The organism is Pantoea sp. Ap-870 (genome assembly GCF_011752515.1).
GTDB lineage: Bacteria > Pseudomonadota > Gammaproteobacteria > Enterobacterales > Enterobacteriaceae > Pantoea > Pantoea dispersa.
Window position 1 is genome coordinate 1 of record NZ_VWXG01000009.1, and the last position, 57671, is coordinate 57671.

Below are 57671 nucleotides of genomic sequence, written 5' to 3' on the forward strand. Positions count from 1 at the left end.
GGAGAAGGAGCCGACCGGGTGGATGTTTAGGTGAAGCGCAGGTTTGCGAAACCGCACCGAGCGGTTCCCTCTCCCGCGTGCGGGAGAGGGTTAGGGTGAGGGCCAGCAGGCAGAGCAGGAGCTGGCTTGCCCCTCATTCCCCGCCTTCTCCCGCCAGCGGGAGAAGGGGCCGATCGCGCGGGTGTTGAGGTGAAGCGCAGGTCTGCGAAACCGCACCGAACGGTTCCCTCTCCCGCGTGCGGGAGAGGGTTAGGGTGAGGGCCAGCGGGAGAAGGAGCCAACCAAGCGAGTGTTGAGGTGAAGTGCAGGTCTGCGAAACCGCACCGAGCGGTTCCCTCTCCCGCGTGCGGGAGAGGGTTAGGGTGAGGGCCAGTGAGAGAAAGTCAGGGTGAGTCCAGCGCGCGCACTCGAACTACAGCGACGCGCCCACTACTGTTGCGCTGTGCCGCGCCTGATACTGTTTCACCATACGGCCGATCAGCAGCGTGCCTACCAGGCCGCACACCGCGGCGAACGACAGCCAGACGCCCGGCATCGCTTTATCGCCAGTAGCATGAATCAGATAGCTCGAAATCGCCGGCGTAAAACCACCAAACAGAGCGGTCGCCAGGCTGTAGGCCAGCGAAAAGCCCGAAGCACGCACTTCAGCCGGCATGATCTCCGCCAGATACACCACCATCGCGCCGTTATAGCTGGCGTACAGAAACGATAACCACAGCTCCGCTTCCACCAGGTGCGCGAAGGTCGGCGATCCTACCAGCCCGTGCAGCACCGGCCAGGTCGTCAGGATCATCAACACGGTAAAAGTAATCAGCAGCGGTCGCCTTCCGACGCGGTCCGATAGCGCGCCCATCACCGGCAGCCAGAACAGGTTGGAGATGCCGACAAACAGCGTCACGAGGAAGCTCTGTTTGTCACTCATCATCAGCACGGTTTTACCAAAGGTCGGGGTGAATGCGGTGATCATGTAGAACATCACCGTGGTGGTGACCACCATCAGCATGCCGGCCAGCACCAGCGCCCAGTTCTGTCCCACGGAACGCACAATCTGGCCCATTGACGGGTGCGATTTGCGCTGGCTGAACGCTTCGGTCTCTTCCAGCATGCGGCGAATCCAGAACAGGAACGGCACAATCAGACAGCCGACCACAAACGGAATACGCCAGCCCCATTCGGTCACCGCGTCCTTCGCCAGCAGATGATTAAGCCCCAGCCCCAGCAGCGCGGCGAAGATCACCGCTACCTGCTGGCTGCCCGACTGCCAGCTGACGTAAAAGCCTTTGCGGCCTTTGGGGGCCACTTCAGACAGATAAACCGAGACGCCGCCCAGCTCCACGCCCGCCGAAAAACCCTGTAGCAGGCGACCCAGCAGAATCAGAATCGGTGCCGCCGCGCCCAGCGTGGCATAGCCTGGCACCAGTGCAATGGTCAGCGTACCGAGCGCCATCAGGCCGAGCGTCAGCAGCAGCCCTTTGCGCCGCCCGTGATGGTCAATGTAGGCCCCCAGTATAATCGCCCCGAGCGGACGCATCAGGAAGCCGGCGCCAAAGGTCATCAGCGTCAGCATCAGCGAGGCAAACGGATCGTCGCCCGGGAAAAAGGTTTTTGCAATGGCGGTGGCGTAGTAGCCAAACACCATAAAATCGTACATCTCAAGAAAGTTACCGCTGGTAACGCTAAAGATGGTTTTGGCACCGCCCTGCGATGACTTTTGTAAAGCGTGACTTGAGCTCATATCGTCCTTCCTGGTTTTTCTCCTGTTTTAGCCTGCCGGCGCGTGAATAGATGTGATCCTGTTCACCATTGCACTTTACAAAAGTACAAACAAAGGTAACAAATAGTTAACACCGCCGGTCCGATCAGCTTATGAGGAAAGTTAATAATTCTGAGCTTTCCAGGTGACAGGTGCAGCACAGACTATCGACCTTACCAGTAGCATAAATTCAGCGATATCAAACCCCAGCAAGCAATATCATGAGCCTTATCCTGCTCTTTTTAATGACTTTTTCATTAGCAGAACTTATTAAGATCAGTCTTAGAAACGAGACGATTCTGGTACATGGCGCTATCCCCTCCCCCGTTAAGCTGGGCAGGCAACGGTAATCACGCCGTTGATGATTTTGGTGGAGAATACTTATGCTAACACCTCTCAGCTTTGACCCCTTTTCATCCATTAATACCTTGCGAGTGGGCACACCTTATCCGCTGCTGAGCGGCAGCCTGCCGGCGCAGGCCGGTGAAATCATTGAATTCATTATCAACGATCACCGCTACAGCACGCCGATTGCCGCCGACGGCAGCTGGTCATTTCAGCCGCCGTTCTCGCTGAGCGAAGGCAGCCACGACATGGTGGCGCGCATCGGCAACAGCGGTGAACCGCATCCGTTCTCTGTCGATGTCGCGCTCTCGGTGCCGGACAAACCGGCGATCACCGCGCTGTTTGACGACGTCGGCAGCGAAACCGGCCCGGTCGGGCGCGGACACACCATTGATGACACCACGCCTAGAGTGCAGGGCTATGCGCTGCCGGGCAGCACGGTGCGGCTGTACGATCACGACCGGTTGATTGGCAGCACCGTGGCCAGTAAAAGCGGCGAATGGTCGCTGAAGCCGCTGCTGGGCGCGGGCGGGCATCAGCTAACCGTCACCGCCACCGACGAGTTTGGTCGCGTCAGCGAACCTTCTGACCACTTCGACATCACTGTGGTTGACAGCGGACCGGTGCCGCCAACCATCAGCTACGCCATTGACGATGTCGGCACCGTGCAGGGCCAGCTCGCCAGCGGTTCCACCACCGACGACTTCTCGCCGCTGATCGTGGGCCGCGCGGAGCCGAACAGCATCGTTTATCTGTTCGCGCAGAACGATCACGGCGGAATCGGCTATAAAGGCAGCGTTAAAACCGATGCCAACGGCGACTGGGTGATTCAGTCGCGCGCGATGATCAGCGGTGACGGCATCTACACCTTCTATGCTTCTTACGAGAACAGCAAAGACGACTACCGCCCGGATTTCAGCCTTAATATGTCGGCGCTGGAGAATCTGCGTCCGGCTATCGACTGTGCGCGTGACGATACCGGTGCCCATACCGGCCAGGTGCACCATCGCGGCACCACCGACGATAAAACGCCGGTGCTTGAAGGTCGCGGTGCGCCGGGCAGCATCGTTGAGATTGAGTACAACCTGAGTAACAGCGGCTGGCACAGCGCGGGCAGCGTGACGGTCGATGCGCAGGGCAACTGGCAGTTCGCCGGCTTTGAACTGACCTATTTTGGCGAATGGGGTTTCCGCTCGCGCGGCGTGGCCGATGGCAAAGCCAGCGCGTGGAGCGATAAGTTTGAGCTGCTGGTGATCCCCGGTGCGCCGCTGGAGCCGACCATCGACTACGCCTGGGACAACGCGGGCCCGCTGCAGGGGCCGGTTTATCAGCACGACTCAACCGATGACACCACGCCAACGCTGCACGGCAGCGGCACGCCGGGCCAGGTGATTGAGATCGAATATGGCGTGCAGGGTGAAGGCCTGCGCCACGCCGGCAGCGTGCTGGTCGATGCCGACGGCAAGTGGAGCTTCACCTCGCCGTATCTGCATCAGCCTGGCGTGTGGGAATATCAGGCGCGCGCCTCGACCGGCGAGATGAAGAGCAACTGGAGCAGCAAATTCGTGCTCGACGTCAGCCCTGACGCCGCGTTCGATCAGCAGGCGCAGGATGAAGCCCAGCCGGACGCGATGACGCTGCACCAGCTGCTGAGCGAAGGTGGCAAAGGGCTGTTCATCGAGGATGACAGCACCCAGCTGCTGGTGAACGGCAAGCCGGGCGACAGCGTGCAGCTGCAGGATATTCTGCCAGCAGGCGAAGCGGTTGATGGCTGGACGCAGCAGACCGGCACCCTGACCATTGCCGGCACGCAATACCACGTCTGGAACCACGGCGACGCCGAACTGCTGGTGCAGGATGGCGTACAACTGCAACTGGTGTAACCCCCCGATGCCGTGCGCGTAGCACGGCATCACCCCGCTCTCTTTCCCCGGCTTTTAACCCGCTCGGACTTTTCTCCCTTCGGGACAGGTCTCATACAGCGCTTTACGTCATCTATTACAAAATGCGCCCTTTATAACCAGACGCAGCGGGGCTCGCTGCAATAGACCCAACGTAAAACACAGGAAAAATCCCATGGATCTGTTTGATTTTAAAGAGGTGAAGTACCTCGAGCGCGACACCAACACCCCAACGTTTTTCGGTAAAATCGATTCAGAAGTGGGCAAAGGCGGCCAGGTAATGATTACGCTTGGCGACAGGAATTTCTTTGTCGACATCAACCCGCAGGACGGCAGCTGGAAGTGGACGCCACCGGAAGCGCTGGCCGACGGTGAATACAGCCTCTCCTTTATGACCATCGATACCGCCGGTAACCTCAGCACGCCGACGCAGCGCACGCTGATAGTCGACACCACGCCGCCGGCCGCACCGACGCTGCTCAACCTGTACGACGATCAGGGCGCCATCACCGGCAGCTTTGACGCCGGTAAAATGACTGATGACCGCCGCCCGACCCTGACCGGCATCGCCGAAAAGGGCACCGTGGTGTATCTGAAAGAGGGCAACACCGTGATCGGCAGCGCCAAAGCCGATGAGAAAACTGGCCTGTGGACGCTGGAGCCGACGGTGGATCTGGCGGATGGTCGTCACAACCTGACGCTGGTGGCTGCGGAAACCTTCGCCGGTAAGGTGCGTGAGGGCAAAGTATCCGATGAGTTTAACATTACTATCGGAAAAGACGGCGACGTGCCGAGCGATCCGGGCGGCGTGGCCAAAATCATTGAGGCGATCGACAATGCCGGCAGCCTGACCGGCTCACTGAAAAGCGGCGGCATCACCGACGACACTACGCCAGAGCTGCGCGGCAGTGCGCCGGAAGGCAGCGTGGTGCGTATTCAGTACCGTAACGATAAAGGTGAATGGATCGACGGCGGCAATGCGGTGATGAACGGCACCAGCTGGAGCTGGACGCCAAACCCGGCGCTGGGTGCCGGTAACTGGGAGTTCCGCGCCAACGCCGGCAGCGGCTGGACCGACGAATTCAAGCTGGATATCGATCTCGCACCGGCAGCAAAAACGGAAATCACCCACGCTTACGATGACTTTGGCCCGTTCACCGGCACGCTGGGCAACGGCGCGATTACCGATGACCGCACGCCAAACCTGCACGGCCGCGCCGAATCTAACAGCCTGGTATATATCCACTATCGCAACGTGCTGGGCACATGGGAACTGCTGGACAGCGTGACTGCCGGTGCCGATGGCCGCTGGGAGTATGAGACTGACCGTCTTTCTCCGGGGACGTATGAGTTTCAGGCCGGGAGAACGGCAACCCGTGATGCGAACGGTAAACCGTTTGGGCTGCAGATTGTGGCGCCGGGCAGCGTCGCACCAGAGATCGCTATGGCCTGGGATGACGTGGGCAAAATCACCGGTGAGGTGAAATCGGGCGGGCTGACCAATGATACTCAGCCGGAGCTGCGCGGCAGTGCCGAGGCGAATGCGGTTGTACAGGTCGAGTACTCACGCGACGGCAAAACCTGGCATAGCGGGTCGACGGTTGCGGATGCGAATGGCCGCTGGTCGTTTACGCCAAAAGACGAGCTGGAATATGGTAACTGGGATTTCAGAGCAAAAACCACTAATGGCAATAGCTACAGTGCAGATTATGCGCTGCGAGTTGTTGAACATGAAGAAATGGTTAAATCTTATGATTTTGAATCAATAATCCCAGGAGACATGACTAAAGATTTTATTTATGGCGATCTCAACTTTAAATTCAACAATCAGGAAAAGGTGAAAACACGTGTTGAAGATAATGCTATTTATGGGAAAAGCCTTATCATTGATAATATGAATCTCAATATAGAAACCGTCCAGAAAATAACGTTAGCTGAAAAAATTAACTATTTTGAACTAACAGCCATAGACTGGGAGGGAGCTGATTCATACGTTAGTTTTTATGATGCTAATGGTAAAGAGATTGGCCGCGTATACGCTACCGATACACGTAATGAAGCCCGTGAAGTGCTACGCTTCTTCTCCAGTGAGATTGAAATAAGTTATGTTGAGCTTCATTTAAAAAGCGCAAGAAATGTTTTTGGGATTGACAACATCATAACAAAACGTTACGCGAATGATGATATCACACATGGTAGCCATGGCTTTGAAGCTTTCGATAGCTATGAAGCAGCATATAAATTCCCTCTGGGAAAAGCAGATAAACTCGGCAGTGGTTTGATTTTCAAAACCGTGAAAGGCACTGAAGCAGAGGTTTATGACAATGCCAAGTCAAAATCCTACAAATCATTATATTTTAAAAACAACTCCACCTATGAAATAACTCTTGGACCAACCGATAAAATATCATTTGATTATCACAACGTTTTTTACTCCAACCGTCATAAAATCAAGATTTTTTCTACTTCTGGTGAGATACTCTTTGAAGAATCACTAAAATCTGTCGGTATTGACTACAGTAAATTTGAGTATGTTGCACAAACAGGGAAATCAATTTCACATATTGAATTTATTGTTGGAGATGATACAGGTGTCGAAAACCCTATAGATGGTGGGTTTTCCATCGATCACATCGCATGGGGTGTAAACGTCGATTCTGGCCTGGAATCATTCGATCAATATACCGTTGACTACAAGTTCGACATGACCCGAGTTAACACGTTATCGGGTGGCGTTAAATTCTCTGGAAAAGCACATCCAGATTCAGTCTCAAAATTAGATCAAGCCAGAGTTTCTAATGGCAAAGGTGAATATCGTGCATTTTTATTAGGCGATAACTCTACTTACACGTATGACTTTGGCAGCACGGATAAGGTCGAATTTGCGCTGAGCTCGGTACAATCAGCTAACCAGCATGAAATTATTGTTTACTCAACAACCGGTGAAATTCTTTACCGTGAAATGATTACAACCGTAGGTTACCGTACTGACACATCCCCTGACACCTATCAGTTTATCGCACCGCCGGGTAAAAAAATCGGTCATATCGATTTAGTGCTGGGTCAGGAAACCACACCAGACGACAATGATGCTGGTTTTTATATTGATGACATCAAATGGGGCGAATACGTCCATCCGGAAATCAACACCAACGGCGGCAAACTGTACCTGTTTGACGAAAACGATCTCTATGATCCGATCCAGGTTTTCGACGCCGATAATCAGCTCTATCAGCTGCTGGTCAACAGCGAAGATCAGACGGTGATTTTTGCCGACCAGGTGGAGGACGGCAGCAAAACCAGCGTGGTCCAGATGGATAACGCCGGTAATAACGCCCTGACGCTCAGCCTACAGGATGTGCTCAAACACGGCAGTGAGAACCTGGCGATTGATGATGCCACTAAGCAAATCATCGTCAACGGCAACCAGGGCGACACCGTGCGCCTCGAAGACATCCTGCCAGAGGGCAGTGAGCAGAACGGCTGGGCCGAGCAGGCTGGAACCGTCACCATTGCCGGCACCCAGTACCACGTCTGGAGCAACGGCGACGCTGAGCTGCTGGTGCAGGACGGCGTGAAAACCGAGCTGGTGTAAGGGAGAGCTATCATGAACAAGATTCTTAATGCATCTTACCGCTACACCGACGACCCGCGCCGCGGCTACAGCGGCACCAGTCCGCAGGCGCGCAACGGCTTTGCGGAAATCGTCATCGACGGCAACAAGCCGTACACAGTCAGTGTCGGCCCGGACGGCCGCTGGAGCTGGACGCCGCCCGCCGACTGGACGCCGGGCGAACACATCGTGTCGGTGCGCATGATTGATGCCGCCGGCAACATCGGTGACCCCGCCCAGTTCATCCAGGTGGTCGACTACACGGCGCCGGACGCGCCGCGCCTGCTCAATATGTACGATGACCAGGGCGACATCACCGGCAGCTTCGACGCCGGACGTATGACCGACGACCGCCGCCCGACCCTGACTGGCGTAGCCGAAAAGGGCACCGTGGTGTACCTCAAAGAGGGCGACACGGTGATCGGCAGCGCGCAGGCCGACGCCAAAACCGGCATCTGGACGCTGGAGCCGGACGCCGACCTGAGCGACGGCACCCATCAGCTGACGCTGGTGGCGGTCGAAACCTTTAACGGCAAGCTACGCGAGGGCGAACCGTCTGCGCCGTTTGAGCTGCTGATTGGCCGCGACGGCGCTGCCGCCACGGTCATTTCCCACGCGGTGGATGATGCCGGCCCGGTCACCGGTTCGCTGCTGAGCGGCGCGCTCACCGACGACGCCACGCCGCAGCTGCACGGCAGCGCCCCGGCGGGCAGCACGGTTTTCGTGCAGTACCGCAACGCCAGCGGCGAGTGGGTTGACGGCGGCGCGGCGCAGATGGACGGCACCCGCTGGAGCTGGACACCACCGGCTGAGCTGGACGCCGGCAGCTGGGAGTTCCGCGCCGGTCAGGAAGGCAGCTGGAGCGACAGCTTCGGGCTCGATATCGCCTTCGCCGGCAGCGACGCGCTGCACGCCACGCTGACCCACGCCACCGACGACTTCGGCCCGGTCACCGGCATGCTGCTGAGCGGCGCGCTCACCGATGACACCACGCCAACCCTTAGCGGGCGCGGCGAAGCCAACAGCACCGTGGTGGTGCGCTACGGTGCCTTCGGCGAGTTTACCCATTCGGCGGTGGTAACGGTGGGAGCAGACAGCAACTGGAGCTTCACGCCGCCGGCGCTGGAGTACGGCGTCTGGTCGTTTGCCGCGCAGGCGCAGGGCGACAGCCAGTGGAGCGATACGTTTGAGCTGGTCCTGATGCCGGGCGGCCAGCACACGCCAGAAATCCTCAGCGTGTATGACGACGTGGCGCTGTATATCGGCGAAGTCAGCAACGGCGGCATCACTAATGACCGCCAGCCGGAGCTGAGCGGCGTCGCCGAGGCCAACAGCGTGCTCAACGTCTACGACGGCAGCACGCTGATCGGCAGCGTGCAGGTCGGCGCAGACGGCAACTGGCGCTTTATCACGCCAGAGCTCAGCGATGACTCGCACAGCCTCAGCGTCAGCTACGGCGCTTACGACGCTGGCCTGCCGGCGTACAGCATCGTCGTGGACGCCACGCCGCCGGGCGAGGTGGAAATCAACGCGCTCGCCCCGCTCGGCCTGACGCTCAGCGACGTGGTGGAAGCCGGTCAGCAGGGCCTGTTCATTGACGACGGCAAAACCCAGCTGCGCGTCAGCGGCCAGGCCGGCGACAGCGTGCAGCTCAGCGACATCCTGCCGGAAGGCGAAGCGGTCAGCGGCTGGACGCAGCAGGCGGGCACCGTCACCATCGCCGGCAGCCAGTACCACGTGTTCAGCCACGGCGACGCCGAGTTGCTGGTACAGGACGGCGTGAAAATCGAGCTGGTGTAATCCCCCGATGCCGTGCGTGCAGCACGGCATCATCTTCTCCTTTTCCTCTGTTTTTAATCCGTTCGGATTTTTCTCCCTTCGGGACGTATCTCATACGGCGTGTTACGTCATCTATTACAAAATGCGCTCTCTGTAACAAGGCGCAGCGGCCCTCGCTGTGGTGGACCCGACGTAAAAAAAACACAGGAATAATCTCCATGGAACTGTTCAATTATGAAGAGGTGAAATACCTCGAGCGCGATACCAACACCCCCACGTTTTTTGGCTATGCAAATTCAGAAATCGGTAAGGGCGGCACCATGCTGATTACCGTCGGCAAAGAGACCTTTACGGTAGATATCGACCCTGCCAACGGCTACTGGAGCTGGACACCTGCAACGCCGCTGGATGATGGTTACTACAACATGTCTTTCCAGTCGGTTGATAAGGCCGGCAACGTCAGTACGCCCAGTCTGCGTACGCTGATTATTGATACCACGCCGCCGGCAGCGCCGACGCTGCTGAACATGTACGACGATCAGGGTGACATCACCGGCAGCTTCGATTCTGGCAAGATGACCGACGACTGCCGCCCCACCCTGACCGGTATCGCGGAAAAAGGCGTGATTGTTTATCTGAAAGAAGGCAATACGGTTATCGGCAGCGCGAAGGCGGATGAAAATACCGGGATGTGGAAGATCGAGCCGGAGGTTGACCTTACCGACGGTCAGCATGATTTGGCGCTGGTGGCGAATGAAACCTTTGCCGGTAAGGTGCGCGAGGGTGAGGTTTCGGATGAGTTCATCATTATTATTGGTAAAGACGGAGAAGTGCCGGTTGATCCAGGCGGCGTGGCGAAAATTATTGATGCCGTCGATAACGTCGGCAGCGTGACCGGCTCATTGAAGAGCGATGGCATCACCGACGATACCACCCCAGAGCTGCGTGGCAGCGCGCCAGCAGGCAGTGTGGTACGTATTCAGTACCGTAATGCTCAGGGTGAATGGGTTGATGGCGGCAATGCGGTGATGAAGGGCACCAGCTGGAGCTGGACGCCGAATCCAGCGCTAGGCGAAGGAAACTGGCAATTCAGGGCAAATGCCGGTGACGAATGGAGCAACGAATTCAAACTCAATATTGATTTGACGCCTGCAAGCGAGACCACGATTGCTTACGCCTGGGATAATTATGGTCATGCCACTGGCATGTTAGGTAATTCCGCCCGGACAGATGACCGTACCCCCACGTTACACGGACGCGCCGAAGCAAACAGTATTGTTTATATTGAATACGGAAAAGCTGGAGCACCATGGATTCCAGGTTATTCAGTTCAGGTTGGTGCTGATGGTAACTGGGAGTTCACAATACCTATCGAATTAGGTAATGGTAACTGGGAGTTTCGGGCAAAAAGTGGTAACAGTGGCACGTTCACGCCTAAGTTCAAACTCAATGTGATTGATAATAACCTTGCTCCAACTATTGATTTTGCCCTGGATAATGTGGGTAAAACACAAGGCAAATTAGCGTCTGGTAGCGTAACTGACGATACAACTCCCGAGTTACAAGGCCATGCCGAAGCCAACAGCACAGTCTATATAGAATACTATCTTGGAAACAACAGTAAAAACATCGCCTCAGTTACTGCTAATATATATGGAGAGTGGACATTTTCTCCACCAAAACTTAACTATGGGAACTGGACTTTCAATGCTTATACAAACGACAAAGCGCAGAGCTCTTTTGAAATAAAAGTCAGAGAGGCTGATCTTATCAGCCATCGTGAAGATTTTAGTAACGGAACCTATATAATTCAGCAAGGCACTTCAGTTACCCTGGCCTCTGGCATCAAAGTATACAATCAGTATGGAAATGCTTCCCAAAGGAATGAATTTTTAGTCGGACCAGACTTAGGCACTGGGAACCCTTCAAATTCTAAACAAACAGCAGTACATTTTTATATTGATAAATCTAACTACTTTAAGTTTGACGCCCAGGCTCAACAAGCCACTCATAATATGATACGGTTTTATAATGAGAAGGATGAACTTATCGGCTCCATCGAACTCTCAAAATGGGGCGGAATGAAACCCTACGAGTTCATTGCCCCACAAGGTCAGTTAATAAGCAAAGTATCGGCGTTCAATAGTTTTTATGATGACGGCACAGGCAATTCACGCTACGACACTATTTTTTTAGACAATTTCGAATGGGGTATAAAAGATAATGTTGTCAAATCCACTGATATATCAGTGAATGAAATTTCCACATTAGACGCCGATGCGTTTAGTGCTCTAGAAAATATAACTGCCGAAGAAGTGTTCTCTAAAGGAACCAAAGATCTCTTCATCGATGACGGCAAAACCCAACTAATGGTCAACGGTAACCAAGGCGATACCGTACGTCTGGAAGATATCCTGCCTGAAGGCAGCGAGCAGGAAGGCTGGACCGAGCAAACCGGCACCGTCACCATCGCTGGCAACCAGTATCACGTGTTCAGCCACGGCGACGCGGAATTGCTGGTGCAGGACGGCGTAACGGTGAATCTGGTTTAACCGCGGTTCGCCACCGCATAATGACATGGCGGCCTGCTCCGGCCGCCACAATAAAAAAGGTCGTCATGAATGACGACCCTACAGTTATGGTGCTGGTATTACGCCGGTGAAACTATTTCTTCACCGTCTCCATGCCCATCAAACCAATCTTCAGATAACCCGCTTCACGCAGCTGATCCATCACCGACATCAGCGTTTCATAATCGACCGATTTGTCCGCCTGGAAGAAGATGGTGGTCTCTTTATTGCCTTCGGTTTGCGCGGTGAGTGCGTTTACCAGCGTCTCTTTGGTCACCGCATCGTTACCGATGTAGATCTGTTTATCCGCTTTGATCGACAGATAAACCGGCTTCTCCGGACGCGGCTGCGGCGCGCTGGTGGAAGCAGGCAGATTGACGCGCACATCCACCGTGGCGAGTGGCGCAGCGACCATGAAAATGATCAGCAGCACCAGCATGACATCGATAAACGGCGTCACGTTGATTTCGTGCATTTCGCCATCGCCGACCGCATCATCGTTTAAACGCATCGCCATAATACTTACCCTACGCGCAGTTTCTGGGCCGCCGCCGGACGGTTAACTTCTTTTGCGGTATCGACGTTGCCGAGGTCCAGATCGCGGCTCTGCAGCAGCAGTACCTGCGCCGCCACGTCGCCGAGCGACGCTTTGTAGCTGGCGATCATGCGGGCGAAGACGTTATAGATCACCACTGCCGGGATTGCCGCTACCAGGCCAATCGCCGTCGCCAGCAGCGCTTCCGCGATGCCCGGTGCCACCACCGCGAGGTTGGTGGTCTGGGTTTTCGCGATACCGATAAAGCTGTTCATGATGCCCCACACGGTACCGAACAGACCGATAAACGGCGCGACGGAACCGATGGTGGCGAGGAAGCCGTTACCGCGACCGGCGTGGCGGCTGAAACCCGCGACGCGACGCTCAAGGCGGAAGCTGGTGCGCTCTTTGATGCCGTCGAGGTCTTCGCTGCCGGCGGAGAGTTCCAGTTCGTTACGCGTGTCGGCGAGCAGCACGGCGCTGTGGCTGTTGGCTTTGAAGTTTTCGGCAGCGCGATACGCGTCATTCAGTGAACGCGCTTCGCCCAGCGCCAGCTGTTCACGCTTCAGGCGGCGTTTCGCCCCGCTCAGCTCCGCGTATTTGCCAAAGAAAATCGCCCAGGTAACGACCGAGGCCAGCAACAGGCCGATCATCACAATTTTTACCACGATATCGGCATGCTGATACATGCCCCAAACGGACAGGTCCGTTTGCATCAAGTCACTGGCCACCACGCTGCGTCTCCGACTTCTGTTGCACCGTTCACGATTGAAGCGCGGATCATAGCAAAAAAACCGACCGAAGTGATAGTGGTTCTCATTACTATTTACAAAGCTGTAACCCGCTGAATTGATACGGCGCAATGTTTAGCGCGATAAATCGCGCCGCTACGGTTGGGTGCGGCTTGCGGAATGGAGCAACAGGCACCGTTGCGCAATAAATCGCGCCGCTACGGCTGGGTGCGGTCTGTGGGATGGAGCAGCAGTCACGGTTGCGCGATGAATCGCGCCGCTACGGTTTGGTGCGGTCTTTGGGATGGAGCAACAGGCACGGTTGCGCGATAAATCGCGCCGCTTCGGTTGGGTGCTGTTTGCGGAATGGAGCAGCAGGCACGGTTGCGCGATAAATCGCGCCGCTACGGTTGGGTGCGGTCTGTGGGATGGATCAACAGGCACGGTTGCGCGATAAATCGCGCCGCTACGATGCGGTGCGACTTGTGGCATTAAGCAAAAACACCGCACGGGTCGTAGCGGCGCAATTTATTGCGCTTTGCTTTTCCGCCGCGTAATAAAAGCCACAATCAGCCTCTTTCCGCGATTGTGCTGGCGTCACTCTGATATTCGGCAAACGGGCTCAACCCCGCGCCGCGATTCGTGGTAAGTTGGATGCTTTGTGAGACGTGTCAGGAAAGGCAGTGATGGCAACGAAAAAAATTGATACCCGGCTTGTCACCGCGGGACGCAGCAAACGTTACACTCAGGGCTCGGTTAACAGCGTCATTCAGCGCGCATCCTCACTGGTTTTTGACTCCGTCGCGGACAAACAACGCGCCACCGCCGGACGCGCCAGCGGTGAACTGTTTTATGGCCGGCGCGGCACCCTCACCCATTTCTCCTTCCAGGATGCGATGACCGAACTGGAAGGCGGCGCCGGCTGCGTGCTCTATCCGTGCGGTGCGGCCGCGGTCGCCAATGCCATCCTCGCGTTTGTCACCAGTGGCGATCACATTCTGGTCAGCGGCGCGGTGTACGAACCCACCCAGGATTTCTGCACCAAAATTCTCGCGAAGCTTAACGTCACCACCACCTGGTTCGATCACTGCATCGGCAGTGAAATCGGCGAGCTGGTACAGCCGAACACCCGCGTGGTGTTCCTCGAATCACCGGCCTCCATCACCATGGAAGTGCAGGATATTCCGGCAATTGTCGCGGCGGTGCGCGCCAAAGCACCAGACGCGGTGATCATGATTGATAATACCTGGGCGGCGGGCGTGCTGTTTAACGCGCTGGAGCATGGCATCGACATTTCTATCCAGGCCGGCACCAAATACATCATCGGCCACAGCGATGCGATGATCGGCACTGCGGTGGCCAACGAACGCTGCTGGGCGCAGCTGCGCGAAAACTCCTACCTGATGGGTCAGATGGTGGATGCAGACACCGCGTACATGGCCAGCCGCGGCCTGCGCACGCTGGCTACGCGTCTGCGTCAGCACGAAGAGAGCGGCCTGCGCGTGGCCGAGTGGCTGGCGGCGCAGCCGGAAGTGGCGCGCGTCAACCATCCGGCGCTGGCGCAGTGCAAAGGCCACGAGTTCTGGCGGCGCGACTTCAGCGGCAGCAGCGGGCTGTTCTCATTCATCCTGCATGAAAAACTCACCCCGGCGCAGCTGGCAAATTATCTCGATCGCTTCCACCATTTCAGTATGGCCTACTCGTGGGGCGGCTTTGAATCGCTGATTCTGGCGAACCAGCCGGAAGAGCTGGCGGCAATTCGTCCGGCGGGCGGCGTGGATTTTGACGGCACGCTGGTGCGTCTGCATATCGGTCTCGAGCACGTTGATGATCTGCTGGATGACCTGAAAGCTGGTTTTGCCCGCCTGAAAGCGTAAAAAGATAAACCAAACTTAAACCATCCGGTGCGGCGTAGCGGAGATCAACGATTACGCCGTTCCGGACGGTTAAAATACAAGCCTTGTGACTCGATGGGATAGCTGATGGGTGTTTTACATGAGATTGTCCAGGCGCTGTGGCATCAGGATTTTGCCGCGCTGGCCAATCCGGATGTAGTGTGGATTGTCTACGGCGTGATGTTTCTGACGCTGTTCCTGGAAAACGGTTTGCTGCCTGCCTCGTTCCTGCCCGGCGACAGCCTGCTGCTGCTGGCAGGGGCGATGATCGCCAAAGGCGTGATGGATTTTGTGCCGACCATGGTGATTCTGACCACCGCCGCCAGCCTCGGCTGCTGGCTGAGCTATCTGCAGGGGCGCTGGCTTGGTAATACTAAAATCGTCAAAAGCTGGCTGATGCATTTGCCAGCGCAGTACCACCAGCGCGCCTGGCACCTGTTCAACCGCCACGGCCTGATGGCACTGCTGGTTGGCCGCTTTCTGGCCTTTGTGCGCACGCTGCTGCCGACCATGGCGGGCATTTCGGGTTTGCAGAACGGGCGTTTTCAGTTCTTCAACTGGCTGAGCGGCGCGCTGTGGGTCGGGATTGTGGTGGCGATGGGCTACGGCATCAGCCAGGTGCCGTTTATCAAGCGCCACGAAGATCAGGTGATGGCGATCCTGATGGTGCTGCCTATTGTCCTGCTGTTTCTCGGCCTCGGCGGCAGCATTGTGGTGATCTGGAAAAAGCGGCGCCAGAAAGCCTAACCTCTGTAAAGCGCCGCCGCTTCAGGCGGCGTCAAATGGCAGCAGCGCTCCGGTCTGGCGCGCGCGGCTCGCCTCTTCTCCCGGCGTCACGCCAAAGTACCGTTTAAACTCCCGCGAAAACTGTGACGGGCTTTCATAGCCGACGCGCACGGCGGCGGCGCTGGCCTTCAGCCCATCCTGCAGCATCATTAATCGCGCCTGATGCAGACGGTAACGCTTGAGATACTGCAATGGCGAGGTCTGGGTCACCGCCTTAAAGTTATGGTGAAACGCCGAGACGCTCATGTTGACCTCTGCCGCCAGCATTTCCACGCTCAGGCTTTCGGCAAAGTGGTTCTCGATGCGGCGCAGCGCCCGGGCCACCTGGCTGAACTGCGTCTGGCGATTGACCAGCGACAGCAGCGCGCCGCCAATCGGCCCGATCAGTACGTAATAGATGATTTCACGCACCAGCTGCGGGCCGAGCACGCGGGCGTCACGCGGTTTATCCATCACATCCAGCAGCCGTTCCGCGGCGCACAGCATCTCCTCGCTAAGAAACGCGGAGTGAATGCCGGAGGTTTGCGGCTGCGGCTGAAACTGCTCGTCATCGCCAATGCTTAACAGCAGATCCTGCAAACTGGCCGGATCCACGGTGAGGCTCATACCAGCCAGCGGCTGCTGCGGCGTGGCGTCGGTTTCGCACTCCACCGGCAGCGTGACCGTGAGCATCAGATATTTGGTGGCGTCGTAGCGAAACACCGTGCTGCCGAGGTAGCCGGTTTTGTGTCCCTGAAACAGGATCACGATGCCCGCCGGATACAACATCGGCGTACGCGGCAGCGGTTCCTCAGCGTAGATCAACCGTACGTTTTCCACCGCACACAGCGGCTTTTGTGGCTCGCGCATCAGCGCGATCACGCGCTGCGCCAGCTGGCGGCAAAGGGCATCGTTCGGCATGGCACTCTCTCGGGCAGCAAAAAACGCAGTGTGCCGCATTGCTGCATAAAGCTCCAGATGGCTGGAGAATCAGGCAAGATTTTTGCAGGATTGCACCGGGCGAAAGTGCCGTTCGGTTGCCGCAATGATCCTCAGGTCAGGTTTGTTGACTAGACTTAAGCACATCGTTTCTACGGTAAGTCACTGCAACCGATAAGGAGTCACTATGGCAGAGCAACCCCGGATTAAACTGCACGACGGCAACATGATGCCGCAACTCGGCCTTGGCGTCTGGCAGGCCAGCATTGATGAAGCGCGCAATGCGGTGCTGGAAGCGCTGAAGGTCGGTTATCGCTCCATCGATACCGCCGCCGCGTATAAAAATGAAGAGGCGATTGGCCAGGCGCTGCAGGAAACCGACGTGGCGCGCGATGAGATCTTTATCACCACCAAACTGTGGAATGATGACCAGCAGAATGTTGAACAGGCGATGGAGACCAGCCTGAAGAAGCTGCAGCTGGAGCAAGTGGATCTCTATCTGATGCACTGGCCGTGCCCGCAGAAAGATCACTACGTGGATGCGTGGAAGAAAATGGTGGAACTGCAGCAGCAGGGCCTGGCGAAAAGTATCGGCGTGTGTAACTTCCATGAGGCGCACCTCAAGCGGCTGATTGATGAAACCGGCGTGTCGCCGGTGGTAAATCAGATTGAACTGCATCCGATGCTGCAGCAACGCACGCTGCATGCATGGAACGCGCTGCATCAGATTCAGACCGAGTCGTGGAGCCCGCTGGCGCAGGGCGGCGAAGGCGTGTTTGATCAGGAGATCATTCGCGAGCTGGCGAAGAAGTACAGTAAGACGCCGGCGCAGATTGTGATTCGCTGGCATCTGGACAGCGGCCTGGTGGTGATTCCGAAGTCGGTAACGCCGGCACGCATTCAGGAGAACTTCCAGGTGTTTGATTTCCGGCTGGATAAGTCAGAAGTGAGCGAGATCGCGAAGCTGGATAAAGGCAAGCGGCTGGGACCGGATCCGGAAGAGTTTATTGGGTGACGTGGGTTAAGGATGCGATGGGTGAAAGGTGCGGTTTGCCCCCTCACCCCGGCCCTCTCCCGCATGCGGGAGAGGGAGATGTCCGCGCAAATCTGAAGCGGTGTGCCTGTGTGTAATACTGCACAACCAGGCCCCCTCACCTCGGCCCTCTCCCGCACGCGGGAGAGGGAGATGTCCGCGCAAATCTGAAACGGTGTGCCAGTGTGTAATACTGCGCAACCAGGCACCCTCACCCCGGCCCTCTCCCGCGCGCGGGAAAGGGAGATGTCCGGGCGAGTCTGAAACAATGGAATGGCTTTAAAATCCCTTTAAAACAGAAGTTTAAGTGGGCCTCTCAGTTTACAATTCGCTCAAAACGGTTCCCTCTCCCGCTGGCGGGAGAGGGTTAGGGTGAGGGAACAGCAACGCGCCTCACCCGACCGGATTCACCACCATCTGCCCTGCCGTGCCGCGATCGGCGAGTTCCAGCGTCTGGCTGTAATAGACAAACGGGAAATGCTCTGACGAACTCTGCGGGAAACTCACCAGCAGTTCGACATCGCCATCCACCCAGACCGTATCTTTCCAGCCGCGATCTTCTCCCATCGACTGCGCGCCGTTGACGCTCTTAATCAGGAACATCACGCCCTGAATATGCAGCGACTGCGGATGGTCGGCGTGAATGATCCAGCGCTCAAAGGTGCCCTGCTGCACCGTCGTATCGATGCGGTTCATGTCCCACAGCACACCGTTAATCCCCGGCGTACCGTCGCCGAGGCGGAATTCACGCGTGCGCACCGCCACGCCATCGAGAATCTGATCCGCCAGCAGGCGCATCGGCAGGTTGTCGGTCACCAGCGGCAGCAGGCCGGTTGGACGCAGCGTCAGTACCAGCGTGTTGGTCAGAATCGATGACGGCTCAAACAGCCCGCGCAGACGATCCATAATGCCTGCCGCCGTGCCTGCGGTGATCGACACTTCATCGCCCTGCGACATGTCCACCAGCACTTCGCGGCGTTCGCCCGGTGCGAGCGACAGCGTCTGCACCGCTACCGGCGCGGGCAGGAAGCCCTGATCGCTGGCGATCACCGTAAACGGCCGGTTGTCGCTAAAGCTGAGATCGAAACGGCGCGCATTGGCCGCATTCAGCAGGCGCAAACGCACCCAGCCGCGCGACACTTCGACATACGGATTTTGCACGCCGTTAACCAGCAGCGTATCGCCGAGGAACCCGCCGTCCGACGGTGGGTTATAAACCGGCGTGGCAAAGTTATCGAGGCGCTTGTCCTGAATAATCAGCGGGAAATCATCGACGCCATAATGCTTCGGCAGCGGCAGCGCTTTGCTGATGTCATCTTCGATCAGCCACATGCCCGCCAGGCCGTTATAAACGTGCGGTGCCATGCGATTTGGTGTGTTGGCGTGATACCACAGCGTGGCTGCGCCCTGACGAATCGGCAGCACCGGTGCCCAGTCTACGCCGGCGGACATCATGCGCGGCGCACCGCCCATCAGCGCGCCCGGCACCTGCAAACCGCTGACGGTCATCGCTACCGGTTCATTGAGGCGGTTGCTGTAGATCAGTTTGACATCATCGCCGCTGTAAACGCGCACCGTCGGGCCGAGGTACAGGCCGTTAATGCCCCATACCGGCACTTTGTTGCTGTTGCCGTTGAAGGACCAGTGGCTGCGCTGCAGCGTGAGGAACAGCGGCTGACCGCGGCGTGATTCGATCAGCGGCGGCACCGGCAAAGGTACATCGCCCAATGGCGCGGCGGCGCGGGCGGCGTAAGGCATAACGCTGGAAGCCAGCGCCATACCGGCAGAAAGCTGAATAAACTGACGTCTGCTGCAAGACATAAAACTTCAGACCTTTTGAGCGTGGCGTGAAGACGCCGTGTCCATGTTGTTATTTTTAATCGTGTTGTGAAGCGCCCGAAAGGCGCGGCTGTGTGTCCGGGTCAGGTCGATGCGCATCCGGGACCCGGTGCGCATGAATGCGCACCCTACAAATGGCGGGATCCGCAGCAAATCAATGCACCCGACAGATCGAGCCATTGCGCGCAGCGGGTGAGCCATTTTTTGCCGGCTAGATTTTACCGTTTTTTTCGCGTTCGGCGACTTCAGCGTTCAACTCTTCCAGCTTAGCAGACATTAATTCACGGCAGTGGGTCGCCAGTTTACGTACCGACGTGGTTTCAAACTGCGTGGTATCCACTGGCGGCAGCATTTCTACGATCACTAAGCCATTGTTCCAGCGATTCAGTTTGATTTTGCCGTGGGTGTTAGAGACCACCACCGGGATGATCGGCACGCCCGCCGCCACCGCCGCATGGAACGCGCCGGTCTTGAACGGCAGCAGACCGCGTCCGCGGCTGCGCGTCCCTTCCGGGAACATCCAGAAGGAAATTTTCTTCTTTTTAAACTGCGCCACCAGCTCGCCGATGGTGCCGTGCGCTTTGGCGCGGTTATCGCGGTCAATCAGCAGGTTACCGGTCAGCCAGTAAAGCTGGCCGAAGAACGGGATCCACAGCAGGCTTTTCTTGCCCACCGTGACCGTGGTCGGCTGCACGATATTGGCGGCGGTAATCATGTCGTAGTTGTTCTGATGGTTAGCGATGTAAATCGCGTTGCCGTAGCTTTCGGCATCAGCCGGTTTACGCAGTTCGACTTTGACGCCAAACACCGTCGACAGACGACCAAACATGTGACCAAAGGTCGCCACGTGGCGCGGATTACGCGGTGAAAACAGACACCAGATGCTGCCAAATATACAAACCAGAATCGAATAAATCACAACGATCAACGTGCGTAAAATTAGTAACATAGCTTCCTCAAATGTGGCAGTCCTTCGCCTTTTCAGTCTTACTCTTCGCTATTCGCGTCACTTTTTGGCCGCGCTGGCGCATTCACTTCCACGCTATCGATCCGCTGCAGTCCGCGCGATACGCTACCGCGACGGCCGCGCTCAGCACGCACTTTCTGCAGATCTTCATCACGCATGATCAGCTTACGCTTGCCGACATAGATAGTGATGGAACTGCCCGGCGGCAGAATCAGCAGCCACTGCAGCTTGTCCACGCCCGCGGCGGCGTCCGCGGACGGAATCGAGATAATCTTGTTGCCCTTGCCTTTCGACATTTGCGGCAGATCGGCCACCGGGAACATCAGCATCCGCCCCGCCTGGGTGATGGCCAGCAGCATGTCGTCGCCAGAGTGCACCGCCAGCGGCGTCATCACTTTGGCGTTTTCCGGCAGCGTCAGCAGCGCTTTACCAGCGCGGTTGCGCGACACCAGATCGGCAAAGGTACAGATGAAACCGTAGCCGGCATCGGAGGCCATCAGCAGCTTCTGATCGTCCGCTTCCATCAGCACCTGCTCAATCACCGCACCCGGCGGTGGCGTCAGCTTGCCGGTGAGCGGCTCGCCCTGCCCGCGTGCCGACGGCAGCGAGGTCGGATCCAGCGTATAGCTGCGGCCGGTGGAGTCGATAAACGCCACCGGCTGGTTGCTCTTGCCGCGCGCGGCGGCACGGTAGCTGTCGCCGGCTTTGTAGCTTAATCCTGCCGGATCGATATCGTGACCTTTGGCGCTGCGCACCCAGCCCATCTGCGACAGCACAATGGTGACCGGCTCAGCGCTCACCAGCTCGTTCTCGCTCAGCGCTTTCGCTTCTTCACGTTCGTGCAGCGGTGAACGGCGATCGTCGCCGTAGGTCTGGCTATCGGCCAGCAGTTCTTTCTTCAGCAGGTTACTCATTTTGCGATCGGAGGCGAGGATCGCCTGCAGCTGATCGCGCTCTTTTTCCAGCTCGGCCTGTTCACCTCGAATCTTCATCTCTTCCAGTTTGGCGAGATGGCGCAGTTTCAGTTCCAGAATCGCTTCGGCCTGGGTTTCGCTAATGTCAAAGCGCGACATCAGTACCGGCTTCGGCTCATCCTCGCTGCGGATGATGTGAATCACCTCATCAATATTGAGGAACGCCACCAGCAAACCTTCAAGGATATGCAGACGACGCAGCACGCGTTCCAGGCGATGATTGAGGCGGCGCGTCACGGTATCGCGGCGGTACACCAGCCATTCCGAGAGGATCTCCAGCAGGTTTTTCACCGCCGGACGGTTATCCAGCCCGATCATGTTGAGGTTAACGCGGTAGCTCTTCTCCAGATCGGTGGTGGCAAACAGATGGTTCATTACCTGATCGAGATCCACCCGGTTGGAGCGCGGCACAATCACCAGCCGCGTCGGGTTTTCGTGATCCGATTCATCGCGCAGATCCTCCACCATCGGCAGCTTTTTATTGCGCATCTGGCTGGCGATCTGCTCCAGCACGCGCGCGCCCGACACCTGGTGCGGCAGCGCGGTGATCACCACTTCGCCGTCCTCTTTTTTCCACACCGCACGCTGGCGGATCGAACCACGGCCGTTCTGGTAGATCTTGCGGATCTCGTCGCGTGGCGTGATGATCTCGGCTTCGGTCGGGAAGTCCGGCCCCTGCACGATTTCCAGCAGCTCATCCAGCGTGGTGTTGGGCTTGTCGATCAGGCGCACCGCGGCTTCGGCCACTTCGCGCAGGTTGTGCGGCGGAATATCGGTCGCCATACCCACGGCGATGCCGGTGGTGCCGTTGAGCAGGATGTTCGGCAGGCGCGCCGGCAGCATTTTCGGCTCCTGCAGCGTGCCGTCGAAGTTCGGGATGTAATCCACCGTGCCCTGCCCCAGCTCGCTGAGCAGCACTTCGGCATATTTCGACAGGCGCGATTCGGTGTAACGCATCGCCGCAAAGGATTTCGGATCGTCCGGCGCACCCCAGTTGCCCTGACCATCCACCAGCGGATAACGGTAGGAGAACGGCTGCGCCATCAGCACCATGGCTTCGTAGCAGGCGCTGTCGCCGTGCGGATGGTATTTACCCAGCACGTCACCCACGGTACGCGCCGATTTCTTGAATTTTGCGCTGGCGTTAAGCCCCAGCTCGGACATGGCATAAACAATGCGGCGCTGCACCGGCTTGAGACCGTCACCGATGTACGGCAGCGCACGGTCCATGATCACGTACATGGAGTAGTTCAGGTACGCGTTTTCAGTAAACTTGTGCAGGGCAAGACGCTCTGCGCCATCCTGTGTCATTTCACTCATTAAGCTGGCATCCTCACTTCGTGGCCCGCAACGGCGGGTCATCCGGCGGTCATTTGGCGAGGATAGTACCTTATTCGCGGGATTTAGTCACAGGGAAGCCGTTGAGGACAGAAAGAATCTCCCGGCCTTAAATAACGTGACGCCGGTTGGAAAAATAAAAAGGATTGGGAGCATCATCACACTTATTTAGCGCGTTATTGTGTGAGCAAACTCGCATTTAATTTCCCGTCACCGCGGTGTATTAATGCTGTCCGCCTGACGGGACAACATTTAGTATTGTTGCTGCCGCCATCCTTTCCTAAATTCATACTCCATACGACACACCTTTTTCGCGACGGCTTGCTGGCAATGAAATAAATGCCACAAGGAAAAATCCCATTAGGTTTTACCAAAATAAAGGGTGACCGAATGCAAATACTGACTTCGCGACAACACCGGTTAGTGAAATTGCTGTTGCAACAGGCGGCGCCGCAGCCGATTGGTCAGCTGGCGTTACAGCTCGGTGTCTCCGGAAAGACCATTCAGCGCGACCTGCAGTGGCTGGAGAGCTGGCTCAGCAACTGGGCGCTGACGCTGGAGAAAACCCCTGGCCGCGGTGTGCGGCTGCGGGTTGAGGATATGCAGCAGCGTTTGCAGCTGGAGCAGCAGCTGAACGGCGACGAGGCCGGCGACGCGCTCAGTCATAACAGCCGACGGATAAAAATCGCCTCCCAGCTACTGAGCGATGCGCCGCGTTCCACGTCAATCAGCAAGCTGTCCGAGCGCTACTTTATCAGCCACGCCTCGATTGTGAACGACCTGAAAGTAATCGAAGAGTGGCTGCAGCCGCTGGGATTAACGCTGCAGCGCGGCCCAGGCGGCACGCACATAGAGGGCCATGAGCAGGCGCTGCGCCAGGCGATGGTGTCGCTGATCAACGATGTGATGCAGCAACAGGTCGCCGGTACGCCGCTGCTGCCGCGGCTCGATCCCGGCAGCCAGCAGGCGCTGGTGCACTATTTTGGCGAAGAGGATGTGGCCTTTGTGCAGACGCTGCTGCAACAGATGGAGCAGCAGCTGAGTTATCCGCTGGGCGATGCCTGGTATCTCAATCTGTGCACGCACATCCTGATCATGATGCACCGCATGGCGCAGGGCAACGCGCTGGCGCTGGACATTCTCACCACCGCGCACGATCTGGATCAGTCGATTCTCACCATTGCCCGGCAGATGGTGGTGCGCATTGAGCAGCGCATCGGCTGTGCATTGCCAGCCGATGAAGTCGGTTTTATTTATCAATATATCGTCTCCTCCGGCATTGTGGTGGAAGAGCGTGGCGATCAGGTGACGCTGCATAATCAATTTTCCACTGCCGAGTCGGTTAAAATAACCTGCGAATTAATTGATCGTTTCTCGGCATTTATTCAGCAGGACTTATCTCAGGACCGTTTATTATTTGACGGTTTACTGGTGCATATAAAGCCATTATTAAACCGGCTTAAATATCACATTCATATTCGCAATCCGCTGCTGGATGATATTAAACAGGAAATGAAAGAGATATTTTTTCTGACTCAGCAGGCAATGCAGCTGACCGCGCGCACCTTCGCCCTGTCGCCGGTGGCTGAGGATGAGATTGGTTATCTGTGCGTTCATTTCCAGGCGGCACTGGAGCGGCAGATCGCCCACAAACGCATCCTGGTGGTGTGCTCCAGCGGCGTGGGCACCTCACACCTGCTCAAGAGCCGCATTTTACGCGCCTTTCCGGACTGGGAAATTGCCGGCGTGGTGTCAGCCAGCAATCAGCCGGCGTTTTGTCAGCACCACGCGGTGGATTTGGTGATCACCACCATCCACCTCGATGCCGGTGCCATTCCGGCCGTGTATGTCAGCGCCTTTTTTAATGATGACGATATCCGGCGGGTCACTGACGCCATGATTGGCAGCCAGCTGCCCAACGGCACGCCCTGCGCGTTGGCCGCACACTGATTGAATGAGGAGCAACCATGGACATTTCCCGCATTCTGACGCCGCGCCGCGTTAACCTGGCGCTCAGCGCCACCAGTAAAGAAGAGGCGATCAACGAACTCACCGATCTGCTGGTGAGCGACGGCGCCATCAGCGATCGCGCCGCGTTTATTGCCGATGTCTGGCTGCGTGAAGCGGAAGGCTCGACCGGCTTCGAGAACCATATCGCTATTCCGCACGGCAAATCGTCGGCGGTCAGACAAACCACGCTCGCCATCGGCCGCACCCAGCAGGACATTCCGTGGGAAACGCTGGATGGCAGCCAGGTGCGCTGCATCATCCTGTTCGCCGTGCGGCTGGAAGATCAGAACACTACCCATATTCGCCTGTTGTCGCAGGTGGCCAGCGCGCTGGCCGATGATGAGGTGATAGCCCGACTGCTGGCGGAGAATGACCCCGGCAATATCATCCGGCTGTTTAGTCAGTACGCCGAAACCGACCTCTGTTAACACCCAACACCTTGAGGTGCCACATGAATATCGTCTGTGTAGCGGCCTGCACCGCAGGCATCGCGCATACCTACATTGCGCGCGAAAAACTGATTAAGGGGGCTCACGCGCTGGGCCACACCATCCACGTTGAAACCCAGGGCACCATCGGCACTGAAACGCCGCTGACGCGTGAGCAGATCGACGCCGCTGACGTGGTGATCCTTGCGGTTGACGTCAAGATCAACGGCGAAGAGCGCTTTCAGGGCAAACCCATCGTGCGAGTGAAAACCGAAGTGGTGATCAGGTCACCGGTGAAATTCCTCGAAAAAGTGGCGGATTCACTGGCGCGCGCCTGAGGAGATCGATCATGAGCGATCACAAACGTCAGTACGGCCAGGAGATCAAAGGCCACCTGCTCACCGGCATCTCATGGATGATCCCGCTGATCGTCGCCGCCGGCATCTGCATTGCGCTCGGCCAGGTGATTGGCGGGCCGGACGTCGGCAAGCAGACCGGCAGCATTGCGTGGATGCTGAACCAGATCGGTGGCTGGGGCATGGGGCTGATTGTGCCGCTGATCAGCGCCGCCATCGCCTACTCGATTGCCGATCGTCCCGGCTTTGCGCCTGGTCTGATCGTCGGCTTTATCTGCGGCCAGATCGGCACCGGCTTTATCGGCGGCATTCTGGGCGGTTTCCTCGTCGGCTACACCGTGCTGCTGCTGCGCCGGGTGATCAGGCTGCCGCAGTCGATGCAGGGGCTGATGCCGATCATGGTGCTGCCGCTGCTCAGCACCATCATCGCCGGGCTGCTGATGATGACCTTTATCGGCCAGCCGATCGTCTGGCTACAAAAGACGCTGATTGATCTGCTGGAGTCCATGCAGGGCGGCTCAAAGTTCGTGATGGGCGCCATCCTCGGCGCGATGGCCACCTTCGACTTTGGCGGGCCGATCAATAAGACCATGTCGCTGTTCGCCGACGGCATGCTGGTCGACGGCATTTACGGTCCGGAAGCGGTGAAGTTTGTCGGCTCCATCATTCCGCCGTTCGGCATCACCCTCTCGTATCTGCTGACGCGCCATAAATACACCAAAGCAGAGAAAGAGGCGCTGAAAGCCGCCTTCCCGATGGGCATCTGCATGATTACCGAAGGCGTGATTCCGATTGCGGCACGCGACCTGCTGCGCGTGGTAGCCAGCTGCGTGGTGGCCTCAGCGCTGGCCGGCGGACTGATTATGGTGTGGGGCGTGGAAGCGCCGGTGCCGCACGGTGGCATGTTCGTGGTGCCGCTCTTCACCAAACCGTGGCTGTTCTGCCTGGCGCTCGGCATCGGCACCGTGGTGTGCGGCGTGATGCTGTCGCTGATGAAAAAACCGGTCACGCAGCAGGATGAAGAGTTCGATGACGTGGAAGCACCCGGCGTCCGCGATGAAGAGATCAAATTCACTCTGGAATAAGGAGCCCGCATGTTTGCCATGATGAATGACCTGATTCAGGCCGCCTTCCAGCACAAGTACGCGGTGCTGGCGATCAACTGCTTCAACCTCGAAACCGCCCGTGCGGCGATTCAGGCAGCCGAACAGCAGCGCGCGCCGCTGATTCTCAACGTGTATCAGGGACACAGCGCGCATTTTCCGCCAGCGGTGGCGGCGCCGCTGGTACAGGCGCTGGCGGCTCAGGCCGCGGTGCCGGTGGCGCTGGCGCTCGACCACGGCAAAGCTTTTCCGCTGATTGGTCAGGCGTTTCGCGCCGGCTTTACCGGGCTGATGATTGACGCATCGGCCGAGCCGCTGGCGGACAATATTCGTCAGACCGCAGCGGTAGTGAAGATGGCGCATACCGCTGGCGTGTGCGTTGAAGGCGAGCTGGGGCATATCGCCGATGCGCCCACATATGAACTGGCCGATGCCGCCGTGAAGATGACGCGGGTGGAAGACGTACTGCCGTTTATTGAGCAGACCGGCATCGACCTGCTGGCGATTTCGGTCGGTACCGCGCACGGGCTTTATCCGCCAGGCGTAAAGCCGAAGATCGACTTCGAACGGCTGCAGCAGCTGCACGCGGTGACGACGCGGCCGCTGGCGCTGCACGGCGGCTCGGGCACCCCGGCGGAGGATATACGCCGCGTCAGCGCCTGTGGCGTCGCCAAGATCAACGTCGGCGCTGCGGTGTTCGACGCTGGTAAGCACGCGGTGCAGCAGGCGCTGCGCCAGCACCCGCAGGCTGAGCTGGCTGATGTGCTGGCGCTGATGGAATCCGCCTGTCGCGAAGTGGTTATTGAATATCTGAGCTGGTCAGGGTCGGCAAACCGCTACTGACGCCCCGATCGCGGCGCAATTTCCAACTGTTTCTTTTTATCCCTCATCGGGTCGGCGCGTGCGCCGGCTCTGGTAAAACTCACGCTAAGGAAATATAAACATGTTGATTTCAATGAAAGAGATGCTGGCCCCGACCCGTGAACATCGCTTCGCCATCGGCGCATTTAACGTCGCTGACAGCTGCTTTATCCGGGCCGTGGTGGAAGAAGCCGAAGCCACTAACACGCCCGCCATTATTTCTATCCATCCGAGCGAACTGGAATTTGTCACTGATGAATTTTTTGGCTACGTGCGCGAACGCACTCTGAAAAGCCGCGTGCCGTTTACCATTCACCTCGATCACGGCGCTTCAATTGCGCAGGTGCTGCGCGCTGTTCAGTGCGGCTTTACCTCGGTGATGATTGACGGCTCGCTGCTGCCGTACGAAGAGAACGTGGCGCTGACCAAAGAGGTGGTGAAGCTGGCGCACGCGGTGGGCGTGTCGGTGGAAGGCGAGCTCGGCACCATCGGCGATACCGGCACTACGGTGGAAGGCGGCGTGAGCAAGGTGATTTATACCGAACCGGCGCAGGCGGAAGATTTTGTGCAGCGCACCGGCGTCGATACGCTGGCAGTGGCGATTGGCACCGCGCACGGCATCTATCCCAAAGATATGAAACCGGAGCTGCAGATGCACATTCTGAAGGATATCTCGCAGCGCGTAGATATTCCGCTGGTGCTGCACGGCGGTTCGGCCAATCCGGACGCGGAGATCGCCGAGGCGGTGACGCTGGGCGTAGGCAAGATCAATATCTCCAGCGACATGAAGTTTGCCTATTTCGCCCGACTGCGCGAGATCCTCGCGCGGGAGAGCTGGTGGGATCCGAATGTGATTTATCCGGACGCCATCGCCGCCGCGAAAGCGGTGATTCGCTACAAGATGAATCTGTTTGGCGGGCTGGGTAAAGCCGGGTTGTATCGTTGATTTCAAAACAATAAATAGGGCCGCTACGCAAGTGCAGGATGTCAGTTGCACATGCCGTAGCGGCGCGATTTATCACACTTATTCACCCGCCGCACTGCTGCTGATTGCGCAATAAATTACGCCGCTACGGGACGGTAACGCCTGTCGCAATATCCTTTATCGCTAACGATTACTTCACCACGCCCAGCCACTGTCTGGCGATCTGCGCATATTCGCCGGTGGCGGCGCTGAGGTGCAGCCACTGATCGACATACAGCTTCCAGCTCATATCATCACGCGGAATCATGTAAGCCTTCTCGCCATATTGCATCGGCTGTTGCGGATTGATGGCACACAGCGACGGATAGTGCTGCTGCTGGAACAGCGCTTCGGAAGCATCGGTAATCATTACGTCGGCTTGGTTATCCACCAGCTGCTGGAAAATGCCGGTGTTCTCCGCCAGCTGCAGGCTGGCCTGCGGCAGATGACTGTGCACAAACGCTTCGTTGGTGCCACCGGCTGGCTCGATTACCCGCACATGCGGCTGGTTGATCTGCTCAACCGTCTGGTACTTCGCTTTATCCGCGCAGCGTACCAGCGGAATCTTGCCATCGACGCCCAGCGGCTGGGCGAACCAGGCAATCTGCTGACGTTTTAGCGTCACGGAGACACCGCCCAGCGCGATATCACACTGTTTCGCCACGAAATCTTCGCTCAGGGTTTTCCACGTGGTTGGTACCCACTGCACCTTTGCGCCGAGGCTGGCGGCCAGCGACTGCGCCATGCTGATGTCCAGCCCTTCATACTGGCCGTCGCTGCGCAAAAAGGTGTAAGGCTTGTAATCGCCGGTGGTGCAGACCTTCAGGATTTTGCTCTGGCGAACGTCATCAAGGTGGGATTGCGCCTGAGCCGCGCCGGCCACCAGAAGTAAAGTACTCAGTATCACAGTTTTCATGGTGTGTTCTTTTTAAGTGGATGTTGGTTTGCGTGCGGATTGTTGCATAAGTGACGGCATTATTGCTTTAAGAGCAAAAGTCTTGTGATCAATCACGCATTTTTTTGCCCCGCGCGCGCGCGTAGAGTGGGCGGCATCTACGAGAAACGGAGCGAATTATCCATGAGCAAGATTTTGATTATTGACGGCGGCAAGACCTTTGCCCATTCCAAAGGCGAACTGAACCATACCCTGACCGAGGTGGCGGCCAGCCAGCTGCGCGATCTGGGCCATGAGGTTCAGGTGACCGTTGCCGATAGCGACTACAACGTGGCAGACGAAGTGCAGAAATATCTCGACAGCGACGTGGTGATTTATCAGATGCCGGGCTGGTGGATGGGCGAGCCGTGGACGGTGAAAAAGTACATCGATGAGGTATTTACTCTGGGCCACGGCGCGCTATACGCCAGCGATGGCCGTTCGCGCAGCGATGCCAGCAAAAAATACGGTTCCGGCGGCCTGATTGAGGGCAAAAAATACATGCTGTCGCTGACCTGGAACGCGCCGCTGGAAGCCTTTACCGACCCCGACCAGTTTTTTGAAGGCGTCGGCGTGGACGGCCTGTACCTGCACTTCCATAAAGCCAATCAGTTCCTCGGCATGGAAAGTCTGCCGACCTTTATCTGTAACGACGTGATTAAACAGCCGGACGTGCCGCGTGATATCGCACGTTATCGGACTCATCTCAGCCAGATCTTTGCTTAACTGTAAGCACACCGGGAAAAAACAGAAGGAAGCGTTATGTTAACTGTGGTTGCAGAAATTTGCGTTAAGCCGGGCCGCCGTCAGCAGGTACTGGAGGCGATTAATAAACTGATCCCTGTCGTGCTGGAAGAAGAGGGTTGCCATCAGTACGATGCGCTGGTCGATCACCAGGCGCAGGTGCCGTGGAAGCAGAACTCGCCAGACTCGATCTTTATGCTTGAGCAGTGGGAATCGCTGCGCCATCTGGAGCAGCATCAGCAGATGCCGCACATGGATGCGCACCGCGCCACCATCAAAGATGACGTGGTGGACGTGAAAATTCTGGTGCTGGAACCGACCGCTTGATTTTCTCCGATGCAGGCATAAAAAAAGCCCCGGTTTTGCGACCGGGGCTTTTGTTTAGCAGCTAATCAATGATCAGTGCTGTTCGTTGTGCAGGTTCTGCACCAGCAGTTCCGCATCACCGTTGCTGTAGACGTTGTACTCGGTGCCGCCGACGGTGACGGTACCGGTCGCCTGCTGCCAGGAACTGGCATCTTCACCGGCTGGCAGGATGTCTTCCAGCGTCAGCGCCTCGCCCTGTTTAGCGTTCACGACCAGCTGTGACTTGCCGTTGTCGATAAACAGTGAATCCTGACCCTGCGTCATGATGTCGTTCAGCGACATGCTCATCAGCCCTTCTACATCCGTGGCACCCGCAGCGAAGATCGAGTTGATCTCTGGCGGCGGCGGCGGGGTGACGTCGACGTTGGTCTTAACGGTATGGTCGATGACCAGTTCGTTTCCGGCTGCATCGCGAACCGTGACGTTAAAGGCATAATCGCCTTCTGCCAGTTTGTCTGACTCATAGCGCCACACGCCGTTTTCTACCACGGTAGAACCGATCAGCTGGGTACGCGCTTCGTCGCCCCAAATCATCACGATAGTACCGTCTTCTGAGCCCTTACCTCTGAAGATCAGCGTGTCATCGTTGGTGTCCGGCCGTACAGGAATTTCAGTGCCGGTTTTATCAGCGAAGACGCCTTCGAAGTTAGCCTTGTCGCCGCCTTCTACTGGCACCGGCTTAGTGGTATCAACGTCAAAGTTAATCGCCGCCTCTTTATCGCCTTTCACACCGGACTGGCTCACTGGCTGTACTTCAACTTTATGGTTGCCTTCGCCCAGTTCTGGCAGCTCGTAGCTCCACTTGCCATCCTTAACATCAACCACGACAGGTTCCCGATCGTCGATGTAGATGATGACCTGCGACAGATCCGGTGACGTGCCCTTCAGCGTTGGCTGTTTGTCATCGGTGACCGTGCCATTTTCGATCTCACCCTGGATAGGACCGACGTTATCCTCCAGTATGTACGAACCTTCCATTGAGCCAGGCTTTTTGGTATCGATAATCAGATCGATAGGATCGGATGGCTGCGATTCGTTGCCGGCCGGATCGGTGATCTCGATGATAACCTGATAGTTACCGTCATCGATTGGGTTCTCAGGTTTCACTTCCCACTTGCCGTCTTCGCCCACGATACCGGTACCAATCACCACCGGATTACCTTTACCGTCATCAATGATGACTTCCACTTTGTCGCCAGGGGTACCGCCTTCGCCGCCGAAACCTGGACGGTTGTCATCGATTGGCTTACCTGGTTCAACCGGACCGGTGTTCTCCCCTTCGTTATCGACAATCGTTGGTGGTTTCGGCTGATCCGGTGGCGTAATATCGATAATCACGTTGATTGGATCTGAAGTCGGTGACTCTTTGCCGCTAGCCGGATCTTTGGCGATCAGTTCAATATCGTGTGAACCTTCTGCCAGCTCTGGTAATTCAATTTCCCACTTGCCATCTTTAACAATCGCGGTTGCCACCGGCTCAGTGCCGCCGTCAACAATTACATAGATGATGTCGCCGTCGTTGCCTTCACCGCGCAGCACTGGCGTGGTGTCGTTAGTTGAATCGCCTGGCTGCAGAACACGCTCTTCATCACCGTTGTTGGCGACCATCTCATCCACCACCGGTGCCGGCAGGATGTTGCTGTCGATAACCAGTTTGAACGGATCGGTTTTCTCAGAAACGGTGCCGCCTTTGCTGACGGAATCCACGACCAGCGAGTGCTCACCGTCATCCAGCTCAACGTCCAGTTTCCACTGGCCGCGCTCGTTCGCCACGGTAGAACCAATCAGTTTGTCACCGTCCCACACGCGCACGATCACGCCGGCATCCGCCACGCCCGACAGGGTTGGGGTTTTGTCATCAGTAATGTCACCTGACTTCAGCGGACCGGTAACGCGGCCTTCGTCATCCAACACCTCACTCAGTGATGGCGTGCCTGGCACAGAGGTATCCAGCGTCAGCGCGAAGTTGTCAGAACGCGGGCTTTCGGCACCGAAACGATCGGTGTAGCTGGCGCTGAACACGTGGGTGCCGTCGGTGGTCAGTTCCGGCGTGAAGCTCCAGCGGCCATCGGCGCCGGCTTTTACACTGCCAATCACATTGGAGCGAATATCGTAGATTTTTACTACGCTGTCCGGCTGGGCAACACCGTACAGGGTTGGGGTTTTGTCATTGGTGTAGTTGCCCGGCGTCAGATAGGTATCCGCGCTGCCTTCATTATCGATCACGCGCATAATCTGCGGCGCTTCTGGTGCAGAGGTGTCGATATTGCGGATAAGCTGAGTTGATGGTCCCCAGTTACCCGCACGGTCCAGATAACGAATGCCGGCAACGTGCAAACCCTCTTTCATTTCCGGCGAGTCAAACTGCCATTTGCCGCTGCCATCAGCACGGGTAGTGTAAACTGTTTGATCAATAACGATCTGTACTAATGCATTGGGTTCAGCATTATCAGCACTCAACGAGATAATGTTTTTATTGATGGTTTTAATGGGTTTACCCGGAAACGGATCCGCGTCCATAGTGGTTGATTCTGCTGGTGTTACAGATACCGCTTCGTTAACCGCCTGAGTGACCACACCGTCAGCAATCGTCAGGTTGAAAGCATCAGAGATCGGGCTTTCATGACCAACCGTATCCTTCGCCATCACGGTCAGTTGGTGCTCGCCGTCTGCCAGCTCCGGCGTGATGCTCCATGCGCCCATTTTGTCTGCTACCACTGAGCCGATCTCTTTACCGTTATCGTACAGGGTAACAATGGTGCCAGGCTCTGCCACACCAGCCAGCGCCGGCGTTTTATCGCTGGTGGCTTCACCCGGCGTCAGGTAGTGATCTTCCGCCGCAGCGTCATCAATCACGCGCCAGATTTCCGGTTTTGCCGGAGGCGTCGTATCCATATCAAGAATGAAGATAGCCGGGTCACTCGGGTTAGTCGCTTTATCAATCGATACCAGCTGAATAACATGGGTGCCGTCTAACCAGCTGGTTTCCGGGTCGAATGACCATTTGCCGTCCTCGCTGATATCAACAATGTGCACTCTACCATCGATTGTGATCTCCAGCTTGCCGCCGTTGGCATCGCCTACGCTTTTATCAATCCATTTATAAAACTGGTCTTTGGTCGAGATAACGCGGGCGTTATCTGCTGCTGTAATATTAGCCATGATGTGTATTCCTTTTACGTTAAATAATGTTTCGGGATTTCCAGCCGAATACAGGTTTAATTTCGCTCTTTATGCCTGAAGACAATACGAGAAACGTCTTAATCGATTAAGTTATATGAACCCTTAATAACTTTATCGAGGCACAGCGCCTCACACCTCATCAATATGAGATGTGAGAATGCGCTGCTAAAATAATTAAATCAGATTACTTGTTTTCAACGCTGATAATAACCCGGCGCTCGCTGGCATAGCATGCTTTCTGCTCCTGCAGGCTGCCTGAACAGTTAGTATCAACCTGAGACTCACCCATGCTCTGCGCGGTGATATTAGCCGCATTCATCCCCTGAGCGATTAGCAGTGCTTTCACCGCCTCGGCGCGGCGCTGGCCGAGCGCCATATTGCTGCTGTCGCTGCCAATCGGATCGGTAAAGCCGGTGACGATGATGTGGCGTTGAGCGGCATTTTCCTTTTTCAGCATGCCGGCAAAGCTGCTGAGTGCTTCGCGCCCCTGTGCGGAGATGTCGTTGCTGTTGGCGCTGCCAAAGCGGAACAGCAGGTCAGATGAAAACGCATAGTTATCATAAGCTTCAGTTGTTCCTTCCTGACAGCGCTGTACCGACGATGCGCGTGACAGCAGATGAGCCTGACGTTTGGTGCTCAGCAATTCCTGCTGCGCCTGCTGCTGGCTGACCACCAGCGGACGACCGCTGTCATCGAGGTTAGCGCGAATGTAGTAGGTTTTACCGGCAGCCAGTTTATCAGTCCACGATTGCGCGCGTTTACCCTGATAATCTGGCGCGTCGTTGACATAACTGCCCAGCGAATGCGTTCCCGGCGCAACACAAAACACCGTATAGCCACCGGCCAGTAACGACGTATGGAATTCACCGTCGACATAAATATTCGCCGGTTTTTCCCCGGTTAATGAAGCCGGACGATAATAAACCACCCGCGCCTGCTCTGCCGATACCGGCGATAAACTGCGCCATGCGGCACCAAATGAATTTTGCGCCTGGGTTGAAAAAGTCGTTAATACTGGCGCACACACCAGTGAAGCTAAAAGTAATTTTTTTGCAATTTTCATTTAAGTTTCACAGGTGCAATAAATTGCACCTGTATGCTCCAGATAAATTAGAATTGTTCGATTTCGTTCTGTAAGAACAGCGCATCTGATTGGGAATTATTTTCAGCCATTACACCACTCTGGCTTTCCTGATTATTCCAGTCATTAAACGCATCGTTATTAAGCTGCAGTAATTCCGCATTAATCGGCTGCTGCTGATCGTCGGCCTCATTGAACAGTTCATGATTGTCCAGCGAAAGCAGAGCAGAAAGATCGAGACCGGCCAGCTCAAGCGCATTAATTTCCGGCGGCGGCGGTGGAATGGTGTCGACTTCCACTTCATAAATGTCCGTTTTGCCGGTCACTTCGCCATCGCTGGAGAACACGCCGCGCAGCTGATAAACATCATCCGCCAGATCCGTCGTCGTCAGCTCCCATTTGCCATCAGCCCCAATCGTGGTAGTGAAGCTGTAGCTGTTCTCAAGACCGACAATGTAGATGGTAACCAGTTCGCCCGGCGCGCCTTTACCGGACACAATGATGCTCGGATCGTTCATCGCGCCGCCGTTTTCGATTGGCGTACGCACGCCGGCGTCGTTATTGTCTTTAAAGATATGCTCAATCATGCCGGAAACCGGAACGTCCGGATCGGGCAGGCCGTCAACAGGCTCAGGATCGACCGGCACTTGCGTGTCGCCTTCAAACCCAATCGTGACCTTTTCAGAGGCCGGCGATTCGTTGCCTGCCGGATCGCGCACCACGATTTCCAGCTCGTGCTCGCCCGGTTGCAGATTGTTTTCTGGCGTGAAGGTCCACTTGCCGTCTTCCACAATCACCGAACCAATGGGCTTGCCGTTGTCGATAATCACCACGATATCGCCATCTTCACCGGTGCCTTCCAGCGTCGGACGCAGATCTTTTGTGGTGGAACCGTCTTCCAGCGGATTACCTTCGCTGTCTTTGATCACGCCAATGCCCGGATTTTCCGGCGCCACGGTGTCCACATCAACGATGAACGGATCGGATGGCAGAGATTTGTTACCCACCTGATCGACCACCACGATGCTCAGCTCGTGTCGCCCATCCTGCAGCGCCGGAGCCGTAAAGGTCCAGTTACCCTCGGCGTCCACCTTTGCGGTGCCCAGCTTCACGCCATCGTTCCAGATTTCTACCGTCGAGCCCGCTTCAGCTTTACCGGTCAGCGTTGGCGTATTGTCTTTCGTCACGCCGCCTTTTTCGATCAGCACCGGCGGATCCTGCATATCGTCCATCACGCTGCCGATGGTGCCTTTGGCTGGCGCCGTCAGATCGATGATGAATTCCCACGGATCGCTCTCTTCACCCACCACGCCTTCGGCGTTACGCTCGGCGGTAACGATGCTGTGATTGCCAGCCGCCAGCGGTTTTTCCGGCGTAAAGGTCCAGTTACCCTCGTCATCCACCAGCACTTCACCCAGCAGCGTCTCACCATCCCATATTTCAATGGTGTTACCCGGCGTGCCGGTGCCGTTGAAGGTGGGCATGGTGTCATCGGTGCGGCCGCCGTTAGCTACCGAACCGGTTACGTCGCCGATATCATCAATCACATCGCTGATGGTGGGCTTGCTGATATCGCCGCCGCCGCTGCCACCGCCGCCTTCACCTTTGCCGCTGTGGCTGCCGTCGTTATTGTCGTAGTGGTGTTTCGCCGCGACATAGCCGAGGCCTGCCGCTGCCGCGATAGCCGCCAGGCCACCCAGCGCAATCAGCGCCGGCGACCATTCAAAGCCGCTGGCCAGTGCGTAGCCGGAATTATCATCAACGCTGCCTTCACCCAGCGCCAGCGCGGTGGTTTCGCCGTCGGCCAGCGCGGCCGCTTCGTGGTCGGCATTGCCGTCCGTCGCGACGTAAGCGTGCATTTCGCCGTCTTCCGCTTTACCCACTAAGGTGCCGGATTTAGCGAAGAAATCTTCGATAATCAGATCCGGCTTGCTGGCGTCTGAGCCTTCCAGCATCACCAGCAGGTTTTTCCCTGCGCGTTTAACGGTGATGTTTTCAGGCGCGGTGCCGTCCTGGTTCTGCGTCAGCAGATATTTACCGTTGGTAATTGCCTGAATCTTCACTGCTTTGCCGTCTTTACCGGCGCGCAGCACTTCCGCTTTGGTTATGGTTTTCTTATCGATAACCGCCACACTTACGGGTGAAACGTTCATGATTCTTCCTTCCGTCGATTAATTTTGACTGCGCGTTTGCAGGCAAGCGCCGCAATCTCCCTGGCTCTGCCCACGGGTGGGCTCAAAGTTGCGACATAATCCGGAAAGAGATAAATCCGAGACATAAGAAATGTCCCGTTAGGAAAAAATTCTTAAATGGGCGGCCGAAAGATAGCTAAATCATTAACCGATTGAATTAAAGCGTTTTTATCGATGAGGGCAGAACATAACAGGAAAGGTTATTCAAACAGAACAGGACTATAACAGATGATTTTCCTGAATTTTTTCCCGTAAAAAATCCAGAAAACAGGTGATGCGGGAACTGAGCGACTGGTTGCGATAGTACACCGCGTGAATCGGCAGGCGCAGTTCGCGCGTGTCATTTTCCAGCACCTGCACCAGCCGGCCGCTGGCGCGATCCTCGCGGCTGACAAAATCCGATAGCCGCACAATGCCCTGGCCGGCCAGCGCCAGCTGGCGCAGGGTTTCGCCGCTCGACGCGCACAGCGTGGGTTTGATGCGCAAAAACTCGCCTTCACGCTGCCATACCGGCCAGACATTGTGCGCGTCCAGCTGGCTGAATCCCAGCAGCTGGTGCGTCAGCAGATCTTCCACGCTCTGCGGCGCGCCGGCTTTTTCCAGATAGGCCGGACTGGCCAGCAGGCGAATCGCGCTGCTGCCCAGCACGCGCGCGCGCAGCGTGGAGTCGCGCAGTTCGCCAATGCGAATAGCGATATCGGTTTGCTGCTCAAGCAGGTCGATGACAATGTCATCGGTGTTCAGCTCCAGCTGAATTTGTGGATAGCGCGCGCAAAATTCGGCAACCAGCGGCACGATAACATGCAGGGTAAACGGCGTATTGGCGTTGACGCGCAACCGTCCGGAAGGAATGTCGCGCCGCTGCGCGATATGCTCTTCGGCCTGCTCCACCGACGCGAGGATTTGCCGCGCGTGATCGAGAAAAATCAGCCCCTCTTCGGTCAGCGCCAGGCGACGCGTGGTGCGGTGCAGCAACGTGGTTTGCAGTTTGCTTTCGAGGCGGCTCAGCGCCCGGCTGATGCCGGAGCTGGTTTGATCCAGCTGTTCCGCTGCGGCGGTAATCGAACCGGTGTCCACCACCGCGACCCAGGCGCGTAACTCTTCCAGTGTGATTTTCACTCTTCCTACCTCAGCGCATTGCTACTTCGAGACCGGTCTTAGCCTCGTTCTCACGGCTGCTGAGGTAGATTGCTCCACGTTCAGCAGCGGCAGGATACCACAATGCAGCAAAACGCAGGGATTATCGCTGGCCCGGGTCAGCAGGCGGCCTGGTTGTGCCGCGCCCAGCGCGGTTTTCATTGACGGCCATGCGGCGATGGGATAGATCGGGACGGGCAGCGATAGCGCGTGTTGCCGGCATAAAAAAGGGACGCCGCAGCGTCCCGTTTGCATCACACTTCGAGGTCGGCGAGGTCGCCTTTTTCCTGTAGCCAGTTGCGGCGGTCTTCCGAGCGTTTCTTCGCCAGCAGCATGTCCATCATCCGTAACGTCTGCTCGACGTCTTCTTCGTCGACCGTCAGTTGCACCAGACGACGGGTGTTGGGATCGAGCGTGGTTTCGCGCAGCTGCAGCGGGTTCATCTCACCCAGACCTTTAAAGCGCTGCACGTTCGGCTTGCCTTTTTTCCGCTTCAGCTGCTCCAGCACGCCCTCTTTTTCGTCTTCATCGAGCGCGTAATACACCTCTTTACCGAGGTCGATGCGGTACAGCGGCGGCATCGCCACATAGACGTGGCCCTGCTGCACCAGCGAGCGGAAGTGCCTCACAAACAGCGCGCACAGCAGCGTGGCAATGTGCAGGCCGTCGGAGTCGGCATCCGCGAGGATACAGATTTTGCCGTAGCGCAGCTGGCTGAGATCTTCACTGTCCGGATCGATACCGATCGCCACCGAAATATCGTGCACTTCCTGCGATGCCAGCACTTCGTCCGACGACACTTCCCAAGTGTTGAGGATCTTGCCTTTCAGCGGCATGATCGCCTGATATTCGCGGTCGCGCGCCTGCTTGGCGGAGCCGCCCGCAGAATCCCCTTCCACCAGGAACAGCTCGGTTTTATTCAGATCCTGCGCGGTACAGTCGGCCAGCTTGCCGGGCAGCGCCGGTCCGCTGGTCAGCTTTTTACGCACCACCTTTTTCGCCGCGCGCATACGGCGCTGTGCGCTGGAGATCGCCAGCTCGGCCAGCATTTCGGCGGCCTGCACGTTCTGGTTGAGCCACAGGCTGAAGGCATCTTTCACTACCGCCGAGACAAACGCCGCGCACTGGCGTGAGGAGAGACGCTCTTTGGTCTGTCCGGCAAACTGCGGATCCTGCATTTTGACCGACAGCACATAGGCGCAGCGATCCCAGATATCCTCCGCCGACAGCTTCACGCCGCGCGGCAGAATATTGCGGTATTCACAGAATTCGCGCATCGCGTCGAGCAAGCCCTGACGCAGGCCGTTAACGTGCGTTCCGCCCTGCATGGTCGGGATCAGGTTGACGTAGCTTTCGGTCAGCAGCTCGCCGCCCTCCGGCAGCCACAGCAGCGCCCAGTCGACTGCCTCCACATCACCGGCAAAGCTGCCGACAAACGGTTTTTCCGGCAGCGTTGGCAGGCCGTTCACCGCTTCGCTCAGGTAATCCGTCAGGCCATCCTGATACAGCCAGGTTTGTTCGGTATCGTTCACCTTGTCTTTAAAGACAATTTCGACGCCCGGGCACAGTACCGCTTTGGCTTTCAGCAGATGCTTGAGGCGGGAGACCGAGAAGCGCGGGCTATCGAAGAAGCTTTCGTCTGGCCAGAAGTGAACGCTGGTGCCGGTGTTACGCTTGCCTACCGAACCAATCACCGCCAGATCCTGCACTTTATCGCCGTTTTCGAAGGCGATCTGGTAAATCTCACCGTTGCGGCGCACCGTGACTTCCACACGCTTCGACAGGGCATTGACCACCGAAATCCCCACGCCGTGCAGGCCGCCGGAGAACTGGTAGTTTTTGTTGGAGAATTTACCGCCGGCGTGCAGGCGACAGAGAATCAGTTCGACCGCTGGCACGCCCTCTTCCGGGTGGATATCGACGGGCATACCACGGCCATCATCGATCACTTCCAGCGACTGATCGGCGTGCAGGATGACTTCCACGCGTTTGGCGTGACCGGCCAGCGCCTCATCGACGCTGTTATCGATCACTTCCTGGCCCAGATGGTTAGGGCGTGTGGTATCGGTGTACATGCCCGGACGGCGACGTACCGGTTCGAGGCCGGTTAAAACCTCAATGGCGTCAGCATTATAGCTAGATTGGCTCATCGTAACAGTCTGATTAGCAATAGGAAAATGGGCCCATCCCGCAGCATCAGGGAGTATTTAGTCCCAGAAAATCAATCATCTGCGCAAAATGGCGTTCGAATCCGATATAGGCATGATTGCCGCCCTCTTCTACCGTCTGACGGCACGCGCTGTAGTAATCCAGCGCCTGGCGATAGTCGAGCACTTCATCGCCGGTTTGTTGCAGCAGCCAGAGTAGATCGGGCGCTTCCAGAGGGTCAATCTGCATCACTTTCAGATCGTAAATGTGGCGAGACTCTAACACATATTGCTGGCCGGTGTAGGGATTCCGGTTTTCACCCAGATAATCCACCAGCAGTTCAAACGGCCGCACCGCCGGATTCACCACCACCGCCGGCAGCATGAAACACTGCGACAGCCAGGTGGCAAAATAACCACCGAGCGATGACCCCACCAGCCCGAGCGGTTCCCCGGCATACTGCATCACCAACTCTTCCAGCAGCGCAGCAGCCTCAGCGGGAAAAGTCGGCAGCTGCGGCACCAGCACCTCAATGTGCGGATGCTGCGCCTGACACCACTGCTGTAACTGCGTCGCTTTAGCCGACTGCGGTGAGCTGTTGAATCCGTGCAGATAAATCAGCGCCGCCATGGTTTAGTAGCCCTCGGAATCCAGATCCGGACGGAATAGATCGCTCTGCAGACGATTCACTTCGGTGTGCAGCGTGCCATCCGCCTGCAGCGTCAGCCAGCGCCAGCCGGGCGCCACGGTATCAATGGTGAAGTTGGTGCAGTGCGGTTTAAACTGGACGCAGGTCGAAGGCGATGCCAGTACGCGGCGGCCGTGCCAGTCGAGATCCAGCTCCTGATGAATGTGGCCGCACACCAGGTGGCGCGCCAGCGGGAAGTTTTGCAGCACCGCATCCAGCTGATGCGGATTGCGCAGGCTGTGCTGGTCAAGCCAGGTACAGCCGCAGGCCAGCGGATGATGGTGCAGCAGCACCAGCGTGTAGCGATCGGGGAACTGACGCAGCGTGCGGTCCAGCCACTCCAGCTGATAGTCGCTCAGCATGCCGTGCGGCACGCCAAAAACCTGGCTGTCCAGCAGCACCAGCTGCCAGTGCTCGCCGAGCAGCACATGCTTGTCCGCGGCGATGCCGGCCTGCGCCAGCGTATCCACCATCGCTGGCTGAAAATCGTGATTGCCCGGCAGCCAGACGCACGGCTTCGGCAGACGCGCAATGCCCGCAACAAAATGCTGATAAGCTTCGACGGTGTGATCCTGGGCGAGATCGCCAGTGGCGATAATCAGATCGTAATCGCGCTGTTGAGCCGCGATGGCGTCCAGCACCGCATCAAAACTCGACCAGGTATTCACTCCAAGCAGCGATTGATGTTTTCCCGCGAAAAGATGGGTATCCGTAATTTGTAAAATCCTGATATCGGACCCATTTGCCGCAGGAAGAGTTAGCAGGCTATCCAAAGCGTTTCCTTTCTCTCCACGCTATCGTTGCGTTATATACCCGTGCGGATTCAGGGTATCGCTATCAGCACACCGGCACGGCCATCGCGCCGTGCGCCAGGCAGTACCGCAACCAGTCGGCAAGGAACTGGTTAATCTGATGTTTTTCATCGCGCTGATGCAATTTTTTATTAGGATAATCATAGCGCGCTTTGAAGCGATAGATCTGCTGAGTGGAACACACTTCAGCCACCATCGCATCATGGTAGAGCCGCACCGACATGGACGGCAGGCTCCAGTAGCTCACTGCGGGTGCCACCTGGCGGATCTCCACCAGCGTGGTGTAGCGCGTCGACTCTTCAATAGTCAGCTGATAACTGGCGCCGTTCACCTGATACATCACCGACGCACCTGCCTCGTCACTGCGCGGCAGCAGGCGGCGCAGCTGAGCGAAATTGGTTTCGCACAGACGCATCATTTCGGGGAAATCAGGGGTATAGCGCTGTTTCATGTTGGCTTCCACTCTTCTCTTAGTTTCTCATGGTGCAACGCCAGCCATTGCAGAGCGATGACAGATGCCGCGTTATCAATAATCCCCTCTTCCACCCAGCGATAAGCCTGTTCGCGGCTTACCACATGCACAAGAATATCCTCATTCTCTTCCTCCAGCCCGTGATTTCCCTCTGCCTGGCTGGCATCCACTTCGCCCACCAGCACCGACAAACGCTCAGAGGTTCCGCCGGGGCTGGCTAAGTAATTCACTATCGGTTTGACGCGGCCAACCTTGAGGCCAGCCTCTTCGACCGCTTCACGACGCACCACATCTTCCGGTGTTTCACCCGGTTCAATAATGCCGGCCACCATCTCCAGCAGCCAGGGCGTGGCGCTGGAATCATAGGCCGGAATGCGGATCTGTTCGATCAGCACTACTTCGTCGCGCAGGGGATCATAGGGTAGCAGCACGGCAGCGTGTCCGCGCTCAAAAACTTCGCGCACCACTTCACCGCTCATGTCGCCATTGAAACGGCGGTGGCGGAAGCGGTAACTGACGATGGAAAAAAAACCATCGTAGCGAGTATCGCGTGCAATAATTTCTACATCGTTTTTTGTGAAAGTCACAGGGGATTTTTTTTCACCCGCCATCATCTGGTTCCTTATGCAGATTGGGATGGAGCGAAGAAAAGCCAACCCTTGTGCTCCGTCCGAGTGGTTCTTTCTGAATTATTTACGTAAATTAGGGGGAGAAGGCACGTTCAGCCAACTTATCTCTGACGCCGCCTCTGTAGAATCGGCGATTATTTTTTGGCTTACCTGCAGCACACTCTCTGTGCATTTGCTGCAACACAAGGAATGCAAATGAAAAAACTGCTCCCACTTTTTATTGGACTGAGCCTGGGCGGTTTCAGCCTTGCCAGCCAGGCAGAAAACCTGTTGCAGGTCTACCAGCAGGCGCGCCTCAGCAACCCGGATCTGCGTGCTTCAGCCGCCGATCGCGACGCTGCTTTTGAGAAAATTAACGAAGCGCGTAGCCCGTTGCTGCCGCAGCTGGGTCTGGGTGCAGATTATACCTATAACAGCGGCTATCGCGACAACAGCGGTCTCCATTCCAACACGACCAGCGCCTCGCTGCAATTAACGCAGACGATTTTCGACATGTCGAAATGGCGTGCGCTGACGCTGCAGGAAAAAACGGCCGGCATTCAGGACGTTACTTATCAGGTAGCGCAGCAGGATCTGATCCTGAACACCGCAACCGCCTATTTCAACGTGCTGAAGGCCATTGATACGCTTTCTTACACTGAAGCGCAGAAACAGTCGATCTACCGCGAGCTGGATCAGACCACTCAGCGTTTTAACGTCGGTCTGGTGGCTATCACCGATGTGCAGAACGCCCGTGCTCAATACGATAGCGTGCTGGCCAACGAAGTAACCGCGCGTAACGACCTGGATAACGCGGTGGAATCGCTGCGTCAGATCACCGGCATGGATTATCTGTCTCTGGCGTCACTGAACATCGATCGTTTCAAAACGGCGCGTCCGGAAGCGGTATCCAATTTGCTGAAACAGGCGGAGAGCCGTAACCTCAACCTGCTGTCTGCCCGCCTGAGCCAGGATCTGGCGCGTGAGCAGATTCGCTCCGCCGAGTCCGGCCACATGCCGACGCTGGATCTGACCGCTTCTACCGGTCTGTCGAACAGCAAATACGGCGGCAGCCGCGCTAATCAGAGCGCCGGTACCACCGATTCGATCACCGGCTCCAACCAGGTTGGCCTGAGCTTCTCACTGCCTCTGTACAGCGGCGGTTCAGTGACCTCGCAGGTGAAACAGGCGCAGTATAACTTTGTCGCCGCCAGCGAGCAGCTGGAAGGCGCGCACCGTAGCGCGATCCAGACCGTTCGTTCTTCGTTCAATAACGTGAACGCTTCGATCAGCAGCATCGACGCTTACAAACAGTCGGTTATCTCGGCGCAGAGCTCATTAGATGCCTCGGAAGCCGGTTATCAGGTGGGTACGCGTACCATCGTTGATGTGTTAGACGCGACCACCACGCTGTTTAACGCTAAACAGCAGCTGTCGAATGCGCGTTACAGCTACCTGATTAACCAGCTGAACATCAAATATGCGCTGGGCACGCTGAACGAGCAGGATCTGCAGCAGCTGAACAGCACGCTGGGCAAAGAAGTGACGACCTCGCCAGAAGTGGTCGCGCCGGAAAACAGCCAGCAGGCCGCGCGCGTGGATAACGGCCCGAAAGCGACCTCCGCTTCCGCCGCCGCTCAGGCCCGTCCGGCCGCGGCACGTAACAGCGCCAATCCTTTCGCTAATTAAGCCTTCAAGGGGCCGCTTGCGGCCCCTTTCGCATTCAAACGTATAACAACGTAAAGATCCCCTTGCCACCCGGCTTCCCGCTTCATTTTCCACCACTCATCACCTATCCTAAGCCCCACCTTTGGGCACAGGATGAAGATAATGAAACGGACAAAAAATATTCGTCATGCCGCTTTCCGTAAAAGCTGGCAGGCACGCCATTTAACGCCGGTCGCACTGGCGGTCACCGCCGTGTTTATGCTGGCAGGCTGCGAACAGAGCGATGAAACGGTTTCGATGTACCAGAACGCCGATGATTGTGCGAAAGCCAATCCGGGCCAGAGCGCTCAGTGCACCACCGCTTACAACAACGCGCTGAAAGAGGCTGAGCGCACCGCGCCAAAATACGCCACGCGTGAAGATTGCGTCGCTGAATTCGGCGAAAACCAGTGTCAGCAAACCCCGGCACAGGCGGGCGTCGGTACCACGGCGAACAACGCTGAAGCGCAGCAGAGCGGCAGCTTCTGGATGCCTCTGATGGCCGGCTACATGATGGGTCGTCTGATGGGCGGCGGTGCCGGCTTTGCGCAGCAGCCGCTGTTCTCGCCAAAAACCCCTAACAGCCCGGCAAACGGCCAGTTTGTTGATGCTTCCGGTAAGAACTACGGTGCGGCCACCTCCGGCCGGACGGTAAACGTGCCGAAAACCGCGCTGGCGCCGAAACCGGCCACTACGTCCACCATCACCCGTGGCGGCTTTGGTGAGACGGTAGCCAAACAGAACACCATGCAGCGCAGCAGTGCCACCAGCACCGGCAGCCGCTCGCTGGGAGGCTAAGCCCGCGCATGCAACGTATTGCTATCAGCGAACGTCCGAACTGGCGCGAAAAGGCGACCGAGTACGGCTTTCAGTTTCACACCATGTATGGCGAACCCTACTGGTGCGAAGACGCTTATTACCAGTTTACTCTGGCGCAAATTGAACAGCTGGAAGCGGCCACCGCTGAACTGCACCAGATGTGCCTGCAGGCGGTAGAAAAAGTGGTGAACAGCGAAGCGCTGCTCACCCGTTTCTGCATTCCGAAACACACCTGGGATTTTGTGCGCGAATCCTGGCAGCAGCGTCAGCCGTCGCTCTATTCACGTCTCGATCTGGCGTGGGATGGCACAGGCGAGATCAAGCTGCTGGAGAACAACGCCGATACGCCAACCTCGCTGTACGAAGCGGCGTTTTTCCAGTGGATCTGGCTGGAGGATCAGCTCAACGCCGGCAACCTGCCGCAGGGCAGCGATCAATTCAACAGCCTGCAGGAGCAGTTGATTGAGCGCTTCGCCACGCTGCACCAGCAGCACGGTTTTAACTGGCTGCACTTTGCCTGCTGTCGCGATACGGAAGAGGATCGCGCCACGGTACAGTATCTGCAGGATTGCGCCACTGAAGCCGGTCTGCCGAGTGAATTTCTCTACATTGATGAGATCGGGCTGGGCGAAAAAGGTCAGTTTACCGATCAGCACGATCAGGTGATCAGTAACCTGTTCAAGCTCTATCCGTGGGAATTCATGCTGCGCGAGATGTTCTCGACCAAGCTGGCCGATGCCGGCGTGCGCTGGCTGGAGCCGGCGTGGAAAAGCATTCTCTCCAACAAAGCGCTGCTACCGCTGTTGTGGGAGATGTTCCCCAACCATCCTAACCTGCTGCCCGCCTGGTTTGCCGATGATGCCAGCGCGCCGCAGATGGAAAAATATGTGGTGAAACCGCTTTTTTCCCGCGAAGGTGCCAACATCACCATCGTGGAAAACGGTCAGGAAATCGCGCGCGCCGACGGCCCCTATGGCGAAGAGGGCATGATCGTCCAGCAGTTCTGGCCGCTGCCGAAGTTTGGTGACAGCTATACGCTGATTGGCAGCTGGCTGATTGACGATCAGCCTGCCGGTATCGGTCTGCGTGAAGATCGCGCGCTGATCACCCAGGATCTGTCGCGTTTCTATCCGCACACCTTTATTGCGTAACGCACGTGCCGCCCGGTCTGCGGGCGGCACAGGTGTCAGCCAACCTGCACCGACAGCATACTGATCGAACCCATCTCCATGCCTTCCACCGGGATGCTCACCGCCTCACCTTCAGCTCGCGCGCCGAGAATATACAGCAGCGGCAGATAGTGCTCCGGCGTCGGGTTAGCCAGCTGCGCGCCTTCATGCTGCTGATAATTCACCAACGGATGCTGTGCCGCCTCGCCTTCGTAGTCCAGATTATCGCGCACAAACTGGTTGAAGCTCTCCGCCCACGGATAAGCGCTTTCCGCACCCTGCCAGCAAATCATGCGCAGGTTATGCACCACGTTGCCGCTGGCCACCAGCATCACGCCTTCGTCACGCAGCGCCGCCAGTTTACGTCCCAGCGCAAAATGCCACGCCGCCGGCTGGGTGCCATCGATGCTGAGCTGAATCAGCGGAATATCCGCCTGTGGATACATCTTCGCCAGCACGCCCCACGAGCCGTGATCAAAGCCCCACTGCTGATCGGCCTGCACCGCCACCGGCGCCAGCAGATCGATAACGCGCTGTGCCAGCGCAGGCGAACCCGGCGCCGGATAGCGTACGTCGAACAGCGCCTGCGGGAAGCCACCAAAATCATGGATGGTGCGCGGATTGCTCATCGCCGTCACCGCCGTACCGCGCGTGTACCAGTGCGCCGAGATGGCGAGAATAGCGCGCGGACGCGGCAGGGTTTCGCCCAGCTGCTGCCATACGCGGGTATAACGGTTGTCTTCTAATACGTTCATCGGGCTGCCGTGGCCGAGAAACAGAGCGGGCATGCGGGTCATTATTTATCCTCTGGCGTCGGGATCGCGTTAATGACTGTCACGATACGCGCTTTCGCCAGGGGAAAAACGCTGATAAGCGTGATGATGTTTATCAGCAAATTTGAACAAGATTTTGCCGACATAACTTTACGCTAAATAACTCGATATTTTATGGGGTTAACTATATTGTAACTGGTAATCATTATCATTAAGGAGCCCATCATGTCAGTACCTTTGCTGCTAACCATCCTGGCTGGCGGTGCCACCTTCGTCGGCGCGATTTTTGGCGTGCTCGGTCAGAAGCCGTCGAACCGCGTACTGGCCTTTGCGCTCGGCTTTGCCGCCGGCATCATGTTGCTGATTTCCCTAATGGAGATGCTGCCCGCCGCGCTGCATGCGGAAGGCATGTCGCCGGTGCTCGGCTACGGCATGTTCATGCTCGGCTTACTGGGTTATTTCGCCATGGATCGCCTGCTGCCGCACCAGCATCCGCAGGATCTGATGGCGGTCAATCGCCGCCCCACCAACCTGAAACGTACCGCGATCCTGCTGACGCTCGGTATCAGCCTGCATAACTTTCCTGAAGGCATTGCCACCTTTGTCACCGCCAGCAGCGATATGGAGCTGGGGCTGGGCATCGCACTGGCCGTCGCGATCCACAATATTCCGGAAGGGCTGGCGGTGGCCGGACCGATGTACGCCGCCACCGGCTCGAAAGCCAAAGCGTTGTTCTGGGCCTGCCTGTCCGGCATGGCGGAGATTCTTGGTGGCATCATCGCCTTTCTGCTGCTGGGGCCGGCGGTCTCACCGGTGATGATTGCGGCGATTATGGCGGCGGTGGCGGGCATTATGGTGGCGCTGTCCGTGGATGAACTGATGCCGCTGGCGCGCGAAATCGATCCGCATAACAATCCCAGCTACGGCGTGCTGTGCGGCATGACAGTGATGGGCCTGAGCCTGACGTTGCTGCAAACCAGCGGGGTAGGCTGACGCGAGATTCGTCTCATTCGCCACAACTTAGGCCTTATCTATCAATTGATTAGGCTTGTTAAGGCGTAGTCGAGACGGGTCTTGTTAACACCCGACGGCGGGCTCATTACACTCCACGCGACTCTTAGAAAGCAGTGGAGTGTTATGTTAATTCAGGGAGCCATTTTATGCCTGGCGATGAATATCTATCATGAAGCGCGCGGCGAACCGGTAAAGGGACAAATTGCCGTCGGCACTGTCACCATGAACCGGGCTAACTGGGACGTCAAAGAGATCTGTCCGGTGGTGTACGCACCCAAACAGTTCTCCTGGACGTCTCTGCACAAACATCCCCATCGCCATCCGCCGCAGCATGACAAAAGCTGGCAGCGCGCGCAGCGCCTGGCCCAGCGGATTGTCGAGGGTAAGCTGGCGGATGTGACAAAGGGCGCGACCTTCTTTCATGCGCACAGCGCCAGACCCGCGTGGCGCCACGCCTTCCAGCGTACCGTGGTGATAGGTAATCACGTTTTTTACGCCAGCCGTTAATCATAAAAAAAGGCCGGATGCATCACATCCGGCCTTATTTATTTCACGTCGGCTTAGCTGGCCTGACGGGTTTCATGCTGGCGGCGCCAGGCCACCAGGTCTTCAATGGTCACCACCGGCATGGCGTGCTGCTTCGCAAACGCAATCACTTCCGGCGCGTGCGCCATGCTGCCGTCATCATTGGTCAGTTCGCACAGCACACCCGCAGGTTTGAAGCCCGCCAGCGTCACCAGATCGAGCGTCGCTTCGGTGTGGCCGCCGCGCGCCAGCACGCCGCCGTCGCGCGCGCGTAGCGGGAATACGTGGCCGGGACGATTCAGATCGGACGGTTTAGCGTCATCGGCAATCGCCGCGCGGATGGTGGTAATACGGTCGGAGGCCGATACGCCGGTCGTCACGCCGCTGGCCGCTTCAATGGTCACGGTAAAACCGGTGCCGTAAGAGCTGGTGTTGTTCTCTACCATCATTGGCAGATCCAGCTGCTGGCGGCGCGCTTCGTTAATGCACAGGCAGACAATGCCGCTGCCGTGACGAATGCTCAGCGCCATCTGTTCAACGGTCATGGTTTCGGCGGCGAAGATCATATCGCCTTCGTTTTCGCGATTTTCATCGTCCAGCACCATCACGCCGCGCCCGTTGCGCAGCGCATCGATGGCGCGTTCTACACGCTGTTCCGGCGTGCCAAATTCAGAAAGAAGCGTCTGATTCATGGTAAAAAAACCTTATTAATAAAATATGAGTTACCAGAACCAGGGCGAGCTTAGGAGTGCGTAGAAAACACATGGCAATAACGTGACGCGGGCGCAGCCCGGCTGATGTCGTTACCCTCTCCCATCCGGACTTTAACCGTCGGCCCCGGAATTACACCGGATCTGCTGACCTTTCACTGTACAGCGAAAGCGCTCGCGGGCTTTCAGCCGAAGCTGATTTACCGCCGGTGGGGAATTTCGCCCCGCCCTGAGAATAAGCGAAATTACTATAGCGCCAATCACCTGGTCGGGCAATCAACAAAAGTGCAAATGCTTTTGCACTTCATGCGTTGCGGATTTCGGGTTTAACCTTTTCGTTTCTGGCATTACACTTAATGTTTGATGAGTCGGAACACGCGCTGTTATCAGCCACCGTAACCAGGAAACAACCATGATCGACACGAAAAAAATTGAACAACTGGCGCGCCAGGTGCACGAAGCGATGCCAAAAGGTATTCGCGACTTTGGCGACGATGTGGAAAAGAAAATTCGTCAGGTATTGCAGGCGCAGTTAACCCGCATGGATCTGGTTAATCGTGAAGAGTTTGACGTGCAGACCCAGGTTTTGCTGCGCACGCGTGAAAAACTGGCGGCGCTGGAGCAGCGTCTGGCGAAGCTGGAGAGTGAAAGTCCGGCGGCCCCGGCTCCGGCGGTGATCACGCCAGATCCGGCAGGCAAAATCGATACGCCTCAGTAAGGTTTACGCGGCGGGAGTTCGCTCCCGCCGGCTACGTGTTTACTGATTGCGAATGGTTTTGATGATGTTGGTGGTGGAGATACCGTCTTCAAAGTTGAGCACGCGCACGTCACCGCCGTTGGCCCACACCTCTTTACTGCCCGCGATATCTTCCGGCTTATAATCACCGCCTTTCACCAGCAGATCCGGCAGCACTTCGGCAATCAGTCGCTGTGGCGTATCCTCTTCAAACAACACTACCCAGTCTACGGCTTCCAGCGCACCCAGCACGATCATGCGGTTTTCCTGCGGGTTCACCGGGCGGGTTTCGCCCTTAAGACGTTTGGTGGAAGCATCGCTGTTGACCGCCACGATCAGGCGATCGCCCAGTTTGCGCGCGTTGGCCAGATAAGAGACATGGCCGGCATGCAAAATGTCGAACACGCCGTTGGTCATCACCACTTTCTCACCGCGCTGGCGCGCCTGCGCCACCGCCACTTTCAGCTCGGCTTCGGTCATCACGCCAAAGCCGCTGTCCGGCCGCGCGTGGATCGCATTCTCCAGTTCCACGGTACTAACGGTTGAAGTCCCGAGCTTGCCGACCACCACGCCAGCCGCAGCGTTGGCGAGGAAGCAGGCATCTTCCAGACTTTCACCGGCAGCCAGCACTGCGGCCAGCACGCCGATCACCGTATCGCCGGCACCGGTGACGTCATACACCTCCTGCGCCTGAGTGGGCAGATGCAGCGGCGCTTTGCCCGGCTGCAGCAGCGTCATCCCGTTTTCCGAACGCGTCACCAGCAGCGCGGAGAGATCGTAATCGGCAATCAGCTGCATACCGCGGCTGACAATCTCCTCTTCGCTTTTGCACTTGCCGACCACCGCTTCGAACTCGGACAGATTGGGCGTCAGCAGCGTCGCGCCGCGATAGCGTTCAAAATCGGTGCCTTTCGGGTCGATCAGTACCGGCACCTGCGCCGCACGCGCCAGCTGAATCATGGTCTGCACGCTGCTCAGCGCGCCTTTAGCATAATCAGACAGCACCAGCGCGCCCGCCTGTGCCAGCGACTGACGCAGTCGATCGTGAATCGGCTGCGGATCGACCTGCTCAAAGCCCTCTTCAAAGTCGAGGCGAATCAGCTGCTGGTTACGCGACAGCACGCGCAGTTTGGTGATGGTCGGATGGCTATCGAGGGCGACGAAATCGCACTCAACCTTCACCTGCGCCAGCGTTTCGCGCAGCACGCGCGCAGCGTCATCTGCACCGGTCAGACCGATAAGGCGCGAGTCCGCACCGAGTGCAGCGATATTCATCGCCACGTTGGCCGCGCCGCCCGGACGCTCTTCAATGGTATCCACTTTAACCACCGGCACCGGGGCTTCCGGTGAGATCCGGCTGGTCGGGCCGTACCAGTAGCGGTCTAACATCACATCGCCGACAACCAGCACAGCGGCCTTGCCAAACGCGGGCAGTGTTACTTTCATGCAGAGACTCCAGACTTCAACGTTCAGTCAAAATAATGCGCGGATAATAGCATAGAAGCCGCCAGGCTCACTGCTCCGTGTCATCCGCATCGCTCGCGGCCAGCCAGCGCTGCCAGCTGGCGTGCACCACGGCGCGTTCGTCAGCGAACGATGCCGGATCGACATGACCCGGCAGTTCCTGCAGCGCCAGATGGTGCAGCGCATCGCGCAGCGTGACGTAAGCGTGCGTCAGCGCCTGCGCTTCCTCATCAGCCATGATGCCGTGGCGCGCCATCAGTTCGAAAATGCGCACGTTATCCGACCAGCGCGTCAGCGCCGGCTGGCTGGCGGCGTAACCTAAGACCAGATACTGCGCGATGAATTCAATATCGGTGATACCGCCCTCATCGGTTTTAATCTCCCAGCGGCCTTTGTGCTTGTTACTGAGGTGCGCACGCATTTTCTCACGCATCTCACGCACTTCGGTTTGCAGCTTCGCGCCTTCACGCGGCAGGCAGAGAATACCGCGCCGGATCGCATCGAAGCGCTCACACAGCGCCGGTTCGCCAAACACGATGCGCGCGCGCACCAGCGCCTGATGTTCCCACGTCCAGGCTTCATGGCGCTGATAGTCGTCAAAGGCGGCAAAGGTGCTGACCAGCATGCCGGCCGCGCCAGAAGGGCGCAGGCGCGCGTCCACCTCATACAAAATGCCGGACGAGGTGCGGGTGCTGAACAGATGCATGACGCGCTGAGCGAGACGCAGGTAAAACTGGCGCCCGTCGATAACGCGTTCACCGTCGGTTTCGGCATCGTCCGGACAGTCATGCAGAAACACCAGATCGAGATCCGAACTGTAACCCAGTTCCCAGCCGCCCAGTTTGCCGTAGCCGACCACGGCAAAGCCGCGCTCGCTGTCGCTGGTGAGGTGCGAAGGGCGGCCATAGCGCTGCACCATCATCTGCCACGCCTGCTGCACCACCGATTCAATGATCGCTTCCGCCAGCCAGGTTAAGTGATCGCTCACTTTCATCACCGGCAGGGTTCCGGCGATGTCGGCGGCGGCGATACGCAGATGCTGTGCCTGCTTGAACTGGCGCAGCGCTTCCAGCTGCTGCTCTTCATCATCGGTGGGAATGCGCAGCAGATACTGGCGCAGTTCGTCACGATAAGCGTCGGTGGCGGTGGGCTGATACAGCGTGGCCGGATCGAGCAGTTCATCCAGCAGCAGCGGATAGCGCGCCAGCTGGCTGGCAATCATCGGCGAAGCGCCACACAGGCGAATCAGGTGGCGCAGCGCGCCGTGATACTCGGTCAGCAACTCGAGATAGGTGCTGCGCGTTAATACGCCAAGCAGCAGCGGCGTCAGGCGTGCCAGCACCACATCGGCGTCGTCACGTGCGCACACTTCGCTTAGCAGGCGCGGCATTAATTGATCGAGCGCCAGCCGGCCGCGCGGACCGATGGTGCGGCGACTGACATCCTGACGGAAATCATTCAGCGCCCGATACAGCGCATGGCGCTGTTCCGCCTGCAGCTGCGGTACCACCGGCAGCAAATCGCTCTCTTCCAGCGCGTCCTGCCACAGGCTGGCGAACTCCGCCAGCTGCGGCTGATCGTCGACATCCGGCGCATCATCGCCTATCAGCTCGTCGAAAATGTGGCGCACGCCGGCCATGTGCTGCTCCAGCTGTGCCAGCAGCGTCGCCCAGTCCGCCATGCCCATCGCCCAGGCCAGGCGCTGGCGGTCGAGGGGATTTTCCGGCAGCGTCTGCGTCTGCTCATCGTTGATGCTCTGCAGCAGATTCTCCAGCCGGCGTAAAAACAGGTAGGCGGCGCGCAGATGATCAACCTGCTCCGGTGTTAACAGCGCCAGCTCACCGATGGCCTGCAGCGTCGGCAGCAGCGAGCGCAGCTGAAGTGAGCGCTCACGTCCACCTCGAATCAGCTGAAACACCTGGACGATGAATTCGGTTTCGCGAATGCCGCCAGCGCCGAGTTTGATGTTGTCCTTCAGGCCGCGCCGCCGTACTTCGCGGGCAATCATGCCTTTCATGTTACGCAGCGACTGGATCACGCTGAAATCGATGTAGCGGCGATAGACGAACGGGCGTAACATCTGCTGCAGCTCCTGGCTCCAGTGGCCGCCATCGTCGCCCATCAGGCGCGCTTTCACCATCGCGTAGCGCTCCCAGTCACGGCCCTGCTCCTGGTAGTAATCTTCCAGCGCGGCAAAGCTCAGCACCAGCGGGCCGCTGTCGCCGAACGGGCGCAGGCGCATATCCACGCGATAAACAAAGCCATCGACGGTAGGTTGATCCAGCACCTTAATCAGCCGCTGCCCCATGCGGGTAAAGAACTGCGCGTTGTCGAGCTCGCGCCGGCCGCCGTGGGTGACGCCGTTTTCCGGCCAGGCAAAGATCAGGTCAATATCGGAAGAGAAGTTGAGTTCACCGCCGCCCAGCTTGCCCATGCCCAGAATCAGCATCGGCTGGGCTTCGCCGGCGGCGTTGCACGGCGTGCCGAAATCGCGGCAGCAATCCTGCCACACCCAGTCGCGCGCGGCGGTAATCAGCACTTCCGCCAGCGTGCTGAGCTGCGTCAGGCTCTGCCCGGTGCTGGCCTGCTCCAGCGCCTGCATCCACGCGATGCGCACCAGCATATGACGGCGGAACAGGCGCAGTTCGCGCATCAGGGAGGCTTCGTTATCCACCGGCTGCAGCGCCGCTGCCAGCCAGGCCGCATAGTGCTGCCACTCTTCGGGCTGCGGCGGTTGCTGCTGCAGCTGTTGCCACCACGCCGGATGCTGCTGCAGGTTGTCCACGATAAAGTCACTAAAAGTCAGCGCGCCAGCCTGCTGCGGCGTGATCGCCGTCAGCGGCAGGCCCAGACGTTCTGCCACGCTGGCGAGCTGCGCCTGCATCAGCGTCGGTAACGGTAACGACATCTTCCCTCCCTGATGATTGATGGTGCCGTAGCCTTAGCGTTTCGCACCGTTATTCAGCCAGAACGGCGGTTGACGGATCGCCAGATTGACCAGCTGAATCAGACCGCGCTCCTGTTTTTCACGAATGGCGTGCTGCAACTCCTGCCAGCCCGCCAGCCACTGGCTGACTTCTTCAGCCGGATACGCCCCCGCCAGCAGGTGCACCGCCAGCAGCTGGCGGTTCAGGCGCGTAGCTTTGTCCTGAAATTCATTAAACAGCTGCACGTCGACGAAGGTTTCACGCAGATCCGCGCCGATGCGCCCCAGCATGATGTCGCTGAAGCGTTTAAACGAGCCCTGCAGCTTACTTTTGTTCTTCTCGTCCAGCCACGGCTGCCACTGCGACTCCACCAGCCAGTGAGTAAGTGCTAACTGGGCTTCAACCGAGGTCGGTGAGAAGCAGACGGTTTCCGCGCTGGCCTCGCTGTCCGCCAGCAGCTCTTCCAGCCGGGTCAGCTTCTGACGCAGTTCGCTATTGGCCTTGCGCGGCACCAGCGTGCCAAACAGGGAAAACGCCTGACGCAGCGTTTCCAGCGCTTCAATTACCCGTGCCCGGGCGTCTTCGTTACCGCGCAGCCAGACTTCTTCATGGTACTGCCAGTGGCCGAGCGCCGCGCTCATGGCGTGAACCATGCCCTGCTCCACCGTGGCTTTAGGGGCAATTTTCTGCAGCGGCAGCGCGCGCAATGGTCGCGGCGCGTTGCCCTGCGCCAGCTGATAACCGCGTGCCGCTTTGCTCAGGCTGCCGAGGCGCAGGCCGCCCATGGCGATCAGCGCGCTGGCGAAGGTCAGCATATCGCTGCGGGTTCCACGCTTAAGCTCCAGCTCCACTTCATACAGCGGCTCGCTCAGCTCCCCTGCGGCAACGCTGCCGTAATCGAAAGCTACTTCAATTTCGCTGTCGCCAACGCTCACCAGCCAGGTTTCACGCTGGAAATGGGTGCTGAACAGCGGCTGCAAACGCGACTGAAGCGCGGCAACATCGGTCCCCTGCGGCCAGATCTCTGCCGGCAGGCGGGCAATGTCCAGCTGCGGCTCGCTGAGGTCGACGTTGTATTCCGGACGCTGATGCAGGCCGCCCAGCGTTTTGCCGGCGGTTTTCAGCGTCATTTCATAGCGCTGATCCACGCCGCGAATCCGCAGGCCCATATCCCAGCGGCGCAGCTGGTTGTCATCGGTTTCGTAATAGATGTTGGTCAGCTCACGCGCGGCGTGATGCTGATGTGGCCAGGCGGCAAGCGTCTGCGCCAGTTTTTCGGCGGCTTGCGGGGTGGCAATGAACTTTAATTCGATTTCGATGGTCATAATTTTTTATTCAATACGCTGCTGGCACTTACGAGTTTAATCTGGCGAAGAGTAATGCACCGCAAGCCTGCTGTCTCTGCTTTCTTGTGCTTTTACGACCCTTTTCGCACCGCATTGAGACCAGGATAGTTCTCATTCAGATTTATGCGAAGCGACTCCAGACTGTGCCGGTAAATTTACGCCCATCATGAAAAAACGATATCGAATGAAAAAAATCACACTTGCCGCTCTCTCTTTGCTGGCTTTCAGCGCCATCGCACCGGCCCACGCGGCCGATGAAAAACGTTACATCTCCGACGAATTATCCACCTGGGTACGCAGCGGCCCTGGCGATCAGTATCGCCTGGTTGGCAAGCTGAATGCCGGGGAAGAAGTCACGCTGCTGCAAACCAATAATGACTCGCAGTACGCGCAAATCCGCGATGCAGAAGGCAAAACTAACTGGATCCCGCTGTCGCAGCTCAGCGCCTCCCCCAGCCTGCGCACCCGCGTGCCGCAGCTGGAGCAGCAGGTCAAAGAGCTGACCGACAAACTGGCGAACATTGATAACAGCTGGAATCAGCGTACGTCAGAGATGCAGAACAAGGTGGCCAACAGCGACGGCACCATCAACGGCCTGAAAGAAGAGAATCAGAAGCTGCGCAACGAGCTGATTGTCGCGCAGAAGAAGGTCAGCGCCGCTAACGTTCAACTGGATGACAAACAGCGCACCATCATCATGCAGTGGTTTATGTATGGCGGCGGCGTGCTCGGCGTGGGTCTGCTGCTTGGTCTGCTGCTGCCGCACATGGTGCCGCGCCGCAAGAAAAACGATCGCTGGATGAATTAAAGCCGCCACGCCATTTGTGGTTTGCCTGGAGGGGATCGTAAGATGCCCCTTTTGGCATGCCCGCTTTTTCGCCAAAGTATGCAACAATAACGTAACAAGCGTGCGCGGCACGCAAAAGTGGATTGCCTCTGGAGTGGTTGAGTGAAGACGTTTCTGGTCGGTGGCGCAGTGCGTGATGCCTTACTGCGTTTGCCGGTAAAAGATAGAGATTGGGTGGTGGTGGGCGCAACGCCCGACAGCATGCTGGCGCAGGGCTATCAGCAGGTGGGCCGGGATTTTCCGGTTTTTTTACACCCTGAAAGCCGCGAAGAGTATGCGCTGGCGCGCACCGAACGCAAAAGCGGCAACGGTTATACCGGCTTCGTGACCCAGTTCGCGCCGGACGTGACGCTGGAGCAGGATTTACAGCGTCGCGATCTGACCATCAATGCCATCGCGCAGGCCGCTGACGGCACGCTGATCGACCCTTATCACGGCCAGCAGGATTTGCAGCAGCGCACCCTGCGTCACGTGTCGGCAGCTTTTAATGAAGATCCGCTGCGCGTGCTGCGCGTGGCGCGTTTTGCTGCCCGTTTCGCCCACCTCAATTTCCGCGTGGCACCTGAAACC

At 57.5% G+C, this 57671-nt stretch carries 45 protein-coding genes and 1 riboswitch (1 of these 46 running past the window's edge); of the genes, 23 read left to right on the plus strand and 22 right to left on the minus strand.

Features of this window, described 5'->3' with window-relative positions; genetic code table 11:
* Window positions 1-412: 412 nt before the first annotated feature.
* On the minus strand, window positions 413-1735 hold the full coding sequence (locus F3J41_RS18870; protein ID WP_021509584.1) for an MFS transporter: 1323 nt from the start codon (window positions 1733-1735) through the stop codon (window positions 413-415).
* A gap of 401 nt (window positions 1736-2136) precedes the next feature.
* On the opposite strand from F3J41_RS18870, the gene F3J41_RS18875 reads away from it, so the two are divergent.
* From F3J41_RS18875 to F3J41_RS18890, 4 genes are all read left to right on the plus strand, one after another.
* A complete protein-coding gene (locus F3J41_RS18875) occupies window positions 2137-3981 on the plus strand; it encodes an Ig-like domain-containing protein (protein ID WP_211075325.1) in 1845 nt (614 codons plus the stop codon).
* 193 nt (window positions 3982-4174) lie between these two features.
* Complete coding sequence (locus F3J41_RS18880) at window positions 4175-7594, plus strand: Ig-like domain-containing protein (protein ID WP_166712066.1); 3420 nt, start codon at window positions 4175-4177, stop codon at window positions 7592-7594.
* Window positions 7595-7606: 12 nt separating this feature from the next.
* On the plus strand, window positions 7607-9412 hold the full coding sequence (locus F3J41_RS18885) for an Ig-like domain-containing protein (protein WP_166712068.1): 1806 nt from the start codon (window positions 7607-7609) through the stop codon (window positions 9410-9412).
* Between the two features lie 197 nt (window positions 9413-9609).
* Entirely contained in the window at window positions 9610-11943 is a 2334-nt protein-coding gene (locus F3J41_RS18890; RefSeq protein ID WP_166712070.1) for an Ig-like domain-containing protein, read from the plus strand.
* 112 nt (window positions 11944-12055) lie between these two features.
* On the opposite strand, the gene exbD is transcribed toward F3J41_RS18890, so the two are convergent.
* A complete protein-coding gene (exbD, locus tag F3J41_RS18895) occupies window positions 12056-12478 on the minus strand; it encodes a TonB system transport protein ExbD (protein WP_021509588.1) in 423 nt (140 codons plus the stop codon).
* A gap of 5 nt (window positions 12479-12483) precedes the next feature.
* Window positions 12484-13212 carry a tol-pal system-associated acyl-CoA thioesterase gene (exbB, locus tag F3J41_RS18900; protein ID WP_031280126.1) on the minus strand — a complete coding sequence of 243 codons (729 nt, stop codon included), beginning with the start codon at window positions 13210-13212 and terminating at the stop codon, window positions 12484-12486.
* Window positions 13213-13913: 701 nt separating this feature from the next.
* On the opposite strand from exbB, the gene metC reads away from it, so the two are divergent.
* Both metC and F3J41_RS18910 read left to right on the plus strand, forming a co-directional pair.
* Window positions 13914-15104, plus strand: a complete 1191-nt coding sequence (gene metC, locus F3J41_RS18905) for a cystathionine beta-lyase (protein WP_021509590.1) — start codon at window positions 13914-13916, stop codon at window positions 15102-15104.
* A 105-nt stretch (window positions 15105-15209) separates the two neighbouring features.
* Window positions 15210-15869: a DedA family protein gene (locus F3J41_RS18910; protein WP_021509591.1), complete on the plus strand. Its 660-nt coding sequence runs from the start codon at window positions 15210-15212 to the stop codon at window positions 15867-15869.
* Window positions 15870-15890: 21 nt separating this feature from the next.
* Here F3J41_RS18910 and F3J41_RS18915 read toward each other — a convergent pair whose 3' ends face one another.
* Window positions 15891-16808, minus strand: coding sequence for an AraC family transcriptional regulator (locus tag F3J41_RS18915; protein WP_166712072.1), 918 nt, complete (start codon window positions 16806-16808; stop codon window positions 15891-15893).
* A 205-nt stretch (window positions 16809-17013) separates the two neighbouring features.
* Between F3J41_RS18915 and dkgA the strand changes: the two genes are divergently transcribed.
* Window positions 17014-17841: a 2,5-didehydrogluconate reductase DkgA gene (gene dkgA / locus F3J41_RS18920; protein ID WP_166712074.1), complete on the plus strand. Its 828-nt coding sequence runs from the start codon at window positions 17014-17016 to the stop codon at window positions 17839-17841.
* A 411-nt stretch (window positions 17842-18252) separates the two neighbouring features.
* Here the strand turns inward: dkgA and ftsP are convergent, their stop codons facing one another.
* From ftsP to parC, 3 genes are all read right to left on the minus strand, one after another.
* The gene (ftsP, locus tag F3J41_RS18925; RefSeq protein WP_166712076.1) at window positions 18253-19680 is read right to left on the minus strand and encodes a cell division protein FtsP; all 1428 of its coding nucleotides are present in this window, start codon (window positions 19678-19680) and stop codon (window positions 18253-18255) included.
* A gap of 229 nt (window positions 19681-19909) precedes the next feature.
* A complete protein-coding gene (locus tag F3J41_RS18930) occupies window positions 19910-20647 on the minus strand; it encodes a 1-acylglycerol-3-phosphate O-acyltransferase (RefSeq protein ID WP_021509595.1) in 738 nt (245 codons plus the stop codon).
* Between the two features lie 38 nt (window positions 20648-20685).
* Complete coding sequence (gene parC / locus F3J41_RS18935; RefSeq protein WP_021509596.1) at window positions 20686-22959, minus strand: DNA topoisomerase IV subunit A; 2274 nt, start codon at window positions 22957-22959, stop codon at window positions 20686-20688.
* Window positions 22960-23367: 408 nt separating this feature from the next.
* Between parC and F3J41_RS18940 the strand changes: the two genes are divergently transcribed.
* The 6 genes from F3J41_RS18940 (at window position 23368) to F3J41_RS18965 (ending at window position 28681) form a co-directional block, all read left to right on the plus strand.
* On the plus strand, window positions 23368-24927 hold the full coding sequence (locus F3J41_RS18940; protein WP_166712078.1) for a transcription antiterminator: 1560 nt from the start codon (window positions 23368-23370) through the stop codon (window positions 24925-24927).
* A gap of 17 nt (window positions 24928-24944) precedes the next feature.
* Window positions 24945-25415, plus strand: coding sequence for a PTS sugar transporter subunit IIA (locus tag F3J41_RS18945; RefSeq protein WP_058771379.1), 471 nt, complete (start codon window positions 24945-24947; stop codon window positions 25413-25415).
* Window positions 25416-25438: 23 nt separating this feature from the next.
* Window positions 25439-25753 (plus strand): PTS fructose transporter subunit IIB, encoded by a 315-nt coding sequence (locus F3J41_RS18950; RefSeq protein ID WP_058771378.1) that lies wholly within the window; start codon window positions 25439-25441, stop codon window positions 25751-25753.
* An 11-nt stretch (window positions 25754-25764) separates the two neighbouring features.
* Window positions 25765-26856, plus strand: a complete 1092-nt coding sequence (locus F3J41_RS18955) for a PTS fructose transporter subunit IIC (RefSeq protein WP_166712080.1) — start codon at window positions 25765-25767, stop codon at window positions 26854-26856.
* 9 nt (window positions 26857-26865) lie between these two features.
* Complete coding sequence (locus F3J41_RS18960; RefSeq protein ID WP_058776532.1) at window positions 26866-27717, plus strand: class II fructose-bisphosphate aldolase; 852 nt, start codon at window positions 26866-26868, stop codon at window positions 27715-27717.
* Between the two features lie 100 nt (window positions 27718-27817).
* Entirely contained in the window at window positions 27818-28681 is an 864-nt protein-coding gene (locus tag F3J41_RS18965; RefSeq protein ID WP_166712082.1) for a ketose-bisphosphate aldolase, read from the plus strand.
* A gap of 169 nt (window positions 28682-28850) precedes the next feature.
* Here F3J41_RS18965 and F3J41_RS18970 read toward each other — a convergent pair whose 3' ends face one another.
* Entirely contained in the window at window positions 28851-29615 is a 765-nt protein-coding gene (locus F3J41_RS18970; RefSeq protein ID WP_166712084.1) for a transporter substrate-binding domain-containing protein, read from the minus strand.
* Between the two features lie 162 nt (window positions 29616-29777).
* On the opposite strand from F3J41_RS18970, the gene F3J41_RS18975 reads away from it, so the two are divergent.
* Entirely contained in the window at window positions 29778-30359 is a 582-nt protein-coding gene (locus F3J41_RS18975) for an NAD(P)H-dependent oxidoreductase (protein ID WP_166712086.1), read from the plus strand.
* 36 nt (window positions 30360-30395) lie between these two features.
* Window positions 30396-30704, plus strand: a complete 309-nt coding sequence (locus F3J41_RS18980) for a putative quinol monooxygenase (RefSeq protein ID WP_021509602.1) — start codon at window positions 30396-30398, stop codon at window positions 30702-30704.
* Between the two features lie 72 nt (window positions 30705-30776).
* On the opposite strand, the gene F3J41_RS18985 is transcribed toward F3J41_RS18980, so the two are convergent.
* The 9 genes from F3J41_RS18985 to nudF form a co-directional block, all read right to left on the minus strand.
* Window positions 30777-33905: an Ig-like domain-containing protein gene (locus F3J41_RS18985; RefSeq protein ID WP_166712088.1), complete on the minus strand. Its 3129-nt coding sequence runs from the start codon at window positions 33903-33905 to the stop codon at window positions 30777-30779.
* 205 nt (window positions 33906-34110) lie between these two features.
* Window positions 34111-34989 (minus strand): OmpA family protein, encoded by an 879-nt coding sequence (locus F3J41_RS18990; protein WP_166712090.1) that lies wholly within the window; start codon window positions 34987-34989, stop codon window positions 34111-34113.
* A 47-nt stretch (window positions 34990-35036) separates the two neighbouring features.
* Window positions 35037-37160 (minus strand): Ig-like domain-containing protein, encoded by a 2124-nt coding sequence (locus F3J41_RS18995; protein WP_166712092.1) that lies wholly within the window; start codon window positions 37158-37160, stop codon window positions 35037-35039.
* Window positions 37161-37418: 258 nt separating this feature from the next.
* Window positions 37419-38318 (minus strand): LysR substrate-binding domain-containing protein, encoded by a 900-nt coding sequence (locus F3J41_RS19000; RefSeq protein ID WP_058776526.1) that lies wholly within the window; start codon window positions 38316-38318, stop codon window positions 37419-37421.
* A gap of 272 nt (window positions 38319-38590) precedes the next feature.
* Entirely contained in the window at window positions 38591-40486 is a 1896-nt protein-coding gene (gene parE, locus F3J41_RS19005) for a DNA topoisomerase IV subunit B (RefSeq protein ID WP_059009801.1), read from the minus strand.
* 46 nt (window positions 40487-40532) lie between these two features.
* A complete protein-coding gene (gene yqiA / locus F3J41_RS19010) occupies window positions 40533-41114 on the minus strand; it encodes an esterase YqiA (protein ID WP_058771368.1) in 582 nt (193 codons plus the stop codon).
* Window positions 41115-41117: 3 nt separating this feature from the next.
* Window positions 41118-41945, minus strand: a complete 828-nt coding sequence (gene cpdA, locus F3J41_RS19015) for a 3',5'-cyclic-AMP phosphodiesterase (RefSeq protein ID WP_150360394.1) — start codon at window positions 41943-41945, stop codon at window positions 41118-41120.
* 64 nt (window positions 41946-42009) lie between these two features.
* Window positions 42010-42435 (minus strand): DUF1249 family protein, encoded by a 426-nt coding sequence (locus tag F3J41_RS19020; protein ID WP_021509611.1) that lies wholly within the window; start codon window positions 42433-42435, stop codon window positions 42010-42012.
* Window positions 42432-43067, minus strand: a complete 636-nt coding sequence (nudF, locus tag F3J41_RS19025) for an ADP-ribose diphosphatase (protein WP_021509612.1) — start codon at window positions 43065-43067, stop codon at window positions 42432-42434. The genes F3J41_RS19020 and nudF overlap by 4 nt, the downstream gene beginning before the upstream one ends.
* A gap of 213 nt (window positions 43068-43280) precedes the next feature.
* Here nudF and tolC point away from each other — a divergent pair, with 213 nt between their 5' ends.
* The 3 genes from tolC (at window position 43281) to F3J41_RS19045 (ending at window position 46741) form a co-directional block, all read left to right on the plus strand.
* Window positions 43281-44753: an outer membrane channel protein TolC gene (tolC, locus tag F3J41_RS19035; RefSeq protein WP_021509613.1), complete on the plus strand. Its 1473-nt coding sequence runs from the start codon at window positions 43281-43283 to the stop codon at window positions 44751-44753.
* Between the two features lie 141 nt (window positions 44754-44894).
* On the plus strand, window positions 44895-45569 hold the full coding sequence (locus F3J41_RS19040; RefSeq protein WP_021509614.1) for a DUF1190 family protein: 675 nt from the start codon (window positions 44895-44897) through the stop codon (window positions 45567-45569).
* An 8-nt stretch (window positions 45570-45577) separates the two neighbouring features.
* Window positions 45578-46741 (plus strand): glutathionylspermidine synthase family protein, encoded by a 1164-nt coding sequence (locus F3J41_RS19045; RefSeq protein WP_166712094.1) that lies wholly within the window; start codon window positions 45578-45580, stop codon window positions 46739-46741.
* A gap of 35 nt (window positions 46742-46776) precedes the next feature.
* Here the strand turns inward: F3J41_RS19045 and ygiD are convergent, their stop codons facing one another.
* Complete coding sequence (gene ygiD / locus F3J41_RS19050) at window positions 46777-47547, minus strand: 4,5-DOPA dioxygenase extradiol (RefSeq protein WP_371815509.1); 771 nt, start codon at window positions 47545-47547, stop codon at window positions 46777-46779.
* 210 nt (window positions 47548-47757) lie between these two features.
* On the opposite strand from ygiD, the gene zupT reads away from it, so the two are divergent.
* Both zupT and F3J41_RS19060 read left to right on the plus strand, forming a co-directional pair.
* A complete protein-coding gene (gene zupT / locus F3J41_RS19055; protein WP_021509618.1) occupies window positions 47758-48525 on the plus strand; it encodes a zinc transporter ZupT in 768 nt (255 codons plus the stop codon).
* Window positions 48526-48669: 144 nt separating this feature from the next.
* Complete coding sequence (locus tag F3J41_RS19060; protein WP_021509619.1) at window positions 48670-49053, plus strand: cell wall hydrolase; 384 nt, start codon at window positions 48670-48672, stop codon at window positions 49051-49053.
* 53 nt (window positions 49054-49106) lie between these two features.
* Here the strand turns inward: F3J41_RS19060 and ribB are convergent, their stop codons facing one another.
* Window positions 49107-49763, minus strand: a complete 657-nt coding sequence (ribB, locus tag F3J41_RS19065) for a 3,4-dihydroxy-2-butanone-4-phosphate synthase (protein ID WP_010618704.1) — start codon at window positions 49761-49763, stop codon at window positions 49107-49109.
* 109 nt (window positions 49764-49872) lie between these two features.
* Window positions 49873-50022: riboswitch (FMN riboswitch) on the minus strand.
* A 171-nt stretch (window positions 50023-50193) separates the two neighbouring features.
* On the opposite strand from ribB, the gene F3J41_RS19070 reads away from it, so the two are divergent.
* Complete coding sequence (locus F3J41_RS19070) at window positions 50194-50499, plus strand: accessory factor UbiK family protein (RefSeq protein ID WP_010618705.1); 306 nt, start codon at window positions 50194-50196, stop codon at window positions 50497-50499.
* A gap of 39 nt (window positions 50500-50538) precedes the next feature.
* Here F3J41_RS19070 and hldE read toward each other — a convergent pair whose 3' ends face one another.
* The 3 genes from hldE to F3J41_RS19085 form a co-directional block, all read right to left on the minus strand.
* Window positions 50539-51963, minus strand: a complete 1425-nt coding sequence (hldE, locus tag F3J41_RS19075; RefSeq protein WP_021509620.1) for a bifunctional D-glycero-beta-D-manno-heptose-7-phosphate kinase/D-glycero-beta-D-manno-heptose 1-phosphate adenylyltransferase HldE — start codon at window positions 51961-51963, stop codon at window positions 50539-50541.
* A gap of 67 nt (window positions 51964-52030) precedes the next feature.
* On the minus strand, window positions 52031-54889 hold the full coding sequence (glnE, locus tag F3J41_RS19080; protein ID WP_058780507.1) for a bifunctional [glutamate--ammonia ligase]-adenylyl-L-tyrosine phosphorylase/[glutamate--ammonia-ligase] adenylyltransferase: 2859 nt from the start codon (window positions 54887-54889) through the stop codon (window positions 52031-52033).
* 33 nt (window positions 54890-54922) lie between these two features.
* Complete coding sequence (locus F3J41_RS19085; RefSeq protein ID WP_159377960.1) at window positions 54923-56233, minus strand: inorganic triphosphatase; 1311 nt, start codon at window positions 56231-56233, stop codon at window positions 54923-54925.
* 205 nt (window positions 56234-56438) lie between these two features.
* Here F3J41_RS19085 and F3J41_RS19090 point away from each other — a divergent pair, with 205 nt between their 5' ends.
* Together F3J41_RS19090 and F3J41_RS19095 are read left to right on the plus strand one after the other, a co-directional pair.
* Window positions 56439-57062: a TIGR04211 family SH3 domain-containing protein gene (locus tag F3J41_RS19090; RefSeq protein WP_010618709.1), complete on the plus strand. Its 624-nt coding sequence runs from the start codon at window positions 56439-56441 to the stop codon at window positions 57060-57062.
* 141 nt (window positions 57063-57203) lie between these two features.
* Window positions 57204-57671: the 5' portion of a multifunctional CCA addition/repair protein gene (locus tag F3J41_RS19095; protein WP_021509623.1), read on the plus strand. It continues 765 nt past the right edge of the window; the window shows 468 of its 1233 coding nt (coding positions 1-468); it begins with the start codon at window positions 57204-57206; its stop codon lies off the right edge, out of view.

Excerpts from the sequence above, each read along its gene's own strand:
- F3J41_RS18940 (WP_166712078.1), top strand. The coding sequence starts at position 23,368 with ATGCAAATACTGACTTCGCGACAACACCGGTTAGTGAAATTGCTGTTG.
- F3J41_RS18885 (WP_166712068.1), top strand. The coding sequence starts at position 7,607 with ATGAACAAGATTCTTAATGCATCTTACCGCTACACCGACGACCCGCGC.
- F3J41_RS18915 (WP_166712072.1), bottom strand. The coding sequence starts at position 16,808 with ATGCCGAACGATGCCCTTTGCCGCCAGCTGGCGCAGCGCGTGATCGCG.
- tolC (WP_021509613.1), top strand. The coding sequence starts at position 43,281 with ATGAAAAAACTGCTCCCACTTTTTATTGGACTGAGCCTGGGCGGTTTC.
- parE (WP_059009801.1), bottom strand. The coding sequence starts at position 40,486 with ATGAGCCAATCTAGCTATAATGCTGACGCCATTGAGGTTTTAACCGGC.
- F3J41_RS18880 (WP_166712066.1), top strand. The coding sequence starts at position 4,175 with ATGGATCTGTTTGATTTTAAAGAGGTGAAGTACCTCGAGCGCGACACC.
- yqiA (WP_058771368.1), bottom strand. The coding sequence starts at position 41,114 with ATGGCGGCGCTGATTTATCTGCACGGATTCAACAGCTCACCGCAGTCG.
- F3J41_RS18960 (WP_058776532.1), top strand. The coding sequence starts at position 26,866 with ATGTTTGCCATGATGAATGACCTGATTCAGGCCGCCTTCCAGCACAAG.
- F3J41_RS19070 (WP_010618705.1), top strand. The coding sequence starts at position 50,194 with ATGATCGACACGAAAAAAATTGAACAACTGGCGCGCCAGGTGCACGAA.
- nudF (WP_021509612.1), bottom strand. The coding sequence starts at position 43,067 with ATGGCGGGTGAAAAAAAATCCCCTGTGACTTTCACAAAAAACGATGTA.
- dkgA (WP_166712074.1), top strand. The coding sequence starts at position 17,014 with ATGGCAGAGCAACCCCGGATTAAACTGCACGACGGCAACATGATGCCG.
- exbD (WP_021509588.1), bottom strand. The coding sequence starts at position 12,478 with ATGGCGATGCGTTTAAACGATGATGCGGTCGGCGATGGCGAAATGCAC.
- F3J41_RS18970 (WP_166712084.1), bottom strand. The coding sequence starts at position 29,615 with ATGAAAACTGTGATACTGAGTACTTTACTTCTGGTGGCCGGCGCGGCT.
- F3J41_RS19060 (WP_021509619.1), top strand. The coding sequence starts at position 48,670 with ATGTTAATTCAGGGAGCCATTTTATGCCTGGCGATGAATATCTATCAT.
- F3J41_RS18950 (WP_058771378.1), top strand. The coding sequence starts at position 25,439 with ATGAATATCGTCTGTGTAGCGGCCTGCACCGCAGGCATCGCGCATACC.
- F3J41_RS18910 (WP_021509591.1), top strand. The coding sequence starts at position 15,210 with ATGGGTGTTTTACATGAGATTGTCCAGGCGCTGTGGCATCAGGATTTT.
- F3J41_RS18890 (WP_166712070.1), top strand. The coding sequence starts at position 9,610 with ATGGAACTGTTCAATTATGAAGAGGTGAAATACCTCGAGCGCGATACC.
- F3J41_RS18945 (WP_058771379.1), top strand. The coding sequence starts at position 24,945 with ATGGACATTTCCCGCATTCTGACGCCGCGCCGCGTTAACCTGGCGCTC.
- ribB (WP_010618704.1), bottom strand. The coding sequence starts at position 49,763 with ATGAATCAGACGCTTCTTTCTGAATTTGGCACGCCGGAACAGCGTGTA.
- F3J41_RS18980 (WP_021509602.1), top strand. The coding sequence starts at position 30,396 with ATGTTAACTGTGGTTGCAGAAATTTGCGTTAAGCCGGGCCGCCGTCAG.
- F3J41_RS18995 (WP_166712092.1), bottom strand. The coding sequence starts at position 37,160 with ATGAACGTTTCACCCGTAAGTGTGGCGGTTATCGATAAGAAAACCATA.
- F3J41_RS18985 (WP_166712088.1), bottom strand. The coding sequence starts at position 33,905 with ATGGCTAATATTACAGCAGCAGATAACGCCCGCGTTATCTCGACCAAA.
- parC (WP_021509596.1), bottom strand. The coding sequence starts at position 22,959 with ATGAGTGAAATGACACAGGATGGCGCAGAGCGTCTTGCCCTGCACAAG.
- ftsP (WP_166712076.1), bottom strand. The coding sequence starts at position 19,680 with ATGTCTTGCAGCAGACGTCAGTTTATTCAGCTTTCTGCCGGTATGGCG.
- F3J41_RS19040 (WP_021509614.1), top strand. The coding sequence starts at position 44,895 with ATGAAACGGACAAAAAATATTCGTCATGCCGCTTTCCGTAAAAGCTGG.
- ygiD (WP_371815509.1), bottom strand. The coding sequence starts at position 47,547 with ATGCCCGCTCTGTTTCTCGGCCACGGCAGCCCGATGAACGTATTAGAA.
- F3J41_RS18990 (WP_166712090.1), bottom strand. The coding sequence starts at position 34,989 with ATGAAAATTGCAAAAAAATTACTTTTAGCTTCACTGGTGTGTGCGCCA.
- F3J41_RS19090 (WP_010618709.1), top strand. The coding sequence starts at position 56,439 with ATGAAAAAAATCACACTTGCCGCTCTCTCTTTGCTGGCTTTCAGCGCC.
- hldE (WP_021509620.1), bottom strand. The coding sequence starts at position 51,963 with ATGAAAGTAACACTGCCCGCGTTTGGCAAGGCCGCTGTGCTGGTTGTC.
- F3J41_RS18965 (WP_166712082.1), top strand. The coding sequence starts at position 27,818 with ATGTTGATTTCAATGAAAGAGATGCTGGCCCCGACCCGTGAACATCGC.
- F3J41_RS18955 (WP_166712080.1), top strand. The coding sequence starts at position 25,765 with ATGAGCGATCACAAACGTCAGTACGGCCAGGAGATCAAAGGCCACCTG.
- F3J41_RS19045 (WP_166712094.1), top strand. The coding sequence starts at position 45,578 with ATGCAACGTATTGCTATCAGCGAACGTCCGAACTGGCGCGAAAAGGCG.
- F3J41_RS19020 (WP_021509611.1), bottom strand. The coding sequence starts at position 42,435 with ATGAAACAGCGCTATACCCCTGATTTCCCCGAAATGATGCGTCTGTGC.
- F3J41_RS18975 (WP_166712086.1), top strand. The coding sequence starts at position 29,778 with ATGAGCAAGATTTTGATTATTGACGGCGGCAAGACCTTTGCCCATTCC.
- F3J41_RS18870 (WP_021509584.1), bottom strand. The coding sequence starts at position 1,735 with ATGAGCTCAAGTCACGCTTTACAAAAGTCATCGCAGGGCGGTGCCAAA.
- glnE (WP_058780507.1), bottom strand. The coding sequence starts at position 54,889 with ATGTCGTTACCGTTACCGACGCTGATGCAGGCGCAGCTCGCCAGCGTG.
- F3J41_RS19085 (WP_159377960.1), bottom strand. The coding sequence starts at position 56,233 with ATGACCATCGAAATCGAATTAAAGTTCATTGCCACCCCGCAAGCCGCC.
- zupT (WP_021509618.1), top strand. The coding sequence starts at position 47,758 with ATGTCAGTACCTTTGCTGCTAACCATCCTGGCTGGCGGTGCCACCTTC.
- F3J41_RS18930 (WP_021509595.1), bottom strand. The coding sequence starts at position 20,647 with ATGTTACTAATTTTACGCACGTTGATCGTTGTGATTTATTCGATTCTG.
- F3J41_RS18875 (WP_211075325.1), top strand. The coding sequence starts at position 2,137 with ATGCTAACACCTCTCAGCTTTGACCCCTTTTCATCCATTAATACCTTG.
- metC (WP_021509590.1), top strand. The coding sequence starts at position 13,914 with ATGGCAACGAAAAAAATTGATACCCGGCTTGTCACCGCGGGACGCAGC.
- exbB (WP_031280126.1), bottom strand. The coding sequence starts at position 13,212 with ATGCAAACGGACCTGTCCGTTTGGGGCATGTATCAGCATGCCGATATC.